Annotated in this window: 49 protein-coding genes (1 of these 49 running past the window's edge); 27 read left to right on the top strand and 22 right to left on the bottom strand. The window is 72.8% G+C overall.

Translation table 11 applies throughout. The annotated features are described in order from the left end of the window. Positions 1–15 precede the first annotated feature (15 nt). The 3 genes from ACNTMW_RS02110 to ACNTMW_RS02100 all read right to left on the bottom strand — a co-directional run bounded on the left by ACNTMW_RS02110 (position 16) and on the right by ACNTMW_RS02100 (position 4945). Complete coding sequence (locus tag ACNTMW_RS02110; RefSeq protein WP_426631576.1) at positions 16–2787, bottom strand: helix-turn-helix transcriptional regulator; 2772 nt, start codon at positions 2785–2787, stop codon at positions 16–18. 94 nt (positions 2788–2881) lie between these two features. Then, positions 2882–3913 carry an acetylxylan esterase gene (locus ACNTMW_RS02105; protein WP_426631575.1) on the bottom strand — a complete coding sequence of 344 codons (1032 nt, stop codon included), beginning with the start codon at positions 3911–3913 and terminating at the stop codon, positions 2882–2884. Positions 3914–3937: 24 nt separating this feature from the next. Further along, positions 3938–4945, bottom strand: a complete 1008-nt coding sequence (locus ACNTMW_RS02100; protein ID WP_426631574.1) for a LacI family DNA-binding transcriptional regulator — start codon at positions 4943–4945, stop codon at positions 3938–3940. Positions 4946–5303: 358 nt separating this feature from the next. On the opposite strand from ACNTMW_RS02100, the gene ACNTMW_RS02095 reads away from it, so the two are divergent. The 6 genes from ACNTMW_RS02095 (at position 5304) to ACNTMW_RS02070 (ending at position 13249) form a co-directional block, all read left to right on the top strand. Next, entirely contained in the window at positions 5304–6296 is a 993-nt protein-coding gene (locus ACNTMW_RS02095) for an ABC transporter permease (RefSeq protein ID WP_426631573.1), read from the top strand. Beyond that, positions 6293–7228: a carbohydrate ABC transporter permease gene (locus ACNTMW_RS02090; RefSeq protein ID WP_426631572.1), complete on the top strand. Its 936-nt coding sequence runs from the start codon at positions 6293–6295 to the stop codon at positions 7226–7228. The genes ACNTMW_RS02095 and ACNTMW_RS02090 overlap by 4 nt, the downstream gene beginning before the upstream one ends. 54 nt (positions 7229–7282) lie before the next feature. Then, positions 7283–8926 (top strand): ABC transporter substrate-binding protein, encoded by a 1644-nt coding sequence (locus tag ACNTMW_RS02085; RefSeq protein WP_426631571.1) that lies wholly within the window; start codon positions 7283–7285, stop codon positions 8924–8926. A gap of 68 nt (positions 8927–8994) precedes the next feature. Continuing rightward, positions 8995–10548: a GH39 family glycosyl hydrolase gene (locus ACNTMW_RS02080; protein ID WP_426631570.1), complete on the top strand. Its 1554-nt coding sequence runs from the start codon at positions 8995–8997 to the stop codon at positions 10546–10548. After that, a complete protein-coding gene (locus ACNTMW_RS02075) occupies positions 10545–11237 on the top strand; it encodes a hypothetical protein (protein WP_426631569.1) in 693 nt (230 codons plus the stop codon). The genes ACNTMW_RS02080 and ACNTMW_RS02075 overlap by 4 nt, the downstream gene beginning before the upstream one ends. Beyond that, positions 11234–13249 (top strand): beta-galactosidase, encoded by a 2016-nt coding sequence (locus tag ACNTMW_RS02070; RefSeq protein WP_426631568.1) that lies wholly within the window; start codon positions 11234–11236, stop codon positions 13247–13249. Before ACNTMW_RS02075 ends, ACNTMW_RS02070 begins: the two co-directional genes overlap by 4 nt. Here ACNTMW_RS02070 and ACNTMW_RS02065 read toward each other — a convergent pair. The 5 genes from ACNTMW_RS02065 to ACNTMW_RS02045 form a co-directional block, all read right to left on the bottom strand. Further along, positions 13243–15363, bottom strand: coding sequence for an alpha-glucuronidase (locus tag ACNTMW_RS02065; RefSeq protein WP_426631567.1), 2121 nt, complete (start codon positions 15361–15363; stop codon positions 13243–13245). The genes ACNTMW_RS02070 and ACNTMW_RS02065 overlap by 7 nt on opposite strands. Positions 15364–15502: 139 nt before the next feature. Further along, complete coding sequence (locus ACNTMW_RS02060; protein WP_426631566.1) at positions 15503–16432, bottom strand: ABC transporter substrate-binding protein; 930 nt, start codon at positions 16430–16432, stop codon at positions 15503–15505. Positions 16433–16445: 13 nt separating this feature from the next. Beyond that, on the bottom strand, positions 16446–17279 hold the full coding sequence (locus ACNTMW_RS02055) for an ABC transporter ATP-binding protein (RefSeq protein WP_426631565.1): 834 nt from the start codon (positions 17277–17279) through the stop codon (positions 16446–16448). Then, positions 17276–18292, bottom strand: coding sequence for a FecCD family ABC transporter permease (locus ACNTMW_RS02050; RefSeq protein WP_426631564.1), 1017 nt, complete (start codon positions 18290–18292; stop codon positions 17276–17278). Before ACNTMW_RS02050 ends, ACNTMW_RS02055 begins: the two co-directional genes overlap by 4 nt. Beyond that, positions 18289–19281: a FecCD family ABC transporter permease gene (locus tag ACNTMW_RS02045; protein ID WP_426631563.1), complete on the bottom strand. Its 993-nt coding sequence runs from the start codon at positions 19279–19281 to the stop codon at positions 18289–18291. Before ACNTMW_RS02045 ends, ACNTMW_RS02050 begins: the two co-directional genes overlap by 4 nt. A 215-nt stretch (positions 19282–19496) precedes the next feature. Between ACNTMW_RS02045 and ACNTMW_RS02040 the strand changes: the two genes are divergently transcribed. The 5 genes from ACNTMW_RS02040 (at position 19497) to ACNTMW_RS02020 (ending at position 27970) form a co-directional block, all read left to right on the top strand. After that, entirely contained in the window at positions 19497–20954 is a 1458-nt protein-coding gene (locus tag ACNTMW_RS02040; protein WP_426631562.1) for a PQQ-dependent sugar dehydrogenase, read from the top strand. After that, positions 20951–21514 carry a hypothetical protein gene (locus ACNTMW_RS02035; RefSeq protein ID WP_426631561.1) on the top strand — a complete coding sequence of 188 codons (564 nt, stop codon included), beginning with the start codon at positions 20951–20953 and terminating at the stop codon, positions 21512–21514. Before ACNTMW_RS02040 ends, ACNTMW_RS02035 begins: the two co-directional genes overlap by 4 nt. A 229-nt stretch (positions 21515–21743) precedes the next feature. Next, positions 21744–22961, top strand: a complete 1218-nt coding sequence (locus ACNTMW_RS02030; RefSeq protein ID WP_426631560.1) for a hypothetical protein — start codon at positions 21744–21746, stop codon at positions 22959–22961. A gap of 97 nt (positions 22962–23058) precedes the next feature. Next, positions 23059–23508: an effector-associated constant component EACC1 gene (locus tag ACNTMW_RS02025; protein ID WP_426631559.1), complete on the top strand. Its 450-nt coding sequence runs from the start codon at positions 23059–23061 to the stop codon at positions 23506–23508. Beyond that, positions 23492–27970 (top strand): caspase, EACC1-associated type, encoded by a 4479-nt coding sequence (locus ACNTMW_RS02020; protein WP_426631558.1) that lies wholly within the window; start codon positions 23492–23494, stop codon positions 27968–27970. Before ACNTMW_RS02025 ends, ACNTMW_RS02020 begins: the two co-directional genes overlap by 17 nt. Before the next feature lie 16 nt (positions 27971–27986). Here ACNTMW_RS02020 and ACNTMW_RS02015 read toward each other — a convergent pair whose 3' ends face one another. Beyond that, complete coding sequence (locus ACNTMW_RS02015) at positions 27987–29474, bottom strand: flavin-containing monooxygenase (protein ID WP_426631557.1); 1488 nt, start codon at positions 29472–29474, stop codon at positions 27987–27989. 49 nt (positions 29475–29523) lie between these two features. Next, the gene (locus ACNTMW_RS02010; protein WP_426631556.1) at positions 29524–30939 is read right to left on the bottom strand and encodes a cytochrome P450; all 1416 of its coding nucleotides are present in this window, start codon (positions 30937–30939) and stop codon (positions 29524–29526) included. A 109-nt stretch (positions 30940–31048) separates the two neighbouring features. On the opposite strand from ACNTMW_RS02010, the gene ACNTMW_RS02005 reads away from it, so the two are divergent. Then, positions 31049–31675, top strand: a complete 627-nt coding sequence (locus ACNTMW_RS02005; protein ID WP_426631555.1) for a TetR/AcrR family transcriptional regulator — start codon at positions 31049–31051, stop codon at positions 31673–31675. Positions 31676–31771: 96 nt separating this feature from the next. Here ACNTMW_RS02005 and ACNTMW_RS02000 read toward each other — a convergent pair whose 3' ends face one another. Then, positions 31772–32527: an SDR family NAD(P)-dependent oxidoreductase gene (locus ACNTMW_RS02000; protein WP_426631554.1), complete on the bottom strand. Its 756-nt coding sequence runs from the start codon at positions 32525–32527 to the stop codon at positions 31772–31774. Next, complete coding sequence (locus ACNTMW_RS01995) at positions 32524–33267, bottom strand: YoaK family protein (RefSeq protein WP_426631553.1); 744 nt, start codon at positions 33265–33267, stop codon at positions 32524–32526. Before ACNTMW_RS01995 ends, ACNTMW_RS02000 begins: the two co-directional genes overlap by 4 nt. Positions 33268–33639: 372 nt before the next feature. On the opposite strand from ACNTMW_RS01995, the gene ACNTMW_RS01990 reads away from it, so the two are divergent. Continuing rightward, a complete protein-coding gene (locus ACNTMW_RS01990) occupies positions 33640–34131 on the top strand; it encodes a hypothetical protein (protein WP_426631552.1) in 492 nt (163 codons plus the stop codon). A 5-nt stretch (positions 34132–34136) separates the two neighbouring features. Next, entirely contained in the window at positions 34137–34463 is a 327-nt protein-coding gene (locus ACNTMW_RS01985; RefSeq protein WP_426631551.1) for a winged helix-turn-helix domain-containing protein, read from the top strand. Positions 34464–34478: 15 nt separating this feature from the next. Here the strand turns inward: ACNTMW_RS01985 and ACNTMW_RS01980 are convergent, their stop codons facing one another. Next, a complete protein-coding gene (locus ACNTMW_RS01980) occupies positions 34479–34802 on the bottom strand; it encodes a PPC domain-containing DNA-binding protein (protein WP_426631729.1) in 324 nt (107 codons plus the stop codon). 217 nt (positions 34803–35019) lie between these two features. Here ACNTMW_RS01980 and ACNTMW_RS01975 point away from each other — a divergent pair, with 217 nt between their 5' ends. The 4 genes from ACNTMW_RS01975 (at position 35020) to ACNTMW_RS01960 (ending at position 38929) form a co-directional block, all read left to right on the top strand. After that, complete coding sequence (locus ACNTMW_RS01975; protein ID WP_426631550.1) at positions 35020–35853, top strand: class I SAM-dependent methyltransferase; 834 nt, start codon at positions 35020–35022, stop codon at positions 35851–35853. 212 nt (positions 35854–36065) lie between these two features. Continuing rightward, on the top strand, positions 36066–37190 hold the full coding sequence (locus tag ACNTMW_RS01970) for an AI-2E family transporter (protein ID WP_426631549.1): 1125 nt from the start codon (positions 36066–36068) through the stop codon (positions 37188–37190). A 104-nt stretch (positions 37191–37294) separates the two neighbouring features. After that, positions 37295–37945: a DedA family protein gene (locus tag ACNTMW_RS01965; RefSeq protein ID WP_426631548.1), complete on the top strand. Its 651-nt coding sequence runs from the start codon at positions 37295–37297 to the stop codon at positions 37943–37945. 78 nt (positions 37946–38023) lie between these two features. Beyond that, entirely contained in the window at positions 38024–38929 is a 906-nt protein-coding gene (locus tag ACNTMW_RS01960) for a DMT family transporter (protein ID WP_426631547.1), read from the top strand. Positions 38930–38977: 48 nt separating this feature from the next. Here the strand turns inward: ACNTMW_RS01960 and ACNTMW_RS01955 are convergent, their stop codons facing one another. From ACNTMW_RS01955 to ACNTMW_RS01945, 3 genes are all read right to left on the bottom strand, one after another. Continuing rightward, complete coding sequence (locus tag ACNTMW_RS01955; RefSeq protein WP_426631546.1) at positions 38978–40000, bottom strand: cytochrome d ubiquinol oxidase subunit II; 1023 nt, start codon at positions 39998–40000, stop codon at positions 38978–38980. Then, a complete protein-coding gene (locus ACNTMW_RS01950; RefSeq protein WP_426631545.1) occupies positions 39997–41385 on the bottom strand; it encodes a cytochrome ubiquinol oxidase subunit I in 1389 nt (462 codons plus the stop codon). Before ACNTMW_RS01950 ends, ACNTMW_RS01955 begins: the two co-directional genes overlap by 4 nt. 99 nt (positions 41386–41484) lie before the next feature. Further along, a complete protein-coding gene (locus tag ACNTMW_RS01945) occupies positions 41485–42366 on the bottom strand; it encodes a DMT family transporter (protein ID WP_426631544.1) in 882 nt (293 codons plus the stop codon). 442 nt (positions 42367–42808) lie between these two features. Between ACNTMW_RS01945 and ACNTMW_RS01940 the strand changes: the two genes are divergently transcribed. From ACNTMW_RS01940 to ACNTMW_RS01930, 3 genes are all read left to right on the top strand, one after another. Continuing rightward, positions 42809–42952, top strand: coding sequence for a hypothetical protein (locus ACNTMW_RS01940; protein WP_426631543.1), 144 nt, complete (start codon positions 42809–42811; stop codon positions 42950–42952). A gap of 90 nt (positions 42953–43042) precedes the next feature. Further along, a complete protein-coding gene (locus tag ACNTMW_RS01935) occupies positions 43043–43255 on the top strand; it encodes a hypothetical protein (RefSeq protein WP_426631542.1) in 213 nt (70 codons plus the stop codon). Positions 43256–43917: 662 nt separating this feature from the next. Next, complete coding sequence (locus tag ACNTMW_RS01930; RefSeq protein ID WP_426631541.1) at positions 43918–44382, top strand: prolipoprotein diacylglyceryl transferase; 465 nt, start codon at positions 43918–43920, stop codon at positions 44380–44382. Between the two features lie 214 nt (positions 44383–44596). On the opposite strand, the gene ACNTMW_RS01925 is transcribed toward ACNTMW_RS01930, so the two are convergent. Further along, positions 44597–44788, bottom strand: a complete 192-nt coding sequence (locus tag ACNTMW_RS01925) for a hypothetical protein (RefSeq protein ID WP_426631540.1) — start codon at positions 44786–44788, stop codon at positions 44597–44599. 220 nt (positions 44789–45008) lie between these two features. On the opposite strand from ACNTMW_RS01925, the gene ACNTMW_RS01920 reads away from it, so the two are divergent. Both ACNTMW_RS01920 and ACNTMW_RS01915 read left to right on the top strand, forming a co-directional pair. Beyond that, positions 45009–46781: a S8 family peptidase gene (locus tag ACNTMW_RS01920; protein WP_426631539.1), complete on the top strand. Its 1773-nt coding sequence runs from the start codon at positions 45009–45011 to the stop codon at positions 46779–46781. A gap of 95 nt (positions 46782–46876) precedes the next feature. Further along, on the top strand, positions 46877–49045 hold the full coding sequence (locus ACNTMW_RS01915) for a sensor histidine kinase (RefSeq protein ID WP_426631538.1): 2169 nt from the start codon (positions 46877–46879) through the stop codon (positions 49043–49045). A gap of 96 nt (positions 49046–49141) precedes the next feature. Here ACNTMW_RS01915 and ACNTMW_RS01910 read toward each other — a convergent pair whose 3' ends face one another. Together ACNTMW_RS01910 and ACNTMW_RS01905 are read right to left on the bottom strand one after the other, a co-directional pair. Beyond that, on the bottom strand, positions 49142–50668 hold the full coding sequence (locus tag ACNTMW_RS01910; protein WP_426631728.1) for a ricin-type beta-trefoil lectin domain protein: 1527 nt from the start codon (positions 50666–50668) through the stop codon (positions 49142–49144). 219 nt (positions 50669–50887) lie between these two features. Further along, positions 50888–51316 carry a PPOX class F420-dependent oxidoreductase gene (locus tag ACNTMW_RS01905; RefSeq protein WP_426631537.1) on the bottom strand — a complete coding sequence of 143 codons (429 nt, stop codon included), beginning with the start codon at positions 51314–51316 and terminating at the stop codon, positions 50888–50890. 134 nt (positions 51317–51450) lie between these two features. On the opposite strand from ACNTMW_RS01905, the gene ACNTMW_RS01900 reads away from it, so the two are divergent. The 3 genes from ACNTMW_RS01900 (at position 51451) to ACNTMW_RS01890 (ending at position 53670) form a co-directional block, all read left to right on the top strand. Further along, positions 51451–52194, top strand: a complete 744-nt coding sequence (locus ACNTMW_RS01900; protein ID WP_426631536.1) for a hypothetical protein — start codon at positions 51451–51453, stop codon at positions 52192–52194. Next, a complete protein-coding gene (locus ACNTMW_RS01895; protein ID WP_426631535.1) occupies positions 52187–52912 on the top strand; it encodes a Fic family protein in 726 nt (241 codons plus the stop codon). Before ACNTMW_RS01900 ends, ACNTMW_RS01895 begins: the two co-directional genes overlap by 8 nt. Positions 52913–53109: 197 nt before the next feature. Then, complete coding sequence (locus ACNTMW_RS01890; RefSeq protein WP_426631534.1) at positions 53110–53670, top strand: hypothetical protein; 561 nt, start codon at positions 53110–53112, stop codon at positions 53668–53670. Between the two features lie 96 nt (positions 53671–53766). Here ACNTMW_RS01890 and ACNTMW_RS01885 read toward each other — a convergent pair whose 3' ends face one another. From ACNTMW_RS01885 to ACNTMW_RS01875, 3 genes are all read right to left on the bottom strand, one after another. Continuing rightward, positions 53767–54516 carry a phosphotransferase enzyme family protein gene (locus tag ACNTMW_RS01885; protein ID WP_426631533.1) on the bottom strand — a complete coding sequence of 250 codons (750 nt, stop codon included), beginning with the start codon at positions 54514–54516 and terminating at the stop codon, positions 53767–53769. A gap of 270 nt (positions 54517–54786) precedes the next feature. Further along, a complete protein-coding gene (locus ACNTMW_RS01880; RefSeq protein ID WP_426631532.1) occupies positions 54787–55377 on the bottom strand; it encodes a GNAT family N-acetyltransferase in 591 nt (196 codons plus the stop codon). Positions 55378–55588: 211 nt separating this feature from the next. Continuing rightward, complete coding sequence (locus ACNTMW_RS01875) at positions 55589–56530, bottom strand: LysR family transcriptional regulator ArgP (RefSeq protein ID WP_426631531.1); 942 nt, start codon at positions 56528–56530, stop codon at positions 55589–55591. A gap of 72 nt (positions 56531–56602) precedes the next feature. Between ACNTMW_RS01875 and ACNTMW_RS01870 the strand changes: the two genes are divergently transcribed. After that, positions 56603–57157: the 5' portion of a LysE/ArgO family amino acid transporter gene (locus ACNTMW_RS01870; protein WP_426631530.1), read on the top strand. The gene runs 84 nt beyond the window's last position; only the first 555 of its 639 coding nucleotides appear in the window; it begins with the start codon at positions 56603–56605; the stop codon falls past the right edge of the window.

The following is a 57157-nucleotide window of genomic DNA, read 5'->3' as shown; positions in this document are numbered from 1 at the left end:
AAAGGCGGCCGCCGCCTACCGGCCGGCCGGGGGCAGCGGGGCCATCGCCGTCCCGAGTTCGGCACGGCGGGAGATGCCCAGCTTCCGGTAGACCCGCGCCAGGTTGGCCTCGACGGTCTTCGGGCTGATGAACAGCGCATCGGCGATCGCCTGGTTGGTGCGACCCTGCGCCGCGAGCCGCGCGACCCGCTCCTCGGTGGCGGTCAGGTCCGTCGGCGCCGGTGGACGGCCGCCGATCCGGGTCAGCTCCGTGCGAGCCCGCTCGGCGAAGGCCACCGCGCCCATCGCGGCGAACTCGGCGGCGGCGGCGCTGAGCGCCTCGCGCGCCTGGCGCTTGCGCCTGGCACGGCGATGTGCCAGCCCGGCCACCAGCAGGCAGCGGGCGCGATCGAAGGGCAGGACGTCCTCGGGTACCGCCGCCCGGGCCGCGGCCAGCTCCGCCAGCGCGGGCGACGGGTCGACGCCCCGCGCGCCGTCCAGCAGCACGCGGCTGCGGGCCAGGCCCAGCGTGGTCCACGGCCGCGGCAGCCGCGCATGCCGGTCGGCCAGCAGCTCCATCGCCGCTCCAGCCGTGTCGAGGTCGCCGGCGCCGACGCACGCCTCGATCCAGTCGGGCTCGACGCGCAGCCCCAGTGGGATGACGATGCCCGCGTCGTCCAGGGTCCGGACGAGCTGGCCATAGCTGGCCGCGGCGTCGCGCATCCGGCCCGCGGACAGCGCGACGAATCCGGCGAGCTGCAGGTGGAGCCGCTGGGACCAGACGTCCCCGGACTCGTTCGCGCGCTTCAGGCCGGCCTCGGCCACCAGTCCCGCCCCGGTGAGCCTTCCCCGGTACGCGTCGAGCAGCCCGGCCATCCAGGTCTCGCCGACCAGGCCCGTGCCGAGCTGCTCGCCGAGTTCGCGGGCCGCGGTGATGTGCACCTCGGCGTCGGACCACCGGCCGGCGAGCAGTTCGGTCTCGCCGAGGTGGCTGAGCAGTTCGTGCTGCGACGGCTCGTCACCGCGGATCGTCGCGTGGTCCAACATCCGGCACAGTCTGGCCCGCGCCCGGTCGTGCTCGTCGATCGCCTTCCACCAGACCGCGGGCACCGTGCCGGCCAGCCACAGCGGTACGTCGCCCTCGAGCGCCAGCGCCCGGTCCAGCAGTTCGGTCCGGACCGGCAGGCCCGCGCGTACCTCGTGCAGGAACAGCAGCAGCAGTGCGGCGGACAGCAGCGCGCGGTCGCCGGTGCTGTCGGCGAGCAGGACCCGGGCGGCCTCGGCGTGCTGCCGGGCCTGCTCCGGGGAGTCGTGGAACAGCGCCAGGTGGGCGTGGATGCGTCCGGCCAGGGGCGTGTCGGCGCGGGCCGCGGCCAGCCCGCGCGCCGCGGCTGGCCCGGCGGTGCCGAGATCGTCGGCGCTCCAGGCCACCACCGCGCGCAGCAGGAGCGCTTCCGCCCGCAGGTCTCCGGTCGTCTCGGTCGCCACGGTGTCGGCCGCCGCGCCGGCGGCCGCGTAGTCCCCGCTGTCGTACCGGCAGCGGGCCGCCGCCAGCCGGCGCCGGCCGCGGTCAGCGACGTCCGCCGGCGGAGTGAGGTCGGCGGCCCGTTCGTAGAGCCCGGCGGCGAAGTCCGGGGCGCCCCGCGACCGCTGCCGCTCGGCCGCGTCGGCCAGCTCACCGGCGATCACCGCATCGGCCTCGACCGCGCACCGTGCGAGGTGGCGCGCGCGTTCGTCGGGGTCGGAGACGGCATCGGCCAAGGTGCGGTGCAGCCGGCGGCGTACCCCGGGCGGGATGCCGGCCCGGACCGCGGCGGCATGGACGGGGTGGGCGAACTCGACGCCCGTCGGCGTCACGGCGAGCAGGCCGGCCTCCTCGGCGGGCTCCAGCACCGCGGGCGGCACACCGGCGGCCGCGAGATCGCCGATGGCCGGCACGGTCAGCAACGCCGCCAGCCGTACCGCGTCCCGGCTGGCGGTCGGTAGTGCCGCCAGCGCGTCGGCGAGCAGTTGCTGCATCGACGACGCGACCGGGAGGTCCTCGCCCGGCAACGGCGGCTGCGGCAGTCGCAGCACCGCCCGCGCCAGTTCGATCGCCATCAGCGGATTGCCGGCAGCGTCGCGGGCAACCCGGGCGAGCAGCGGCCGGCTCAGCGTGGTGCCCAGCTGCGCCCGCAGGATGTGGTGCAGCGCCCCCACCCCCAGCGGGGCCAGTTCGATCCGGCTCAGCCGGCCGCTGGCCGGCCCCTCGTCGAGCCCCAGCGGGACCGTCACCGGCTCCGACCCGTTCGTCCGGCAGGTGACCAGCATGGCGAGCCGCGGCGCGACCCGGCGCAGCGCGAACCGCAGCGCCCGCTCGCTCGGTGGGTCCAGCCAGGGCGCGTCGTCCACCGCGACCAGCACCGGGGTGTCGGCCGCGCGGGACACCGCGGTCTCCAGCAGCGTGCGGGTGGCGGCACCGACCGCCCGGTCGTCGACGGTCTCGTCCGATTCCGACGACAGCAGCACGACCTCGGCCGCCACGCGCTGTGGCCGCGGCAGGCCGGCCACCTCGGCGGTCAGCGGGCGCAGCAGATCGGCCAGCGCCGCGAACGGCAGGCCGGCCTCCGGTTCGGTCGGCGCGCAGCTCAACACCAGCCAGCCGGCCCGCTCGGCCTCGGCCACCAGCGCCCGCCACACGGCCGTCTTGCCGATCCCGGCCGGACCGTGGACGAGGACCGACGCCGACGGGCCGAGCGCCCGCCGGGCCTGGTCGAGGACGGCGTCCCGACCGACCGCCGGGGTGCCCACGGCGCGCTGACGGTTCACGGGCTCACCGTACCGTGACCCGTCGCCCGCTCTTGGGTCCGTTGTGCGGTCGATCGCCTCGGCGCGTTCCCGCCGAGGCCGTGCCGCCCGGCTGTCAGGTCGACGACAGCTGGCCGGAGGTCGATGCGGTCGCCGCCATCCCCATCCGGTCGCTCAGCCACCGCAGTTGCCGCCGGATGTGGACGGCTTCTCCGCCTTCGTGGTTGTTGAACGGGTAGGCGTGGATGGTCCGGTCCGGCGTCGGCCGGCCGGTGGCGGCGCCGTACTGGTTGTAGGCGGCGTACACGGTGCTCGGCGGGCAGACGATGTCACGCAGGCCGACCCCGAAGTGCGCGGGCGCGGTCGCCCGGCGGGCGAAGGCCACGCCGTCCACGTAGGACAGTGTGTGGCGCGCCGCGTCCTCCGCCTCCCGGTGGACGGCCAGGTAGGTCACGATCTCGCCGTACGGCGCGACGTCGGTGATCTCGATGGCGCGCTGGATGTGGCAGAGGAACGGCGCCGTGGTGAGCAGCGCGGCCAGATCCGGCACCAGCCCCGCCACCGCGAGGGCGAGCCCGCCGCCCTGGCTGTTGCCGGCGGCGGCGACCCGCGCGGGGTCGACGCCCGGCAGGGAGCGGACCGCCTCGATCGCGCGGACGGCGTCGGTGACGAGCCGGCGGTAGTAGTAGTCCCGTGGCGCCAGGATGCCCCGGGTGACCGGTCCCGGGCCGCCGAGGGCGGCGCCGTGCGGGTCGGGGGTGTCGCCGCCGGTGCCGTACTGACCGCCCTGCCCCCGGCTGTCCATGAGCAGGTGCGCGTAGCCGGCCACGGACCAGGTCAGCCGCTCGTGCGGGAGGCCCCGGCCGCGCCCGTAGCCGAGGTACTCCACGACGGCGGGCAGCGGGGCGTCCACGTCTGCGGGGCGGGTGTACCAGGCCCGGACCGGGTCGCCGCCGAAGCCGGCGAACGTGACGTCCCAGGATTCGACCAGGCGCAGTCCGGTCGGCACGGGTCGGATGTCGACGATCACCGGCGCGGTGGCGGCCTCGTCCAGGGTCGCGCGCCAGAACGCGTCGAAGTCGGCGGGTTCGCGCACCGCGGGGGCGTACCGCTCCAACTGGTCGAGCGGCAGGTCGAACAGGGCCACGGGATCCTCTCAGGGCTCGGATGCTCAGGGGCGGTGGCGGTACGCGGGAGGCCCGGTGCTCTCCCGCACGATCAGTTCGGTGACCAGATCGATCCGGCTCGTCGGTGGCTCGACGCCCCGGGCCAGGTCGAGCAGCATCCGGGTGGCGGTGTCGGCCATGTCGCGCAGCGGCTGGTCGACCGTGGTGAGGGCGGGGCTGGTCCAGGCGGCCACCGGCAGGTTGTCGTAGCCGATCACCGACAGGTCCGCGGGTACGTCCAGGCCGAGCTGCCGTGCCGCGCGCAGGACGCCCATGGCCTGCATGTCCGACCCGGCGAAGATCGCCGTGGGGCGGTCGGCGCGGGTCAGCAGCTCCATCCCGTGCGCGTACCCGGCGTCGACGTAGAAGTTGCCGTACCGGATCAGGTCGGCGGCGACCGTGAGCCCGACCTCGTCGTGGGCGAACCGGAAGCCGGCGAGCCGGGCCCGGCTGCACAGGACGTCCTCGGGGCCGGAGATGATGGCGATCCGGCGGTGGCCCAGCTCCAGGAGATGACGGGCGGCGAGCAGGCCGCCGTTCCAGTTGTTCGAGCCCACGGTGGGCACCGATGCGGACGTGGCGCTGTCGGTGTCGATGACGACGAACGGGATGCGCTGGCGCCGGAGCCGCTGCCGCTGGGGCTGCGTCAGGTTGCACAGGACGAGCAGCACGCCGAGGGGGCGGCGGGCGAGCACGCCGTCCAGCCACGGCGACGGGGGACGGTGTTCGCCGTTCAGCTGGGACAGCACCACGCCGACCTTCGCGGCGGCCGTTACGGCTTCGACGCTACGGATGATCTCCATTGCCCATGCCGAGTCGAACTCGTGGAATACCAGGTCGAGGTGCGCGGTGTCGGTCGGTTGCCGCTTCGGGCGGCGCCGGTACCGGTGCCGTTCGAGGCTGGCCTCGACGCGCGCCCTGGTCTCGGGCGCGACGTCCGACCGTCCGTTGAGGACCTTGGAGACCGTCGTCACGGACACCCCGACCTCGTCGGCGATGGTCGCGATCGTCACGGGGCCGGATCCGGCGACCGGACGGGAACGTGTCATCGAAATCTCGCACAGGGTGACCGGAAGTTTCGGCGTGACTCTAGCACGACGACTATCGATAGATGCTACTTCCCGGCGCGCGAGATTCACGCCCGCCCGCTGCGTCGTATGGACACTGTGGAGTTTTGCCACCGTGTGCCGAGGCTCAGTGACCCTTGACACACATCGATGAAGAGCCTAAATTTCGGCCAGATATACCGCCGTTGTTTCGGAAATTTTCGGTGACTGGTCGCCGCGGCGCCACCGGCTGGCCGGGACGTGCGACGCCCGCACCGGGGCCGAGGAGAGCGATGGGACGTCAGGTGCCGGGGGAGGGTCCAGGATGAGCGCACCGACGACGTCGTACCCCCCGACTGACGCGCAGCGCGTCCCGCGGGCGGAGCCGGGCACCACCGGCCGATCCCGCCCGTACCGACGCCCCTGGCGTCAGGCGCTGCGCCGGGACTGGCAGCTCTACTCGCTGGCGATCCTGCCGCTGCTGTTCTTCGCGATCTTCAGGTACCTGCCGATGATCGGCAACGTGATCGCCTTCCGGCGGTTCCGGCCCGGCGGCAGCGTGTTCGGCGAGTACTGGGTGGGCCTGCGGTACGTGCGGCTGTTCCTGGCCGACCCGACGTTCTGGCACGTGTTCACCAACACGCTGATCCTGGGCGCGCTGACCCTGCTGTTCTGCTTCCCGCTGCCGGTCGTGCTCGCGCTGCTGCTCAACGAGGTCCGCACCCGCGTCCTCAGACGGTTCGTGCAGTCCGTGTCGTACCTGCCGCACTTCCTGTCGATCGTGATCGTGGCCGGCATGATCGCGCAGTTGCTGTCGGCCGACGGGGCGGTCAACCAGATGCTGCGCTCCCTCGGCGGGGAGCCGGTCCAGTTCCTGCAGCGGTCGGACTGGTTCCGCACGATCTACGTCTCGTCCGAGGTGTGGCAGACCGTCGGCTGGGGCACGATCCTCTACCTGGCCGCGCTCACGACGGTCGACGAGAACCTGTACGAGGCGGCCCGCATCGACGGCGCCAACCGGTGGCGCCAGATCTGGCACGTCACGCTGCCCGGCATCCGCCCGACGATGGTGACGCTGCTGATCCTCAACCTCGGCACCTTCATGGCGGTCGGCTTCGAGAAGATCCTGCTGCTGTACAACCCGTTGACGTACCCGACGGCCGACGTGATCTCCACGTACCTGTTCCGGGTGGGCATCGTCTCCGGCAACCTCAGCTACGCCGCGGCGATCGGCCTGTTCGAGTCCGTGATCGGGCTGACGCTGGTGCTGTCGGCCAACGCCATCTCCCGTCGCACGGTGGGGACGAGCCTGTGGTGACGATCGCCGACCCGACCGGTCCGTCCGCACCGCGGGCCCCTCGGCCGCGGGGACCCCGCGACAGCCGGGGCTACCGGGTCTTCCGGGTGGTCAACGCGGTCATCCTGGCCGGCATCGTGGTCGTGACGCTGTACCCGTTCGTCAACGTCGTCGCCCGCTCGTTCAGCGACAACGCGTCCATCGTCGCGGGGAAGGTCAACCTTGTCCCGCGCGGGTTCAACCTCACCGCGTACAAACTGGTGATGTCCGACCCGCTGTTCTGGACGAACTACCGCAACACCGTGGTGTACACGGTGGTCTCCACCGCCGTCTCGGTCGTGCTGACCACCTGCTACGCCTACGTCCTGTCCAAGCGGCACCTCAAGGGCCGCACCGTCCTGGTCGGCGTCGCGGTCTTCACCATGTTCTTCACCGGTGGTCTGATCCCCAACTACGTCCTGGTCACCAGCCTCGGGCTGAAGAACACCATCGGGGCCATCGCCCTGCCCAACGCCATCAACGTCTTCAACCTCCTGGTGATGAAGGCGTTCTTCGAGAGCCTGCCGGTCGAACTGGAGGAGGCCGCCGCCGTCGACGGGCTGAACACCTACGGGATCCTGCTGCGGATCGTGCTGCCGCTGTCGAAGGCGATCGTCGCCACGATGGTGCTGTTCTACGCCGTCTCGTTCTGGAACTCCTGGTTCGCCGCCTTCCTCTACATGGACCGGCAGGAGCTGTTCCCGGTCACCGTCTACCTGCGCAACCTCATCGCGGGCGCCACCGACGCCACCTCCACCGGCGGTGGCCTCAACAGCGGCGCCGACGTGGTGCAGTCCGCCGCCACCATCCAGTCCGTGACGATCGTGCTCACGGTCCTGCCCATCCTGGCGGTCTACCCCTTCATCCAGCGGTACTTCGTCTCCGGGGTCATGCTCGGCGCGGTCAAGGGATAGCTCCGCCCACCGGTCCAGGCGCTTTCACGACACCCCACCCGAAAGGAAGCCCCCATGGTCCAGTTATCCCGGCGCCAGGTGCTCCTCGCCGCCGGTGCGGCCGCCACCGTCTCCCTCGCCGGCTGCGGCGACGGCGGAGACGAGAAGAAAGACCAGAACCTGTCCGGCAACCGTTCCGGTGCCATGGACAAGGACGGCGTCGGCGACCAGTTCACGGCCACCGCGCCGCTGTCGTTCTCGATCCTGTACAACAACCACCCGAACTATCCGCTCCGCAACGACTGGCTGTTCTGGTCCGAGCTGACCAAACGGACCCAGGTCACGCTCCAGCCGGTCGCCGTGCCGTTGAGTGACTACGAGCAGAAGCGCAGCGTCCTGATCGGAGCAGGCGACGCCCCGCTCATCATCCCGAAGACCTACCACCCGTCCGAGAACGCGTTCGTCTCCTCCGGCGCGATCCTTCCGGTCAGCGACTACCTCGACCTGATGCCGAACTTCAAGGACAAGATCTCCAAGTGGAAGCTCCAGCCGGAGATCGACACGCTCCGGCAGGAGGACGGCAAGTTCTACCTGCTGCCGGGGCTGCACGAGAAGCCCTGGCACGACTACTCCCTCGCGGTCCGCACCGACATCCTCGAGCAGCTCAACCTCACGGCCCCGAGGACCTGGGACGACGTGTACACGATGCTCAAGGCGATGAAGGCGGCGCACCCGGACACCTACCCGTTCTCCGAACGGTTCAACAAGCCCAACCCGGGCGGCAACCTGCTGAACATCCTCGCCGCGTCCTACGGGCTGGCCGGCGCCGGCTGGAACTTCCAGCACGTCAGCTGGGACGACAAGGCGAAGAAGTTCGTCTACACCTACGCGTCGGTGCAGTATCGGCAGCTGCTGGAGTACCTGCACAAGCTGGTGGCCGAGGGGCTGTTCGACCCGGAAGGCTTCACCCAGACCGACGACGCCGCGCGCCAGAAGCTCGCCAGCGGCAAGTCGTTCGTGATCAGCGCCAACGCGCAGAGCGTCGTCAACGACTACCGGCCGGACCTGGCGAAGACCATCCCGAACGCGAAGATCGCCAAGATCCCGCTGCCGATCGGGCTGGCGGGGCCGATCAACCCCGCCAGCCGGCTCGAGAACGGCGTCATGATCTCGAAGAAGGCCCGCGACAGCAAGAACTTCGTGGCCATGATGCAGTTCGTCGACTGGTTGTACTACTCCGACGCCGGCCAGGAGTTCGCCAAGTGGGGCGTCGAATCGACCACGTACACCAAGGACGCCTCCGGCAAGCGCACCCTGGCCCCCGACGTCAACGTCCTCGGGCTCAACCCCGCGGGCACCAAGCACCTGCAGAAGGACTTCGGCTTCTACAACGGCGTGTTCGCCTACGGCGGCCGGCTGGAACTGGTCCAGTCCTTCTTCTCCGCGGAGGAGATGGAGTTCCAGAAGGAGATGAACAGCCGGAAGAACATTCCGGTGGCACCGCCGTTCCCGTTCACGGATTCCGAGCGTGAACAGGCAACACTGTGGGAGACGCCGCTGAAGGACTACGTCACCCAGATGACGCTGAAGTTCGTCCTCGGCCAGCGGCCGCTGAGCGAGTGGGACGCCTACGTCACCGAGCTCAAGGGCAAGAACATGACGCAGTACATGGACCTGGTCGCCAAGGCGTACGACCGCTACAAGAAGAACCACGGCTGACCGACCAGCCGTCGACCGCGTCCGGCCACGCCCCGGCGGGGGGTGTGGCCGGCCGACAGGTAGAGGACATGATGATGCGCATCGTCGTTCCCGATCATCCGTCCGGCCGGCTGACCGACGCGTGGCGTTTCTGCGTCGGCACCGGCCGGTTCGAGCTGGCCCTGCGACGCGACTATCAGGACTCGCTGGCGCTGATCCAGCGGGAGATCGGCTTCCGGCACATCCGCGGCCACGGGCTGCTCTCCGACGGGGTCGGCATCCACCGGCCGTACTCCTACCGGGGCACCCGGCACGTCCGGCACGCGTTCACGTACGTCGACCAGGTGGTCGACGCCTACCTCGACCTCGGCATCGCGCCGTTCGTGGAGCTGGGCTTCATGCCGGCGGAACTCGCCTCCGGCGACCAGACCGTGTTCTGGTGGGGCGGCAACGTCACCCCGCCGCGGTCCTGGTCCGAGTGGGCGGATCTGGTGCGGTCCACGGTCGCTCACCTCGTCGACCGGTACGGCATCGACCAGGTGCGGCACTGGCCGATCGAGGTGTGGAACGAGCCCAACCTCAAGGAGTTCTGGCGGGACGCCGACCAGGACGCCTACCACCGGCTGTACGAGGTGACCGCGCACGCCGTCAAGGAGGTGGACGCCGAACTCCAGGTCGGCGGCCCGGCGTTGTCGCCCGGCGCGGACGAGTGGTGGCTGCCGTTCGCCGAGTTCGTCACCGCCCGCTCCGTGCCGGTCGACTTCGTCAGCCGGCACGCCTACACGTCCGGGCCCGCCCAGCACGTGCCGTTCGGCACGTACCAGACCCTGGTGCCGGCGTCCGGACTGCTGGAACAGTTCGGCAGGCCGCGGCAGCACCTGCGCGGCACCGACCTGGCCGACCTGCCGGTGCACATCACCGAGTTCAACTCCTCCTACCGGCCCGACAACCCGATCCACGACACCGCGTTCCACGCCGCCTACCTGGCCCCGGTGGTGGCCGCCGGTGGCGACCTCGTCGACTCGTTCGCGTACTGGACGTTCAGCGACATGTTCGAGGAGACGGGGGTGCCCACGTCGCTGTTCCACGGCGGCTTCGGCCTGCTGACCCACCGCCAGATCAAGAAGCCCGTCTACCACCTGTACGCCTTCATGGCGCGGATGGGGGAGGACGTCCTCGCCCGCGGGCCGGACTACCTGGTCACCCGGGACGCCGACGGGCGGGTCACCGTGCTGGCCTGGGCGCCGGTGGACGAAACCGGCCAGCGCCCGCCGGTCGACCGGCACGCCGTGTCGCTGTCGGTACCCATCGGACCCGGCGGCGCGACCTCGGCCTTCATGCTCCGCTCGGCGGTGAACGAGGAGGCGGGCAACGCCTGGACGGCCTGGTGCGAGATGGGCCGGCCCCGGTCGCCCCGACCGGGGCAGCTCGACGCGCTGCGCGAAGCGGCCGAGCCGGTGCGCAGCCACCGGAGCCTGCCGGTCGTCGCCGGGCGGGTCGATCTCGAACTCACCCTGGGCCGCCACGAGGTGACGCTGGTCGAGATCAGCGCCGTGGTCGACGAGACCCCGCCGTGGTGGGACGACGACCGACTGCTCGGCCTGCCGTCCGGCACCGGTACCGGCACCGATGAGCAGCCGTGAGCGAGCCGGTGGAGGAGCGGCGGGGACAGTTCGGCGCGGGGCCGCTGTCGCGCGCCGCGGCGCTGATCTACGCCGTGCTGGTCGTGGAGTTCCTGCTCCTGCTCACCACGCTGCCCGGGCTGATCGGGCTCGTCCTGCTCGACCGCGACGCCAGCAACGTCCCGCTGGTCGCGGTGTGCGCGCTCCCGGTCGGCCCGGCCGTCTCCGCCGCGCTGTACGCGTTCCACCGGTACCGCGGCGACCTGACCGACCTCGCGCCCGGAGTCGCGTTCTGGCGCGGGTACCGGGCCAACCTCGCGGGCGCGCTGCGGGTCTGGGTGCCCTGCCTCGCGTGGCTGGCCGTCATCGCGGTGAGTCTCGCCAACCGCGATGACGCCGGCGTCCCGGCCTGGTGGGTGGCGCTGCTGGTCGTCGTGGCCGTGGCGGTGACGGTGTGGGGTGTCAACGCCCTGGTGATCACCTCGCTGTTCGTGTTCCGGACCCGCGACGTCGCCCGCCTGGCCGCGTACTTCCTGGTGCGCACCCCGAGCGTCCCGCTGGGCAGCGCGCTGCTGCTGCTCGCGGCGGCCGGCGTCACGGCGGTCTCCTCCGAGGCGGTGCTCGCGCTGCTGGGCTCGATGCTCACCCTGGCGCTGCTGGTGACCAGCCGCCCGATGATCAACAAGATCCGTGCGGAGTTCACGGCGTGACGCTTCCCCGTACCTCGAAGCTGCCGTTCGGTGGGGACTACAACCCGGAGCAGTGGCCGCAGGCGGTCTGGGAGCAGGACTACCGGCTGTTCGACGCGGCCCGGATCGACACCGTCACGCTCGGCGTCTTCACCTGGGCGCTGACCCAGCCCGCCCCGGACGTCTACGACTTCTCGACGCTGGACCGGATCGTCGGGCGGGCCACCGCCGAGGGGCGTGCCATCTGCCTGGCGACCGGTACCGGCGCGCACCCGGCGTGGCTGGCCCGCGCGTACCCCGAGGTGACCCGGGTCGACTTCGAGGGGCGCCGGCACCGGTTCGGCCAGCGGCACAACTCCTGCCCCAGCTCGCCGGTGTACCGCCGGCTGTCGGCCGAGCTGGCCCGCCGGGTCGCGCGGCGGTACGCCGACAACCCGGCCGTCATCGCGTGGCACGTCGGCAACGAGTACGGCGGGGCCTGCTACTGCTCCCGGTGCGCCGCGGGCTTCCGCGACTGGCTGCGCGCCCGGTACGGCAGCCTGGAGGCGCTCAACGCGGCCTGGTACACGACCTTCTGGTCGCACACCTTCACCGACTGGGAGGAGATCGAGCCGCCGTCGGCGCTGACCGAGCACTGGCGCGGGCCGGACCACACCGCCTTCCAGGGGATCACCCTGGACTACCTGCGGTTCATGTCGGACGCGATGCTCACCAACTTCCGCGACGAGAAGGCGGCGATCCGGGAGTCCAGCCCCGACACCCCGGTCACCACGAACTTCATGGGCCTGTACCGGCCGATCGACTACCACCGCTGGATGCCCCATCTGGACTTCGTCTCGTGGGACAACTACCCGCCGGACGACACCTCACAGGCGCGGATGGCGCTGACCCACGACCTGATGCGCGGGCTCGCCGACGGCCAGCCGTTCTGGCTGATGGAGCAGACGCCGAGCACCACCGCCTGCCGGGACGTCAACCCGCTCAAACGCCCCGGGATGATGCGGCTGTGGAGCTGGCAGGCGGTGGCGCACGGCGCCGACGCCGTCCTGTTCTTCCAGCTGCGGGCCGCCCGCGGTGCCTGCGAGAAGTACCACGGCGCGGTCATCGGCCACGCCGGCCGCTCGGACACCCGGGTGTTCCGCGAGGTGGCGGAGCTGGGAGCCGAGCTGGACCGGCTCGGGGGAGCGGTACTGGGTGCGCGGACCCCGGCCCGGGTGGCGCTGCTGTTCGACTGGGACAGCTGGTGGGCGCTGGAGATCTCCGACGGCCCGTCCCGGCTGGTCCGCTACCTCGACGTGGTGCTGGCGTACCACCGCGCGCTGTGGGACGCCGGCGTCGACCTCGATGTCGTACCCGTGACGGCGGACCTGTCCCGGTACGACGTCGTCGTCGCGCCGGTGCTGCACCTGGTCAAGGGTGACCTGGCCGGGCGGCTGGAGGAGGTGGCGCGGCGCGGCGGAACGGTGGTGACCACGTTCCTGTCGGGGCGGGTCGACGGCAACGACAACGCGTTCGAAATGGACGTGCCCGGCCCGCTCGGCCCGCTGACGGGGGTCCGCGTCGACGAGTGGGACGCCCGCGGCCCGGAGGTCGTCAACCGGGTCCGCCTGGGTCGTGAAGAGGTCGCGGCCCGGCTGATCTTCGAACTGGTCATCCCGCAGGGCGCCGAGGTCGTCGGCACCTACCAGGACGACTTCTACGCCGGTACGCCCGCCGTCACGCGCAACGCCTTCGGCGCCGGCCACGGCTGGTACGTCGCGGCCGGGCTGGACCAGCAGGGGGTCTCCCGGGTCGTCCGGCAGGTGCTCGACCGGCACGGCCTGGCCGGGCCGTACGCGGACGTGCCCGACCTGGAGACGGCCGTCCGGGTCACCCCGGACGGGACCCGGCTGCTGTTCCTGCTCAACCACCGCGCCGAGCCGGTCGAGGTGCCCGCCCGGGTCGACGGGGTCGACCTGCTGACCGGCGCCCGGGTCGAGAACGGCCAGCCGCTCCGGCTCGACCCGTACGGGGTGATGATCCTGCGTCAGTAGATGCGGCGGCCGTGCGCGTCCGGTACCCCGGACTTGCGGAAGAAGTAGGCGTTGATCTGGTCGCGCCACTCCTCGGCGCCGCGCACCTGCTCGTCGAGGCGTTCGGTGACGCGGGCGTGCAGGTCCGCGTCCACCAGCCCGGCGAGATCCTTCCAGCGCTCCCGTGCCTCGGCCACCCGCGCCGCCCCGGCGAAGTGGGTGTCGTAGATGTGCTGGATGACCGTCGCGCCGCTGTGCAGCACGTGGCCGTACGGGACGTGGTGGAAGAACAGCAGCAGCTCGTCCGGGCAGGTGTCGCGCGACTCGTACACGTCCGACCACGGCCGCGGGTACTGGCCGGTGAACCCGGTCCCGGTCGCGCGGGTACGGTCCACGCCGACGCCGGCACGGTCGGCGAAGTGGTAGGTGCCCCACGGGGTGTACTCGTACCCGTCCACGTCGGGTCCGTAGTGGTGCCCGGGGCGGACCATGAACCCGACGCCCAGCGGTGCGGTGTACCGCTCGTACGTCCGCCAGGAGTCGTCCATGACGGCGTGCAGCGTCCGCCGCAGCACATCGGGGTCTGCCGTCTCCGACGGTGTGAAGGTGAGGTCGATCCACTCGTCGAGGACGGCGACCGGGTCGAGCCGGGGTGCCCAGGCGAGCCGGCCGAAGGCGTACAGGTTGGCCTGCGCCAACGGGTGGCCGGTCCAGTACGGGTCGTCGCCCACGTTGGACACCGCCACCAGCGCGTCGGCGAGGTCGGCGACGCTCGGGCCGTCCACGCCCCAGGGACGGAAACCCAGCACCTCGCTCCACATCGGAGCCAGGTAGCACACGTGTCGCTGCTGGCCGGTGTACTCCTGCGTCACCTGGAACTCGACCGCCAGGCGGGTGGCCGACATGGCCGCGATCACCGGGGACACCGGTTCGCGTACCTGGAAGTCCATCGGACCGTGTTTGACCTGGAGGATCACGGTGTCGAGGAACTGCCCGTCGAGCGGGGCGAAGTGGTCGTGGGCCGCCCGGGCGCGGTCGGTCGACCGGTCGCGCCAGTCCTGGCGGTGGTTGTAGACGAACGCGCGCCAGTGCACGGTCCCGCCGAACGGCGCGAGCGCCTCGGCGAGCAGGTTCGCGCCGTCCGCGTGGCTGCGCCCGTACCCGAACGGGCCGGGCTGCCCCTCGGAGTCGGCCTTCACCACGTACCCGCCGAAGTCGGGGATGGTCTCGTACACCCGCCGGGTCGTGTCCGCCCACCACCGCCGCACGGCCCCGTCGAGCGGATCGGCGGTCGGCAGCCCGCCGAGGGCGACGGGCGAGGCGAAGCTGACCGACAGGTGCACGCGGATCCCGTACGGGCGCAGCGCGTCCGCGATCGCGGCGACGTCACCGAGCCGGTCGGTCAGCAGGTGCGCCTCGGTGGCGTGCACGTTCACGTTGTTCACCGCGACCGCGTTGATCCCGCAGGCGGCCAGCAGCCGCCCGTACGCCCGTACCCGGGCCAGGTCACCGCGCGGGCCGCCGTCGCGCCAGAAGATCGAGCCGCCCGCGTACCCGCGCTCGACCTGTCCCATCACCGGGTGCACGTCGACGTTGTCCCAGTGGTCGAGCATGCGCAGCCGGGTCGCCGGCCGGTGGCGCTCCACCGGGCGGGTGCCGGTGAACGCCGACCCGCCCAGCCGGACCACGTGGAACAGGCCGTAGAGCAACCCGGCCGGTTCGTCGGCCAGCACCACCGTGACACCCTCCCGGCGGGCCAGCACGAAACCCTCGTCGCCGAGCGCATCCGCGCGCTGGCCGGACGTCCCCTCGTCGCCGGGTACCCCCGCGCGCTGGTGCTCGGTCCGAACCGCCGCTGCCGCGGCCGGCAACGGCTCCGCCGTGGCGAGCGCCAGGACCAGGTCGAACGCCTCGCCGCCGGCGTCGGCGTGGTCCGCCGGCCGGGCGCCGGTCGACGGCGACGCCCGGTGCCGCACATCGCCGCCGTACCGGGCGCAGGCCCGCTCGACCTCGTGCCGCACCGTCTCCGCGAGGGGTCCGTCCCCGAGCACCAGGGTGCGGTGCGCGCCGACCGCCCGGAACGCCTGCGGCGGCAACCACGCCGCATGGACGTCGGTCAGCTCAGGAACGGCCACGAGACCTCCCCGGATCGGCCCCTCGCTGCATGATCCTAGGGGCCGGACCGGGTACGGCACAGGGGCGTCCCATCAACGACGGTGAGTGCGTCGAGGTGCGGCGTCACCGGTGGTGGACCGGCCGCCGCACCGTCACCGGTTACGGGGCGAGGCGGGCGGCCAGGTCGTCGAGGATCTTGCCGGCGGCGGTGACGCCGATCCCGGTCATCCAGGTCTCGTCGGGTACGACGTACGCCTTGCCGGCCTTCACCGCGCCGAGGCCCTGCCACAGCGGCCCGGCTGTGGTCTGTGCCTGCTGCGCGGCGGCCTTCTCGCCGTACGCGGCGACGAAGATGACGTCGCCGTCGACCTCCGCGACGCGTTCCGGGCTGACCCGGTCAAAGCGCCGCTCGGTCCGACCGGTGAGCAGCTGCCGGTCGGGCCGGCCGAGGCCGACGTCGGCGAGCACGATGCCGGAGAACGACTCGGGGCCGTAGACGCGGATCTCGGTCGGCATGAACCGGACGATCGACACCTTGACCTTGGCCGGGTCGCCGAGCGTGGCGCCGAGGTCCTTGGCGCGCGCGGTGTACTCGTCGAGCAGCTTCCTGGCCTCCTGCTCCTTGCCGAGGGCGGTGCCGTCGAGCAGGAAATTGGCCTTCCAGGTCTGGCCGACCTGCTCGGTGAAGACGGTCGGTGCGATCCTGCTCAGCTCGTCGTAGAACTTCTCCTGCCGGAACTTCGAGCCCAGGATCAGGTCCGGGTTCAGCCCCGCGATCGCCTCGAGGTTCGGCTCCTGCAGCGTACCGACGTCCTTCATGGACTTCGTGCGGTCGCCGAGGTAAGCCGGCCAGCCGGTCAACTGGTCGGCGCGGGCGGCGCCGACCGGCACCACGCCGAGGCTGAGCGCGGTGTCGACCTTGTCGGTGTCGAGCACCACGACCCGCGTGGGCTGGGCGGGCACCCTGGTGGTACCCATGGCGTGCGTGATCTCGCGGGTCTGCGTGGCGGCCGGGGTCTTCTCGCCTCCGCCGCCGCATCCGGCGAGCGCGGCGACGGCCGCGGCCAGCGCGACCATACGTAACCTCATGGCGTTCCCTTTCTCAGGCGGTGGATAGTGCGGGGAGGACCAGGGGAGCGCCCGTGACCGGGCAGGGCACGACGACGCATTCGAGGCCGAAGACCTCGCCGATCGTGTCCGCGGTGAGGACCCCCGCCGGAGCGCCCCGGGCGACGACCCGGCCGTCACGCATGGCGACGACGTGGTCGGCGTAGCGGGCGGCCTGGTTGAGGTCGTGCAGGACGGCGACGACGGTGCGGCCGTCCCGGACCAGGCGGCGCAGCAGGTCGAGCACCTCGACCTGGTGGGCCAGGTCCAGGTAGGTGGTCGGCTCGTCGAGCAGCAGGATCGGGGTCTGCTGCGCCAGCGCCATGGCGATCCAGACCCGCTGCCGCTGCCCGCCCGACAGGGTGTCGACCGGGCGGTCGGCCAGGTGCGTGACGTCGGCGCGGGTCATCGCCTCGCGGACGGCCGCGGCGTCGTCGGCCGACCACTGCCGCCACCAGCGCTGGTGCGGCTGCCGGCCGCGGCCGATCAGGTCGGTGACGGTCACCTCCTCGGGTACGAGCGGGCTCTGCGGGAGGATGCCGAGCCGGGTGGCGAGCTCCCGTGTACCGATGCGGTCCAGGGCGACGCCGTCGAGCAGCACCGCGCCGGCGCGCGGGGCGAGCAGCCGGCCGAGGCCGCGCAGCAGCGTGGACTTGCCGCAGCCGTTCGGCCCCACGATGACGGTGAGCGCACCGGTCGGGACGTCGAGGTCGAGGCCGTCGACGACCGGCCGGTTCGGGTAGCCGAGCGTCAGGCGCCGGGCGGCGAGGGACCCCCGCGCGTTCGCGGCGTCCGTCGCCGGACCGGTGCCTCCGGGGTGCGTGCTCATGGGGTTCTCCGGCGTCGGACGAGCAGGACCAGCAGGTACAGGCCGCCCACGGCGGCGGTGAGCACGCCGGCCGGCAGCTGGGTCGGGCTGACCAGCCGGCGGCCGGCGAGGTCGGCGGCGACCACGAGGACCGCGCCGACGAGGGCCGAGTTGACCAGCGGCGGACGTCCGGCGCGGACCAGGCGCTGGGCCACCTGCGGGGCGACGAGCGCCACGAAGTCGACCGCGCCGACCTGCGCGGTCACCGCGGCCGCGGCCAGTACGCCGGTCGCGGCCAGCCCGAGCCGGCGGGCGGTCGGACGTACCCCGAGACCCCGGCCGGTGTCGTCGTCGAGGGCGCTGGTGTCCAGTGCCCGCCCGGCCCACAGCAGCACCGGGCTCACCAGCAGCAGCACGACCGCGATCCAGCCGGCCTCCCGGTAGCCGCGCCCGGCGAGCGAGCCGATCAGCCAGATCTGGGCGCGCTGCCCGTCGATGGCGTCGGCGGCGACGATCGCGACCTCGATCAGCGCGCGGAGCGCGAACGCGACGGCGACGCCCGCGAGGACGAACCGGCGCGCCGACAGGCCGTGCCGGGCGCCGAGCGCGAACACCAGGGCGGCGGCGAGCAGGCCACCGGCGGCCGCTGCCGGGGCGACCACGGCGAGCGCCGCGCCGGACGTCAGCGCCACGGTGGCGGCCAGGCCCGCGCCCTGCGTCACGCCGATGACGTCCGGGCTGGCCAGCGGGTTGCGGCTGACCCCCTGGATCAGCGCGCCGGCGATGCCGAACGCGCAGCCGGCGACCACCGCGAGAACGGTACGGGGCAGGCGCAGGTCGACGACCAGCAGCCGGCTCGGCCCGTCGGCCCCGGCCAGCGCCCGTAGCACCTCGCCCGGGGGGACGACCACCTCGCCGACCGACAGCGCGGCGACCACCGTCACGGCGAGGACGACGGCGAGCGCGAGCGCGGTGACGACCGGGCGGCGCCGGACGGTGACGCTGAGCGGGCCGGCCCGCAGCACGTACCTCACCGGGCCACCGCCCGGCCGCGTACGACCACGTAGGCGAGGACCGGTGCCCCGACCAGTGCGGTGACGATGCCCGCCGAGATCTCCGCCGGTGGCGTGACGACCCGCCCGGCGACGTCGGCGCCCAGCAGGAGGACCGGGCCGAGCAGCGCCGACGCCGGCAGCAGCCAGCGGTGGGCCACCCCGACCAGCGCGCGGGCGACGTGCGGTACGGCGAGGCCGACGAAGGCCACCGGTCCGGCCGCGGCCACCGCCGCGCCGGTGAGGACGACCGCGGTGGTGCCGGCGGCGAGCTTGACGAGGCCGACCCGGTGGCCCAGGCCGACCGCGACGTCGTCGCCGAGCGCCAGCGCGTCCAGCGGTCTGGGCAGCAGCGCGGCGACCGCCGCGCCGGCGAGGACGAACGGCGCGAGCTGGACGGCGACGTCGAGGTCGCGGCCGGTGAGGGCACCGACCAGCCAGAACCGGTACTCGTCGAAGGTCCGGCCGGACACCGCCAGGATGCCGACGACGACGGAACCGAGCGCGGCGTCGAGGGCGGCGCCGGCGAGCGCGAGCGTCACCGGTGAGCGGTCGCCGCGCTGCCCGGCGGCCAGCACCGCGCCGCCGGCGAGGACGGCACCGCCGATGGCGAACCAGACGTAGCCGGCGGCCGTACCCACGCCGAAGACGGCGATCGCGACGACGACGCCGAGGGCGGCGCCGGCGCCGACGCCCAGTACTCGCGGCTCCGCGATCGGATTGCGGGTCAGCGCCTGCATCAGCACCCCGGCCAGCGCGAGCCCGGAGCCGACGAGCAGTCCGAGCACGGTGCGGGGTAGTCGTAGCGAGCGGACGATCGTCGCCGTCTCGCCGCCGTCCGGAGCGGTCAGCGCCCGCCAGACCTCGGCCGGCGGGACCGCGCGGCTGCCCACGGCGAGGCTTGCCACCACGGCCATGACCAGCAGCGCGGCGAGCACGCCGAGCGTCGCGAGCCGGCGGGTCGTCCGCATCCACCACCTCCGTAATTAGGAATGCCTAACCTAACTGATGAGGGTGTCAGGGTCGTATCCCGGGCGACAATGTGCGCTTGATCATGTAGTCGCGGCGTCCAGGCCGGGGTGATGCCTTCTCGCCAGGTGCTGTCCGGATCGTTTACGTCCGGGTGTGCAGGGAATCCGCCACGTTCCGATCCGGGCTTGTTCGGACCTGCCCTTGGGGGCACGCGATGACCGCATTCGTACCGCTGACGACGACCGTGGCGGAGCGGGAGGCGTTGCAGGAGCTGCCCACGCCCGCCCGGCCACGCGTCGACCCGGCCGACGTCGTCGTACCGGCCGGCTACCGTGTGGAGGTGGTGCTGGTCGGCCTGTCGATGCCCTGCGGGATGGGTTTCGCCGCCGACGGCACCCTGTTCGTGCTGGAGGGCGGCAGCACCTGGCCGACCCGGCCGTACCTGCCGGCCCGGATCCTGCGGCTGGACCCGGACGGCCGCCTCGGGGTCGTCACCGAGGAGGCGCTCGGCGGGCCGCGGCACGTCGCCGTGTACGACGGCGCGCTGCTGGTGTCCTGCAAGGGCGGCCGGCAGTCCCGCATCGACCGGATCGACCTCGCCACCGGCGCGCGGGAGGTCCTCGTCGACGGGCTGCCCAACGGCGGCTGGCACGAGCCCGGCGGGCCGGTCTTCGGCCCCGACGGGCTGATGTACTTCGCCCAGGGCTCGGTGTCCCAGCAGGGCGTGGTGCTGCCGCAGGGGTTCCAGGTCGACGTCGCCCGGCATCCCGGCGTACACGACGTACCCGGCGAGGACGTCGTGCTGACCGGCAACAACGTGCAGACCTACGACCCGACCGCGCCGTACCCGTACCTGGTGGAGACGGGGCCGTTCAAGCCGTTCCGCACCCCGGCCCGCCGCGGGGAGGTGGTACGCGGCGAGCTCAGGTGCAGCTCCGGGCTGTGGCGGGCGCAGCCGGACGGCAGCGAGATGGAGCTGGTCGCCTGGGGCATCCGCAACCCCTACGGCATGGCGTTCGGCGAGGACGGCGACCTGTACGTCACCGACAACGACTTCGAGGAGACCAGCGACCGCGCGATCCAGGGCGACCCGGACCGCATCTGGCGGATCGAGGCAGCCCGCAGGCCGCACGGATCGCATCCCCGGCCCGCCTGGTACGGGTTCCCCGACATCTGCGGCGACGGGCTGCCGGCCTGGCATGAATCGCACCTGCCCCGGCGCGGCCAGCCGGCCGAGCCGCTGATCGAGGATCCGCCGCCGTGGGCGGGCCCGGCGGTGTTCCTGGAGCAGCCGCACTCGGCGATGGCCGGCCTGGACGCCTGTCGGACCGACGCCTTCGGTTACCGGGGGCGGCTGTTCGCCTGCGAGTGGGGCACGCTGGCGCCGATGAACTCCCCGGATCCCGCCGACCGCGACCACGGGTTCCGGGTGGTGTCGGTGGACCCGGCCGACGGTACGGCCGAGGTGTTCATGCGCAACCCGCGCCCCGGTCCGGCGTCGGCACTGGGTACCGGCGGCCTGGAGCGCCCGGTCGACGCGGCGTTCGCCCCCGACGGCAGCCTGTACGTGCTCGACTTCGGGGTCTCGCCGGTCATGAACGAGAACACCCACATCTCGTACGGGCACACCGGGGTCCTGTGGCGCGTCGTGCGGGACGGGAGCGCGCCGTGATCCGTCCGCTGCTGGTGGAGGTCGACGAGGCCACCATCGCCGCTCACCTGGACCGGGTCACCCCGTGGCTGGTCACGACGCGCGCGCTGCAGTCCGCCTACCGCAAGGCCCTGGAGGACACCGCCGACGAGGTCGGTGAGCCGCACATCAGGGGCTGGCTGCGGGAGATCGCCGGTCCTGCCCGGGAACACGAGGCGGCCGTCGACGACCTGTACCGCGCGTTCGGCCACCAGCCGCCGGCGCCGGACCTCGTGGGCCGGGCCGGCTCGCTGGTGTCGTCCGTGCTCGGCACGGCCCGCGAGCTGGTCGGCGAGGTGCAGGGCCGGGTCGCGGGCGCGCGCGGCCGGGCCTGGCGGCAGATGCGCATGTTGCTGCTCGCCAACCTCGACGCGACCAGCGGATTCGCCGTGGCCGAGCAGTTGGGTATCGCCCTGGGCCGACCGGCCGTCGTCGACATCGCGTTTCCCATCGTGGCCGACAAGACCCGCCACCAACTGCTGATCCGCGAGTGCTTCCTGGAGATGGCGGCGAACGCGATCCTCTACCAGCGCGACGTATGACCGCCACGCGGCGGCGGGTACGTCTCCGTCATCGTCAGCGGCCCGCCCGCCGGGCAGCGTGGGCACCTTCATCCCCGGGTGCCTTGGGGGGAGGTGGCCTCCGGCATGCCCCGACGGCGCCGTCCGTACCGGATCCGCCCACGGCCACGTGACGGTTCTCGACAACCAAAGACCGACATGCATATCGTGACACGGTCATCCGGACTGCGACGGGGATCCTGTCATACCAGTGCGTAAGACTGCCCTCAGCATCATGACCGGCGCGTTCGTCGTGGCCGCCGCCACCCTCACCGCCACACCCGGGTACGCCGCGAGCGTACCCACCTCGCTGCCGCCCGGCCAGTTCACGCTGACGTCCACCTACCACCAGTTCGACGCGGTGAACGACGCGCTCGTCGCCACGCTGGGGACGGCCGCCGTGCACACGGTCATGGACAACGCCAACCATGACCGGGAGGCCATCACCGACTCGCTGGGGCTCGCGGGATACGTGGGCGGGTTCGCATTCGACCGGGGCGACACGGGCGACTCCGGCGACTCCGGCGACAACAACGACTGCGCGAACTGGCCGCAGGGCATCACGACCAGCCGGGACGCCGTCGGAACCGCGGGCGGCGGCACCTACGACGGTCACCAGCTCATCCTGGTCAGCTGGTACACCACGGACGGGTGCGACGGCGCGCAGTCCCGCAGCCGGATCACGCTCGTCGACTGGGACGCGGACTATCCGAACAAGTACCGGAAGATCCTGCTCGTCGAGCCGACGGGCACCGCCGCGGCGCCGACCTTCAAGGACATCCCGATCCACGCCGGCGGGGTGTCCTGGTACGGGGACTACCTCTACGTCGCCGACACCGGCCGCGGCATGCGCGTGTTCGACCTGAGGAAGATCCTCAAGACGAACACCGGCGGTACCGCGGGCCAGATCGGCCGGCAGCCCGACGGCACGTACTACGCCCACAACTACGCGTACGTCCTGCCCCAGATCGGCGTGGTCACCGCGGGCACCACCTCGGGCACCCCGCTGGCCTGGTCGACGATCTCCCTCGACCGGGTCAGCGGCTCGATCGTCATGGCCGAGTACACCTGTCAGTCCGGCTGCTCCGGCTACCCGAACCGGGCGCCGCGCGCGATCCGGTTCCCGTTCGCCTCGGGCGCCACCACCTTCGCCGCGACGACCACGGCCTCGGAAGCGCTGCAACTGCCCTGGTACAAGCTCAACGGGGTCGCCTCGCACAACGGGCGCTGGTGGTTCAACTCGTCCGGGGCCAAGCAGCTCTACTACTGGACGCCGTCGACGGGAGCGCGCACCCATGGCTGGGTCGGTGGCGGCGAGAGCATCAGCTACTGGGAGGACGCGACCAACCCCGACCTGCTGTGGTCACTGCAGGAGACTCGCGGCCACCGCAACGTCTTCGCCGTCGAACAGGCCAGCTACGGCCCCTGAGCCGGTGTCGGGGCAGCCCGGGCCGGCTACGGCCGCTGAGCCGCGCCGGCGCACCGCCTCCGGACGGGACGGACAGGTTCCATGATCGTGTGACACGATGGCCACTCAGGACGGTGAGCGGGACCGGTCGATTGTCGTCGAAACGCCGGAGGCACTGGTGGACGTGACGGTCGAGGTAGAAGGCGACCGCCCGGCGGACGAACTGCGCTCGTTGCAGTCCTGGTTGCTCGCGGAGCACGCGCTACGGGGCCGGGTCCGGTTCGCGGAGCCGCCGCCGGCGCCCGGCACGCTGGGCGGGGTCGTGGAGGCGCTCACGGTCGTGCTGGGCCCCGGCGGGGTCGCCACCGCCATGGTGACCGCCCTGATCTCCTGGATACGTCGCCGGCCCGGCACCGTCAGCGTGAAGGTGACGCGGACGGACGGGGCGTCGTTCGAGCTGAGCGCACCGCTCACCGGTGCCATGAGCCCGGCCGAGGTCCGGGCGCTGACCGCGGACCTGACCCGCGCCCTCGACGGCCCCGGGGAGGTCCGTGGTGACGCCGGCTGATCCGGCAGGCCCGCGGCTCGTGACCGCGTTGAGTCCCGCCGGATCCCGGGTCCTGCTGGTGGGTACGGGCACGCACGTGAGCGGTTCCCGCCTGCCGGACGTGCCGGCGGTCGCGGACACGATCCGGGACCTGAAGAGTGTCCTGGTCGACCGGTGCGGTGCGAGCCCGGACAACCTCCGCACCCTCGTCGATCCGCGGGACCCGGTCGAACTGGGCAGCGCCCTGACCGCGGTCGCCGACGAGGCAACCGACGTGCTGGTGGTCTACTACGTCGGGCACGGGCTCGTCAGCGCCGGCAACGAGTTGTACCTGGCGACCAGCGCGACCGACGACCCGTTCACCGGGTTGGCGTACAAGGCGTTGCCGTACCAGGCGCTGCGGGACGCGCTCAGCACCTGCCCGGCCACCTCGATCGTCGTCGTGCTGGACTGCTGCTTCGCCGGGCGGGCGCACGGCTCGCTGGGCACCGCGGCGAACGACGCGTTCGAACTGGCCGCGCTGGGCGGCACGTACGTGCTTGCCTCCTCCTCCCGGGACGAGCCGGCGCTGGCCCCCGCCGGGGAGAGGTACACGGCGTTCACCGGTGCGCTGATCACGCTGCTGCGCGACGGTGACCCGGCGGGGTTTCCGGAACTCACGATCGAGTACGCCTACCAGTACCTGCGTCGCGTGTTGCCGCAGCGCGACCTGCCCGCGCCCGAGCGGCACCTCAGCGGCCAGGCCGGCGACCTGGTCCTGGCCGCCAACCCGGCGGCGGTACCACCGCCCACCAGGCGCCCGGCCGCCGACGCGGTGCCGGTGGCGGACCAGGTCGAGCCGCCCTGCCCCTACCGAGGTCTGGACAGCTTCACGGCCGACGACGCCAGGTTCTTCTTCGGCCGGGACGCGCTGATCGCTGAGCTGGTCGGCCGGGTGGCGGCGGGGGCCTCCGACGGGCGCCCGATCGCCCTGGTCGGCCTGTCCGGAGTGGGGAAGTCCTCGTTGCTGCGCGCGGGGTTGATCCCCGCCATGGACCGGGGAGAGTGCCGCCTCCCCGGTTCGCGGACCTGGCCGCACCTGGTGCTCACGCCCGGCGGGCGGCCGGTGGACACCCTGGCGGCCCGGCTGGCCCGGCCGGCGGGGATGACCGAGGACGAGGTGCGGGCGGACCTCCGCGCCGATCCGTCGCGGCTCGTCGGGATCGCCCGCCGGGCACTGCGCCGGCAGGCCGGTGGGAAGGACGTGCCCGGCGGGCGGCTGCTGCTGGTGGTGGACCAGTTCGAGGAGCTGTTCACCGCGTGTCAGGACGAGGACGAGCGGCGCGTCTTCATCGCGGCGGTCTGCGCCGCCGGCGTCCGTCCCGGGGACGCCACCGAACCCCCGCTCCTGGTCGTGCTGGGGTTGCGCGCGGACTTCTATCCCCACTGCATGGCCTACCCGGACCTGGCGGGCGTGCTGAGGGACCGGAGTGTCCTGGCCGCGCCGATGACCCCCGACCAGCTGCGCGAGGCCATCGAGAAGCCCGCGGCGGCCGCCGGCCTCGGGCTGGAGGAGGGGCTGGCCGACCTGCTGCTGCACGACCTGCGGGCCGACCACGACTTCGCCGGCGGGACCCTGCCGCTGCTGTCCTACGCGCTGCTGCTCACCTGGGGCAGGCGCGAGGGCCGGACCCTCACCATCGCCGGGTACGCCGCCACCGGCGGTATCTGGGACGCGGTCACCCGGGAAGCCGACCGGGTCCACGACGGTCTCGATCCGGCCGGACAGCGGGCGGCGCGGTTGATGCTGCTGCGTATGGTGCGCCTCGGCGAGGCGACCGAGGACACCCGCCGCCGGGTCAGCCTGACCGAGCTGGTCGACGAACGTCCCGACGTGGACGCCACCGCGGTCGCCCGCGCCCGCGACGCCCTCGCCAAGGCCCGCCTGATCACCGTGGACGACGACACCGCCCAGATCGCCCACGAAGCCCTGCTGCGCGCGTGGCCCCGGCTCCGCGGCTGGATCGACGAGGACCGGGCTGGCCTGCTGGTACAGCAGAAGCTCAGCGACGACGCCGCCGGCTGGGAGCGGGCCGGGCGCGACCCGGTCGAGCTGTACCGCGACAGCAAACTCGAACTGGCGCGGGACTGGGCCGACGGCCATCCCGGCCAACTCGGCGCGCTCGCGCGGGAGTTTCTCGGCGCGAGCGCACGCGCCGACCGCCGCCGCCGCCGGATCCGCGCCGGCGTGATCGCGGGGCTGGCGTCGATGCTCGTGGTCTCGTTGGTCGCGACGGTGTTCGCCGTGATCGGGCAGCGGAGAGCCGTGACCCAGCAACGGGCGGCCGTCTCGCGAGAGCTGGTCAGCCGGGCCGAAGCCACCTACGACAATGCCCCGCAGCTGGGGCTCATGCTCGGTATCGCGGCCGACCGGCTCACCCACAGCGAGGCGACGGCCGCGAGCCTGACCAGCAGCCTCGTCGCGCCGTACGCGGCGACCCTGGCCGGGCACACCGGTGTGGTGACCGCGGTGGCGTTCAGCCCCGACGGGCGGGTGCTCGCCAGCGGCAGTCTCGACAGCACCCTCCTCTGGGACGTCGATGATCCGACCCGCCCGCGCAGGCTCGGTGAGCTCAAGGGCCACGGCTGGGTGAGCGCGGTGGCGTTCACCCCCGACGGCCGGACGCTGGCCACCGGCACCGACAACGCGGTGGCCCTGTGGGACGTCGGCGATCCCGCCCAACCCCGGCAGCTCGGCCAGCCGGTCACCGCGCACGCCGGTGGGGTGCGCGCGCTGGCGTTCAGTCCGGATGGGCGGGTGCTGGCCAGCGGTGGCGGTGACAGCGCGGTTCTGCTGTGGGACGTCGGCAATCCCGCCCGGCCCCGGCAGCTCGCCCCGCTCCGTGCGCACAAGGCCGTGGTGGGTGCGGTGGCGTTCAGCCCGGATGGGCTGGTGCTGGCCAGCGGTGGCGGCGACAACTCGGTCATCCTGTGGGACGTCGGCAACCCCGCCCAGCCCCGGCAGCTCGGCCAGCCACTCACCGGCCATACCGATGCGCTGACCGCGCTGGTGTTCAGCCCGGACGGGCGGGTGCTGGCCAGCGGTGGCGGCGACGCCTCGGTCATCCTGTGGGACACCGGTGATCCGAGCCGGGCCCACCCGGTCAGTCAACTCAGTGGACACGGCAGCCCGGTACGGGCCGTGGTGTTCAGCCGGAACGGCACGGCCGTCGCCGCGGCCGGCGCGGACCACGCGGTCATCTCGTGGGATGTCGCCGACCCCGCGCGTCCGCGCCAGACCAGCGACGAGCTGGGCGGCCACACCAACTGGTCCCTCGCGGTGGCGTTCGCGCCGGAGTGGAAGTTCCTCGCCACCGGGAGCACCGACAATACCGTGATCCTCTGGACCCACGGCAGCCCCGGCCAGCTCCGCACGCTCATCCACCTGCAACATGCGGACGCGGTACGCGCGGTGGCGTTCAGCCGCGACGGGCACATGCTCGCCAGCGGCAGCGCCGACAACACGGCGAAGCTGTGGGACATCAGCGACCCGGGCCAGCCCGGCACCTTCCACAAACTCAGCCAACTCGCCGGCCACACCGGCTGGGTGAACGCGGTGGCGTTCCACCCCGAGGGGCGCATGCTGGTCACCGGCAGTGAGGACGGCACCGCGATCCTGTGGGACATCGCCGACCCGGAGCATCCCCGCCGGGTCGGCCAACCCCTCACCGTCCAGGGGTCAGCCGTGACCACGGTGGCATTCAGTCCGGACGGGCACGTCCTGGCCACGGGAAGCGCCGACACCGTGACCCTGTGGGACGTCGGAGATCCGGCCCGGGTCCGTGAGCTGGGCCGGCTCACCGGCGCACAGGGACAGGTGTACGCGGTGGCGTTCAGCCCGGACGGGCGCACGCTCGCCGCCGGCGGGAACAACGGCACCGTGATCCTCTGGGACACCAGCGCCCCTGCTCGGCCCCACCAGATCGGCCAACCCCTCGCCGGCCACACCAGTTGGGTGACCACCCTGGCATTCAGCCCGAAGGGAGACAGCCTCGCCACCGGCGGCCTCGACTCCAGCGTGATGGTGTGGGACATCAGCGATCCCCGCAGCCCGCACCGACGTGGCGTGCCCCTCACGTACCACACCAGTTGGGTACGCGGAGCGGCGTTCAGCCCCGACGGGCGCACCCTCGCGACCGTGAGCAACGACCGGACCATGGTCCTGTGGGACACCACCGACGCGAAGCAGGCTCGGCGCATCGCCCGGTACTCCGGCCACGCCGATGCGGTGCTCGCGGTCGCGTTCAGCCCGGACGGGCACCTGGTGGCCACCGGCGGCGGCGACAGCACCGTCCTGCTGCGGGACGTCACCGCACTCAACGACCTCCGTGACCACGCCGTCGAGCGGGCCTGCGAGCGGACCGGCCGCGGGCTCAACCGCGCCGAGTGGAAGCAGTACGTGAATGACCTGACCTACGAACAGACCTGCCCGCACCGGCCGTAGCCGTCCGACGGTGCGCTCACGACCGGTGGGGAACGGTCGGGGCCCGGTCGGTGCGGCGCTGGAACCGCAGCACGCCGTCGTCGATCCGGCCGTACCGCAGCGCCAGCACGTCGTGCGCGTAGCTCATGCCCAGCCGCCACGGAGCCCGTGAGCCGGCCTTCGGGAACTCGTCGATGGAGCGCAGCACGTACCCGGCCTGGAAGTCCAGCAGCGGCCGCGCGGTCACCCCCGGGTCGGTGTTGGTCGGCACGCACCGGTCGTAGCCGTGTGCGTCCAGGTACCGCAGCAGCCGCACGACGTACTCGCTGACCAGGTCGGCCTTGAGCGTCCAGGACGCGTTGGTGTACCCGATGGTGAAGGTGAAGTTCGGCACGCCGGACAGCATCATGCCCTTGTACGCCATGGTCTCCGGCAGTGAGACGTCGCGGCCGTCGACGGACAGGTGCATGCCGCCGAGTGCCAGCAGGCGCAGCCCGGTGGCGGTGACGACGATGTCGGCGGAGAGTTCGGCGCCGGACTCCAGGCGCAGCCCCGTCTCGGTGAACTCCCTGATCCGGTCGGTGACCACCGAGGCGCGGCCGTGGCGGATCGCGGTGAACAGGTCGCCGTCGGGCGCGATGCACAGCCGCTGGTCCCACGGGTCGTACCGAGGGGCGAAGTGGGTGTCGACCTCGTAGCCGGGCGGTAGCTGCTTGATCGCGGCTTTCCGGAGCATCGACTTCACGGTGCCCGGCCGGCGCCGGCTGAGCTGGTAGAGCAGCGTGCCGAAGGCGACGTTCTTCCACCGGGTGACCGGGTAGGCGCGGCGCACGCCGAGCAGGCGCCGCAGCCGCATCGCGATCGGGTCCTCGGCGGGCAGGGTCGCGATGTAGGTGGGGGAGCGCTGCAGCATCGTCACGTGGGCGGCCCGGTCGGTCAGGGCCGGGACGAGCGTCACGGCCGTCGCGCCGCTGCCGATCACGACGACCTTCCTGCCGGTGTAGTCGAGGTCGGCCGGCCAGTGCTGCGGGTGGACGACCGTGCCGCCGAACCGGTCGATGCCGGGGAAGTCCGGCGTGTGGCCGGTGTCGTAACGGTAGTAGCCGCTGCACACGTACAGGAAGTGCGCGGTCAGCCGGACGGGTCGGCCGTCGTGCACCGCCTCCACCGTCCAGCGCGCGTCGTCGCTGGACCACTCCGCGCGGACCACCCGGTGCCCGAACCGGATGTGCCGGTCGATGCCGGCCTCGGCGGCGGTGTCGCGGATGTAGCGCAGGATCGACGGCCCGTCCGCGATGGCCCTGGTCTGCGTCCATGGCCGGAACCGGTAGCCGAGGGTGTGCATGTCCGAGTCGGAGCGCACCCCGGGGTACCGGAACAGGTCCCACGTGCCCCCGATGGCTTCCCGCGCCTCCAGGATCGTGTAGGTCCGGTCGGGGAAGGCCGACCGGAGGTGGTGCGCGGCGCCGATGCCGGACAGCCCGGCGCCGACGATCAGCACGTCGACGTGTTCGGTCGTGGTCATCGCACGGCCTCCTTCCGGCGGGCGCGCACCCCGGACATCAGGCGCGAGATCACAGCGTGGTAGTGCGTGGGTGCGATCCGGGCGAGGGCGTCGAGACGGTACGCGTCCGGGCCGACGAGGATGCGTGCCCTGCCGCGTTCCACCCCGCGGTGGATGATCTCCGCTGCGGTGTCCGGCGACCCACGACCGCCCGACCCCCCTTCGCCGGCGCGCTGGCGACACCGCGGGAGTGCCACCGCTCGTCGGGCTCGTCGGTCGGCACCAGTGTGAGGTCGCGCAGCAGCGTACGCAGCACGACGTCCATCTCCATGGTCGCGAACGCCGCGCCGAGACAGCGCCGGGTACCGCCGCCGAACGGGATCCACCGGTACAGGTCGGGTTTCGCGTCGCGGAAGCGGGACGGGTCGAACGCCCGCGCGTTCGGGAAGATCGTTTCGTCGTCGTGGATCAGGGCGATGCTGACCATGATCACGTACCCCTTCGGGATCGTCCACCGGCCGAGTCGCAGGCTGTCGGTCTTCACCTGGCGCCCCACCATGTCGATGACCGGCCGGGTGCGCTGCACCTCGGTGATCGTCGCGTCGCGGAGTGCCCGGCCGCCCGCGTCCACCTCCTCGACCAGGTCACGCAGGACCGTGGGGTGGCGGCGGATCCGCTCGATCGTCCAGGCGAGCGTCGTGGCCGTCGTCTCGTGCCCGGCGGAGAGCAGGGTGAGCAACTGGTCGGCGACGTCGCGGTGACTCATCGACGAGCCGTCGTCGTAGCGGCTCTGCACCATCATCGCGAGGATGTCGTCGCGCTCGTCGAGGTGGTCGTCCTGTTCCGCCTTGGTGATCAGCCGTTCGACGACGGCGTCGTACTCGCGGCGCATCATCCAGAACCGGCCCCACGGGCTCAGGCGTCCCCAGTCGACGGTCGGCACCGGGACCAGTGCCAGCCGGGAGCCGAGTGTGACCATCGCCGGGAGCAGCTCGCGGAGCTGGGCGAACTCGGCACCTTCGGCGCCGAACACCGCCCGCAGGATGACGTTGAGCGTGATGCGCATCATCGACGGCAGGGTGGCGAAGGGCCGGCCGTGCGGCCACGAGGCCAGCTCACGCATCGTCTCGGACTCGACGACCGTCTCGTACGCGGCGAGCCGGCGGCCGTGGAACGGCGGGACGAGCAGCTTGCGCTGCCGGCGGTGCTCCTCCCCGGTGAGGGCGAAGAACGAGCCGGGGCCGAGGATCCGCCCGAGGTTGGGTTCGAGGTTGTCGGCGACGTCGGTACGGGTCAGGAACAGCTGCTTGATCTCGGCGGCGCCGCTGACGACCACGGCGCGGCCGAAGATCGGCAGGGTGACGGTGAAGGCGTCACCGTAGCGGTCGCGCAGCCGGTGCATGCCGCGGCGCGGCGCGGTGAGCGCGTAGGCCATCTGGACGAAGTGCGGGGTGGACGGGCCTGGAGGAAGCGTCGCAGTCGTCATGGAACCAGCACCTTCCCGGCGTGGTACGTGAGCGTACCACCTGCACGGTACGCTCGTGTACCGTTCCATTCAAGGGTTTCACTGAAGGGGGAGGTATAGCGTGTCCACGGTGACGACCGCACAACGCCAGCGCCGCGCGGAGCGGACGGCGAGCGCGCCCGACGACGCGGGTACCTTCCGCCAGCGGCTGCTCGACGGCCTCGCCGTGTCGATCGCGCAGGTCGGCTACCGCACCACCACGGTCGCCGACATCGTGCGCCGCGCGCGTACCTCACGGCGGACGTTCTACGAGCACTTCTCCGACAAGGAGGCGTGTTTCGTCGCGCTGCTCACCGACGCGAACACGGAGATGATCCGCCAGATCTCCGCCGCCGTCGATCCGGGCGCACCCTGGGCGAGCCAGGTGCGGCAGGCGATCGAGGCATGGATCGCCTCCGCGGAGTCCGCGCCCGCCATCACGGTGAGCTGGATCCGTGACGTGCCCGCGCTCGGCGCGGGGGCGCGCCGGTTGCAGCGCGAGACGATGGAGTCCTTCATCGTCATGATCCAGACGCTGTGCGACACCGAGGAGTGGCGCTCCGTCGGTGCCGGTCCGGTGTCCCGACAGATCGCGATCATGCTCCTCGGTGGGCTGCGTGAGCTGATCGCGACCACGGTCGAGGACGGTGGGCGGATCGGTGACGTCACCGAGGTCGCGGTGAGTGCGTCGATCGCCCTGCTCGGCCCGCGCGCCTAGGCGAGGATCTCGGCCAGGTGGCGATCGAGGTCGGTCGCGCGAACTCCGCACTCAGCCCCTGGGCGGCATCGTCGGGTACGGCCGGTCGTCCGCCGGTCACAGGCCGCCGGAGACGGTGAGTTCGCTACCGGTGACGAACGACGAGGCCGGCGAGATCAGCCACGACACGGCGGCCGCGATCTCGTCGGGCCGGCCGACACGACCGAGGGGGCTACCCGCGGCCGCCTCGCGCACCTCCGGGACCGCCGCGATCATGTCCGTGGCGGTGACGCCCGGCGAGACGGTGTTGACGCGGATGCCTTCGGCTCCGACCTCGGCTGCCAGGCCACGGGTGAACGTCACCAGGGCACCCTTCGAGGCCGCGTAGGGCACACTGCCGGGTATGCCGCCGGTCCGGGCGGCGACCGAGGCGATGTTGACGATGGAGCCGCCGGCGCCGCCGTGCGCGGTCGACATCGCCCGTACCGCGTGCTTGGCGCACAGCACCGGCCCCACGACGTTGACGAGCATCAGGCGGGTCAGCGCGTCGGCCTCCTGCTCGTCGACGCGTGCCGGCGCGCCCAACGTGCCGGCGTTGTTGACCAGCGCGGCCAGTGGCCCCAGTTCCCGGTGCGCCCGCGCGAACAGGTCCGTGACGTCGCCCGGGTCCGCGACGTCGGCGCGTACGGCCACGGCCCGGCCGCCGCGGGCGCGAATCGTGGTGACCACCGACTCGGCGCCACCGGTGTCCGCGGCGTAGTTGACGACCACGCCGTACCCGTCCCCGGCCAGCTTCTCGGCGATCGCGGCGCCGATACCCCGGCTGGCGCCGGTGACGATCACCGCGCCCTTCTCCGGCTCGGCTGGTGTCATGTCGTCGACCTCCCGCCGTCAGGGGTGGAGGACGGCCTTGGCCGGGTCAGTGCCGCGGCGACCACAGCGGCGGCGACCAGGGCCGTCGGTGGAACGAGCGCCAACGACGGCGCGACGCGCAACACGAGGGCGCCGACGATCGCGCCGCACAGCAGCGCCGCCAACCGGGTGCCACCACCCGCGCCGGCGGCGAACCGGTGCGGGTCGACCGTGAGCGTGCGCACCACGCCGGTCAACGTGCCGGTCAGGTAGGTCGTGGAGGCGCCGGGCCCGCCGGAGCTGACCGTGAGCGCACTCTGTACGCCCATCGCCGCGGCGGCCGTTGCGAGAAGCGACGGTGCGGCCAGGCGGCCGGGGTGCGCGGCGGTGGCCAGCCACCCGGCCGCCACGCCGGCCAGCAGCACCACCTCGACCGCCGCGACCACGCTGGTCCGCCGCAGCCAACCGGCACCGCACCGGCCCAGGGCCGCGGTGCCGACGGCCACCCCCAGGGCGTAGCCGCCGACGGCCGTCGCGGCGCCGGTCGCCAGCCGGGCGTCCGTTGTGGTGATCGACCGGCCGAGCTGGATCAGGTTGCCGGTGATGACGCTGGCGAACAGGCCGCCGAGCCGGCTGACGCACACGGCGTCCAGGCAGCCGGAGGCCGCGGTCAGGACGATCAACAGCCGGGTGACCACCCGCTCGGGCAGCGCCGCGTCCGGGCGTGGGCCGGACGCGGTACCGCCGGCGCCGGCCCCCACGGTATGCCTCCTCCACGGCGTGGCCGTACCCGGTCGTGCGGAGCCCATGCCGGGCGGTTCGCCCGCGTTGCGGGCGGGCCGGGAGGGTCAGCGGGGCCAGATCGCCACGAGGAGGAACACCGTCAGCGCGACGGCGACCACGATCAGGGCCATCTTGACCGCGAGGTCGCCGGTGGACCGGGGCGGCGTCTGCCGTGGGTCGTGCACCCGTCCAGACAACCATGCGCGGTGGCGGAGCGGGTGAGGAGTACCCGCCGGAGTGACGCGCCGGCGTCCGGTTCTCCCGGTACGCGTCTTCTCCCGGTACGCGCCGCTGACGACTTGCCTAGTTGGAAAGACGTCGTGTACTTTCCTTCATGGAAAGTCGTTGGGATGAGCCCGGGAGAGGGGACCGCCGTGGACAACGCCTACGAGAGCAACATCAACCCCGAGGACGCGCGGCGCGCGCTGGACGAGATCGCCGAGCGCCGCCGGCAGGTGAAGCTGACGGCCGCCGCTCCGTTGCCCTGGTGGTACCTCACCGGTGGCGCCGTGGGGATGTGGCTGATCGGGGCGAGTCAGGATCTCAGCGCGACCCCGTCGGTCATGGCCGCCGGGCTGGCCCTGTTCATCGCCACCAACACCGGCCTGCACCGGGTGCGGCGGGTCCAGGTACGAACGTGGACCCGCCAGGCGTGCCTCGTGGCGGCCGGTGGCAGCGCCGTGCTGCTGGCGGTCCAGATCGGCACCATCATGGTGGCGTACCTCGCGCACGTCCCCCGCCCCCACATGGTCGCGGGCGGCGCCATGGCGACGGCCTTCGTCGTCCTGGCCGTCCTGATGCAGCGCATCGCGCGCGCCCGGTTGCGCGCACACCGGGGGTGACCGCCGTGTATCCCGGCTTCGACGAGGTCATCCATCCACAGCCCCGGCTGTCCATCGTGGCGCTGCTGGCCGCCGCCGACTGGGCGGAGTTCAGCTTCATCCGCGACAGCGTGGGCCTGAGCGACTCCGCCCTGTCCAAGCACCTGTCGACCCTGGAGCAGGCCGGCTACGTCACGATCCGCAAGACCAGCACCGGTCGGCGGCGGACCACCGACCTGCGGTTGACCCGCCAGGGCCGGGCCGCCTTCGAGGCCCACGCCGCCGCGCTGCGGGCCCTCATCGGGAACGCCCGGCCGACCCCACCGGCAGCCCCACCACCGGCGGAAGCCTGACGGCGGTCGCGCCGCCTAGAGGGCCTCGACGTACGCGTTGACGAAGAACGTCTGGACCCGGGCCCAGTGCAGGTGGCCGGCGAGCGCCCGGTCCTCGGCCCCGAGGACCACGTGCAGGTGGACCTTCCCGTCGGTGATCTCGCCGGTGCCCGACAACTCGAACGGCTGCTCGTACGCGGTCCGGACGTCCTTGCTGGCGTCGCCCTCCGGGCGGGTACTGATGCAGGCGGCGTCGACCGTGCCGATCAGCGAGATGACCGCGCCGTTGGCCACACCGCGTTCGCGCAGGTCTCGCGACATCGTCTCGACGACTTCCTGACCGGGCCGTACCGGGATCATCAACACTTCGGCCTCCCGTACCGCGCGGGAATGGACGCTCCCGGCGACCTGCCCCGCGCCCGGTCGGCTAAACGGCGCCCGGGCGCCCGTGAGATCCCCGGTCGCCCCGGCCGGAGCCGCGGGGACAGGGTTGCGCCAGCCGTCTCGTACCGGTAGACCCGGATCGACACCGGTCGCCCGCCACCGCCGGTGTCGCCCTGTCCCCGAGGAGTGGTCGATGAGCACCGTGGTCAACGCGGCACAGGCACAGCGCTGGAACGGGGACACCGCCCGCCGGTGGATCGCCCAGCGCGAGCGGCACGCGGCGGTACGGCAGCGGCTCACGCCGTACCTGTTGCGCGCCGCGGCCGTCGCTGCGGGGGACCGGGTGCTCGACGTGGGCTGCGGATGCGGCGAGACGACGATCGCCGTGGCGCGGTCGGCCGGGCCGGACGGCGAGGTGCTGGGGCTGGACCTGTCCGGCCCGATGCTGGAGGTCGCGCGGCGGCTGGCGGCCGAGGCGGGCGCGACCACGATCCGGTTCGTTCAGGGTGACGCCCAGGTGTACCCGCTGCCCCCGGCCGCTCACGACGTGGCGGTCAGCAGCTTCGGGGTGATGTTCTTCGGCGACCCGGCCGCGGCCTTCGGCAACATCCGCACAGGTCTGCGACCGGGCGGGCGGCTGGCCTTCCTGTGCTGGCAGGATGAACTGCGTAACGAGGTGTTCTCGATCCCGCTGCGGGCGTTCGGAGCCCGCACGCGACTGCCCGTTCCGGCCGGCGCCGACCCGTTCGCCGACCCCGCACGGGTCACCGGTCTGCTCGCGGCGGCGGGCTTCACGAACGTCCGCGTCGACGCCGTCCACGAGCCGGCGCGGCTCGGGTCCGACGTCGCCGACGTGCTGGGCCATGTGCGGAACACGACCAGGGTCCGCGAGCTGATGGCACAGCTCGACGACGAGGTGCTCGCCCAGCGGGTACTGGACGCGATGGCCGAGGAGTACGCCGCCCGCCAGCGCCCGGACGGGGTGTGGGTCGGCGCCGCGGCGTGGCTGGTCACGGCCGACCGTTAGCCACTCGTCGGCCGGCCTCGATGTCGTGGCCCGTGTCACGGCCGGCGTCCGGCGTGATGTGTCACCACGGTCGAATCGACGAGGCTGGACCAGGGTCCCGCTGCGCCCCGGAGTCGCCGCGTGAGCGGACCCGTGACCGGCAACGCCGCAGCTCACGGCCGGCCGGTGGCCGGTTGAGGCGGCGGCGGGGTGGGTAGGCGCGGCGGATGGACATGTCACGGCGTCCGGCCGGCACGCTCGCGCCACCGGCGCTGCTGCGCGCGGCCACCGTCGTGGCCTGCCTGCTCGTGTTGGCCACCGGCGCCTACCTGGTGGTCCGGGCGCTCGGCAACATCATGCCGGTGACCATGGCGGTGGTGGCGGCGCTGCTGCTGGGGGCGCTGATCGGACCGGTCACCGAACGGCTCAAGCGGGCCGGCCTGCCGGACTGGGCCGCCGCGCTCGTCGGCGTGCTGGGCCTGCTCGTCCTCGTCGGCGGCGCGGTGTTCCTGGTCGGGCAGCGGGCCGCCGCACAGTTCGGCGGGTTGCGGCGCGAGCTCAGCGCCGGGGTCGCGCGGGTACGGCAGATGCTGACCCGTGGCCCGCTGGCACTGAACGAGAAACAGATCGAGCGGTACAGCGAGGACCTGCGCGCGACCCTGCGCAGTGCCCTGCCCAGCCCGTTCGCCGGCGCGGCCACGGCGGCCGAGGTCGCCGGCGCCGTGGTGCTGACGCTGCTGCTGCTGTTCTTCGTCCTGCGGGACGGTCCGGCCATGTGGTGCTGGCTGGTCGGATGCCTGCCGGCCGCGCGCCGGGAACGCCTGGACCGGGCCGCCCGGGCCGGCTGGCACAGCCTCTCGTCGTACATGCACGGCATCGTCCTGATCGCGGCCGTCGACGCCGCCGGCATCGGGGCGGCCCTGTTCGCGCTGCGGGTGCCGCTGGCGCTGTCCCTGGTGCTGCTCACGTTCGTGGCCGCCTTCGTGCCGATCGCGGGCGCGACCGTCGCCGGCGCCGTGGCGACTCTCGTGACCTTCGTGACCAACGGGCCCCGCGCCGCGCTGCTCGTGCTCGCCGCGGTGATCGCCGTCCAGCAGGCCGAGGGGCACCTGCTGCATCCGATCGTCATGCGCCGGGCGGTCCGGCTGCACCCGGTCGTGACGCTGTTGGCCGTGGGCGCGGGCACGCTGGCCGCCGGGATCCCCGGCGCGCTCGTCGCGGTACCGGTCTGCGCCTTCGTCTACCACGCGGTGCGCGGATACCGCGCTCCCGCGGCGGACGGCGGTTCGGCCGGCGTCCCTCACGACCACGACGCCCATCGGGACCGTTCGACCGCCGCGCCGCCGGGCGGCGGATGAGCGACAGCGGTCCGGCCGGTCGCTTCCCGGCATGTCACACGGTCGGGTGACGCCGGCTGCCCAGTATTCAGCCACGGCGATGACTCATGGGGCAGTCTGGAGGTATGGCCTCCCCCGATCAGCTACCGGGCTTCCTGGGGCACGTGGCGTCGCTGCTGGACCGGTACGGCTACCTGGCGATCGCCGGGCTGGTCGGGGTGGAGAGCTTCGGCGTCCCCGCACCGGGACAGACGATCATCGTGGCGGCCGCGGTGTACGCCGGCGCCGGGCGTATGAACATCGTGGGGGTCGCGGCCGTCGCGTTCGTCGCCGCGGTGGTCGGCGACAGCATCGGGTACGCCATCGGCCGGTTCGGCGGCTACCCCCTGGTGCACCGGTTCGGCCGGTACGTGCTGCTGACCCCGGAGCGGCTGGAGCGGGCCGAGCGGTTCTTCGCCCGGCGGGGCGGCATGATCGTCGTCGTCGCGCGCTTCATCGACGGGCTGCGCCAGTTCAACGGCGTCATCGCCGGGATCAACGAGATGGGGTGGAAGCGGTTCCTGGGGTACAACGCGGCCGGTGCCGCGCTGTGGACCGGCCTGTGGTCCGCCGTGGGCTACGCCGCCGGCACCCATGTCGCCGAGGTGTACGACGCCATCCTCGCCTACCACTGGTACGCCCTCGGCGCCGTGGTCGTGCTGGCCGCCCTCCTCGCGGCGCTGCACCTCTACCGACGCCGTCGGCGGCTGGCGGACGGGGCAGACCCACCGAGGTGACCGGCCGACGGCTTCCGGCACGGCGGTCCGGGTGTCCGCGGTGGGTGCGGCGGGTAGCTCGTCGCCATGGTGTACGCGATGGCGGTCTTCGCCGCGGCGCTGATCGGGATCGGCACCGCGATCCAGCAGCGCGCGGCGGCGCGGGCCCCGTCCGGCACGGAACTGCACTGGCGGCTGCTGGGGTACCTGCTCCGGCAGCGGCTGTGGCTGGTAGGCCTCGCCGTCGCGGTGACCGGCAACATCATCACCGGGGTGGCTCTCGGCCTCGGCGGTGTCACGCTCGTGGAGCCGCTGACCGTCACCGGGCTGCTCTTCGCGCTGCCCGTCGCGGCCGTCTGGAGCCGCTACCGGCTGGGCTCGCGGGAATGGGCCGCCGCGCTGGCCGTGGTGGTCGGGATCGTGCTCTTCCTGTTCGCCGGCGAGCCCCGGCCGGGGAACCGCACGGACGTCCCGCTGTGGCGGTGGGCGCTCGCCGCAGGAGCGATCGAACTGCTCACGGCGGCGCTGGTGCGCCTGGCCCGGCGGTTGCGCCCGCAGCAGGAGGCGTCGGTACTAGGCCTCGGCGCCGGCATGCTCTTCGGGCTGCAGGCCGCGCTGACCAGCACCGCGGTCCGCCGGCTGTGGCGCGACGGGCCGGCGGCGGTGCTGCTGTCCTGGACCCCGTACGCGGTCGTGGCGGTCGCCGCGATCGGCATGTTGCTGGCCCAGAGCGCGTACAAGCTTGCGCCGCTGTCGGTGTCGTATCCGGCGGCGGCCGCGGCCGAACCGCTCGCCGGGATCGCCATCGGGATCGGGGTGCTCGACGGCGCGCTGCGGGTGACCCCGCTGGCGCTCGTCGCGGAGGTCGCCGCCTTGGCGGTGATGACCGCCGGCGTCTGCACCCTGGCCGCCACCCACCTGGTCGACGCGCCGCATCAGCGTCACCCGCGGGCCGGAGACGAACGCAGCACGGGCCGGCGCCGGTCCGCTGGCGTCGTCCGGTGACCGGTGACGACCGTGTCCCGGCTCTCTCTCCTCCCATGGGGGAGTCGGCTACGGGCGTACTACTCCCTCGGGTGCCGCCGGCTCGCGGCGCTGGAAGAGCACGAACATCCAGATGAGCGAGGGGACGAGGATCAGGGCGCCGATCACCACGACGACCAGGGTGGAGTCGAGGACGGCGCGGTACGCGGAGACCTGACGGTAGTCGGCGTCGGGGGGCAGCATGGACGGGTACTGGGCGACGGCCCAGCCCCACAGCACCGCGGTGACGGCGAGGGCGGCGCTGCCGCGCACGAGGACGTACCGGCGGGCCACGAGCAGACCCAGCGAGACGATCCCGGCGAGCGCGGAGAGGATCGCCAGCGGCAGGGCGCGGTGGGTGAGGCCCTGGAACAGCAGGGGAGCGTCGGCGTGGAGGACTCCCGCCCCGGCGATCACGACCACGCCGACGACGATCCCGGTGATCAGTCCCCGCCGGCGGAACGCCTCGGCGAGGTCGGGCTGGCCCAGCCGCTCGGCGTCGTGGCACAGGTACATCGCCGCCAGGTAGGCGCAGGTGCCGACGGCGAGGACACCACCGAGGAACGAGGTCGGGTTCAGCCAGCTGGTGACGATGTCGCCACGGGCCAGGCCGGGCGGTACCCGTCCGGAGGCGATGCCGCCGGCTACGGTGCCCATGAAGAACGGCGTCAGGATCGACGAGAGGGCGAAGGCGCCGCCGAACAGGCGCTGCTGCCACAGCGTGGTGACCGCCTTGCGGAAGGCGAAGGCCGCGCCCCGGCCGATGATGCCGATGGCCGCCAGCGTCAGCGGGATGTACAGCGTCGACATGACCGAGGCGAACACCGGCGGGAACGCGGTCCACAACAGGACCAGTACGAAGATCAGCCAGACGTGGTTGGCCTCCCACACCGGACCGATGACCTCCTCGATCAGGTCCCGCATGGGCCGGCCACGGTGGGGGTTCCCGGCGAGCAGGTCCCAGAACCCGGCGCCGAAGTCCGCACCGGCCAGCAGCGCGTAGAGGGTCAGACTGATCCACAGGATCGCCAGCAGCGCCTGCGCGGCGGTCATGGTCTCGCCGCGCCCTGCTCGTGGGGGATGCCGGGCTCCTGCGGCGCCACCTCCGGGCCGCCCCGGGCCAGCCGGCGGAGCACGTACACGGCGGCGACGGTCATCGCGAGGTACACGACGATCACGATCACCAACCCGGCGACGAGTCCCGGCGCGGGGTTGACCGCCTGCGAGACGCGCATGTGGCTGTAGACGATCCACGGCTGGCGGCCCACCTCGGTGACGATCCATCCGCACTCCAGCGCGACGACGGAGGCGATGCCGGCGAGCGCCGCCAGCCACAGGAACCACCGGGTGCGCGGCAGGTCACGGCGCCGCCACCAGGACAACAACAGCCACAGCCCGAGCAGGAGCAGGCCGAAGCCGATGCCCACCATGATGTCGAACGACCAGTGCACGATGTTGACGGGTGGGCGGACGTCGGGCGGGAACCGGTTCAGACCGATCACGACCGTCTCGGGGCTCTCGCCGACCAGCAGCGACAGCCCGTTCGGGATCTCGAGGGCGTACCGCAGCTCGTTGTCCAGGTAGACCCCGCCGACGCTCAGCGGTACGTGTGAGTGGGTCCGGTACAGCCCCTCGGCCGCGGCGAGCTTGGCCGGCTGGTAGTGGGCCAGGAACCGGGCGGCCCAGTCCCCGACGACGATCTGGAACGGGGTGACGACGGCGGCGAACGTGAACGGCACCAGGAAGCCGAGCCGGTGGTACCGGTCCCGGCGGCCGCGGAGCATACCGACCGCGTACACCGCCGCGGTGGTGAACCCGGCGACCATGAACGCGGCGAGGATCATGTGGGTGGTCTGCGGCGGGGTGGCCGGGTTGAACATCGCCCGCCACGGGTCGACGTGCGTGATCTGCCCGCCGTCGAGGAGGAAGCCGCGCGGCTGGTTCATCCACGCGTTCGCGGTCACCACGAAGAACGCGGACGCCACCCCCGAGATGAAGACCGGTGCCGCCGTCCACAGGTGCACCCGAGGCGGGAGCCGGTCCCAGGCGTACAGGTAGATCCCGATGAAGATCGCCTCGATGAAGAACGCGAACCCCTCCAACGCGAACGGCAGCCCGACCACCTGCCCGTACACGCCCATCATCCCGGGCCAGAGCAGCCCGAGCTCGAAACTGAGAATGGTGCCGGAGACCGCCCCGATGGCGAACAGGACCCCCATCGCCTTCGCCCAGCGGTGCGCCAGGACGTTGTACACCTGATCGCCGGTGCGGATGCCCCGCCACTCCATGAAGGCGGTCAGGCCGGGCAGCGCGACGCCCAGACAGGCGAGGATGATGTGCCACCCCAGCGACAGGGCCATCTGTTCCCGGGCGGCGATCAGGTCGAGCGGGGTCGCGGGGCCGGCAAGCAACGGGCCGCCTGCCGCCGGCGTCGTCATACCTGGGCCGTTCCCGCCGTGTCGGGCGCCAAACGTGCCGCCCGGTCGCTCGGTGCACGGGGCGTCGTCCGGTCGCTCGGTGCACGGGGTGCCGCCCGGTCAGCCGGGTGGGTGCTCCGCGGGCCGGTCGCCGTGTTCGGAGTTCGATCGGGCCGTGGTGGCGAGCCAGATCGCGCCGGCCATGGCGAGCGTGGCGGCCGCCTGGACGGCCAGGCGCGGCCCGTCGGTGGAGAGCCGCTCGTGGAAGGCGGTCACGCCGATCGCGACGCTGGCGGCCGGATCGGCGATGGCGATCGCGGTGAGCGGTACGGCCAGCCGCCCGTTCTGGAAGGCGTTCTGGTTCAGGATCACCGCGCCGAGCCCGACGACCACGAGCGCATAGAACTGGCCCCGGGCGAGCACCGTGAGCGGCTCGGTGGCCAGTTGCGAGGTCAGCGTCTTGAGCAGCGAGGCGGCGATCCCGAAGAGCAGGCCGGTGGCGACTCCCAGCAGGGCGCCCCGGGTGGCGTTGCGGGTGCGCCATCCGGCGACGAGGCAGGCCGCCAGGACGGGACCGGCCCACAGCGCGACGCCCAGCCAGCCGGTCACCGAGGGTTCGGGTACCCCGGGCCGGGGGTCGGCGGCGAGCAGGAAGGCGGCCAGGCCGGCGCCGCCGGTGAGCACCACGGCGAAGTCGCGCGCGTGCACCGGCCGCCGGTTGAGGGCAGCCTCCAGGGGGATGGCCAGGAACAGGCCGCTGACCAGCAGCGGCTCGACGAGGACGAGCGGGCCGTAGTGGAGAGCGAGCGCCTGTAGTCCGGTGCCGACGGCTTCCGGGATCCAGGCCACCAGCCACAGGGGCTGGCGGAGCAGCCGCATGAGCAACCGGGGATCCAGCGGCCTGGCCCGCTCCTGCTGCTTCGCGGCCCGCTGCTGCAGCGTGGAGCCGACCGCGAAGGCGGCGGCCGCGCCGAGCGCAGCCACGACCGCGATCGCGTTCATGACGCCTGCCAGCCAGCGTCGTCGGGGTCAGCGGGCCACCCGGATGTCGCGCGCGGGGGTGACGACCGGGTGGGTCGACACGATCGCCCGGGTGTCGGTGGGCCGCGGCTCGGGGGTGGACACGCAGGCTGCCCTACCACGACGGGCCCCGGTTAACCGTCGACCACGTCCGGTGATCCGGGTGGCGGGTCCGCCCCGGATCACCGGTTGGACACGGTGACAGCGGTGGTCCCGCTCGCCATCGCCGTGTAGAACGCCTCCGCGGCCGTGGACCCGACCGCCGGCTACCGGCAGTACACGGCCGGATACACGGTGCAGAACCGGACGGACGCCCCGCTCATGAAGACCGCCAGCACGCAGATCAACCGCCATCGCGCAGATCAAGAGCAACACTGACGGAGAACCGATCAACGCCCAGATCTACCACACCAACGGCGACCTGGTGTACACCCGCCGGTACGCCAAGGGCGGCGCCGACTGGTACGTCAAGAACGGCGCCTACAACAACGGCGCCTACAACAACGGCCTGCCCGACGGCGCGGTCACCTCGGTGCACTTCCGCAACATCAGGCTGTGGACCAGGTAGCCACCAGGATCGCCGTCGTGCTACTGCTCGGCACGCTCCTCGGTGGCTGTGGCGACCGGTCATCGGCCCGGACGCGCGGGCCGGTGACCGGTGCGGCGCCACCGCCCACCTGGCTCCGGGGACACCGACGCCGACCACGTCTGCGTCGTCGCGATCGTCTTCACCAACGAGGGGGACCGGCCCCGGCCGTTCCCGGGTACCGCCGACGAGCAGGACCCGACACTGATCTTCGAGGTGCCGGCCGGTATCCACCTGCGTCGCGTTCCCGTCGGTCAGGGAATGGCGGGCCTCGCCGGCGGGTGATGGCCGTCCGGTCGTTCAGTGCGGCGCGGGCCGCCCGGTGCACGGACGGCGTGCCACCGTCCACGGGGGACCGGGGTGGCGGCTGAGGTGCCGCCCCGGTCCGTCGCGAGACAGCGGATCCATCGATGGCGTTCCGTAGGGGGGCCGGTCCACCCGAACACCGCCCGGCCCCGTCGATCCCCATGCGGTCATCGCCGACACAATCGCCCGACGTGTATCGAACCGGCCAATGTCCTCGATGGACTGATCCCCGCATATTGGCCTTGACCTGGCCGTACCGGTGGATCTCGGTTCCGTTCTCGCGGCCCGGAGCGCCCGGTCCGGTCCACGGCCAATTCCGTCCCATTTGGTCGGTCGCGCGGTGAATAGCCCGCCGCGGTCGGGGTACCGCGCACCCGCCGGCCCGGTAGCGACGGCATCGCTCGCCGCGGCCAGCCGGCGTGTTCCCACCCTGCGTCGCCGCACCACGCGCAACCCCCAGTAGTTCCAGGTCACTGCTCGACGTTGTCGTCTCAGAGGGAATGGTGCACACGATGTCTCAGAAGAGTTTCGATCCGAAGTCCCCGCACGGTACGTGGCGTCCGGCTCACCGGCGTGGCCGGGTGTGGCCGCGTCTATCGGCAGCGGCATCGCCCGCGGTCATGGCGGTATCGGTCGGGGTCATGGTATTGGCGGGTACCGGTGGGATCGCGGCGGCCAGCCGTCCACTGGCCGAGGCCACCCCGACGACTCCGTCCGCGACGGCGAAGGCGAAGGTGACCCCGGCCGGGAAGCCGGAGACGGCCGAGTCGGTGAAGAAGACGGAGTCCGAGGCGGCGAAGCCGGAGGAGTCCGAGGCCGGGAAGCCGGAGGCGCACAAGGCGGCGAAGCCGGAGGAGTCCGAGGCCGGGAAGCCGGAGGCGCACAAGGCGGCAAAGTCGGAGGAGCCGGAAGCGCGCGAGGCCGTGAGGTCGGAGGAGTCGGAGGCCGGGAAGCCGGAGGCGAACGTGACGCCGCTGGGTCCGGTCAGCGCCGGTGGCGGTGGTACGGCCGGCCGCGACGGTTCGCCGCTGCTGGCACTGGCCGCTGTCGGCCTTCTCGGCGCGAGCGCCTTCCTCGTGGCGCGGCGATGGGCCACCAGTGTGTGATCGTCGCCGCGGCCCGGTCGTGGCGGCGTGGCCGGCAGGTTGACCGGACCGGACGCGCCGACGACGATCGGCCGGACCGTGCGGTCGTTGATCGCGCCCATCGCCGGGCCGCCGTCGTTGCCCCGCCGATCCCTGGACGGGATCGGCGGGGCAACCCGTACCGGCGGTGTCGGCCCGGTCTCGCCGGGCGCCGGGGTGACCGTACGCAGGATCGTCAGTCCTCCGGCGGGAGCGGCTCGTCGGGCACGGCGCGGACCGGGTGGTACTCGGGCGGTGTGGCGTCGGGCTCCGGCCGCGCGTCGGCCTCGGGTACGACGAATGGTTCGCCCTCGGCTCCCTTCAGGTCGGTACCCGTACGCTGGCCCTGACGCTGGCGTTCGATCTTCTTGTCGTCGGGCTTGTTCATCGCCGTGCTCCCTCACCGACTCGACGGACCGGCTACCCGGCCGGCCGGCATCGAAACGGCAGAGTGCCCGACCTGCCGTTCCGCAGGGAGCGTCCCCCCGCCGGATGACACGGTCCCGCCACCGCACCCACTTTCCTCAGGATCGGTGTGCCGCTGCCGATCACCTCCGTCAGGAGTCCCGAACGGGGCTCCCGGACTCAAGGGGAGGTGAGTTCCGACAATGGGACCCGATCTGGCGATGGCGGGGGCAGGGAAGCCACCACCACGCCTCCGGCGTGCCGCGCTGGCTGCCGCGGTGGCCGCGGCGGTCGCGACCACCGCGGCACCCGCAGCGGCTGTCGCAGGAGCGAACGCCACCGGACAGCGGTGGCAGGACGTCGTCGTGACCGGTACGGACACCGGCGGGGCGGCCAGGGCCGTCGCGGCTGCGGGCGGTCGTCTCCTGGCGACCCTGCCCGTGGTGAACGGCGTCGCGGCCCGGTTGCCGCAGGGGGCCGCGCTGGGACCCGAGTGGGTGGTGGCGCCGCAGCGGGAACTGCGCGTGGCAGCCACGCCCACCGCGGGCGCCGGCGGCGCGGTCTCCACCGTTCGCCAGACCCTGGGCCTGGCGAACAGCGGCAACGAGGGGCGGGGCGTCACGGTCGCGGTGGTCGACACCGGCATCGCGGACGTACCGGACCTCGCGGGACAGGTGTCCCAGCGCGTCGACCTGACCGGTACCGGTGCCGGTGACGGCTACGGCCACGGCACCTTCATGGCCGGTCTCATCGCCGGTACCGGTGCCGTCTCCGGCGGGGCGTACCGAGGGGTGGCGCCGGGGGCGAAGCTCATCGACGTGAAGGTCGCCGACGCGCAGGGCCGCACCGACCTCATCACCGTGCTGCGGGGCCTCCAGTGGATCAGTGAACACGCGCGCCAGGTACAGGTTCTCAACCTGTCGCTGTCGTCCGGCAGTCCGCTGCCGTACCAGATCGACCCGCTGACCCAGGGCCTGGAGGCGCTGTGGCGCCACGGTGTCACGGTGGTCGTGCCGTCGGGCAACGACGGGCCGGGCGCGGGCACGGTGACGTCGCCGGGCAACGACCCGGTCCTGCTCACCGTCGGCGGTCTCGACGAGTCGGGTACCGCCAGCCGTCGGGACGACACGGTCGGCACCTGGTCCGGGCGCGGCCCGACGTGGCAGGGGGACGCCAAGCCGGATCTTGTCGCCCCGGCCGGGCACGTCGTCAGCCTGCGGTCGCCGGGCAGTGTGGTGGACAGGTCAAATCCACAGGCGCGGATCGGCGGTGACTACTTCCGCGGCTCCGGCACCTCGATGGCGACGGCCGTGACTTCCGGCGTCGTCGCTGCCGCGCTCGCGGTGCAGCCCCGGCTTCGGCCCGACGCGGTGAAGAGCCTGGTCACCGGTACCGCCTACACCGCCGCCGGGCTGACCCGGCCGGCCGGAGCCGGTGCGGGCGGCCTCGACGCCGCGCGCGCACTCGCGGCTGCCCCGGGTTGGCACAGTACGCCTCCGCAGGCGCAGTCCGACCGGGACACCGACGCGGTCGGCCGGGACGCCAAGCGCTGGGCGGCATTCGAGAAGGCCGTCCTGGACAGCGACCGCGCCGCCGCCGAGGCCGCGTGGAAGGCGTTGACCCCGCCCTCCCGCGACTGGGCGGCGCGGGCCTGGGCACAGCTGGACCCGGCCGCCCGTGCGTGGGCGGCGCGGGCCTGGGCGGCGCGGGCCTGGGCCGGCGCCGGTGACGAGTGGGCCGCGCGGGCGTGGGCCGCGCGGGCGTGGGCGGCCCGGGCCTGGGCCTCCGAGGACTGGGCGGCGCGCGCCTGGGCCTCCGACGACTGGGCGGCGCGGGCCTGGGCGGCGCGGGCCTGGGCCGAGGTCGACTGGGCGGCGCGGGCCTGGGCGTCCGACGACTGGGCCGCGCGGGCCTGGGCGGCGCGGGCCTGGGCGTCGGACACCTGGAGCGCCAGAGCCTGGGCCTGGCTGCGCTGACAGTGAACGCTGACGCGACGCGTGTTGGCCGCCCGGGTGTCGCCCGGGCGGCCAACGCCCCGCGGGCCGCGGCGCCGGACCCGATCCTGCGTCGAGTGGTGGCGGTGGGCCTGCTCGGCGCGGTTCTCGTCACCGTCGTGGTCGTCCTGCTGTGGAACCACGGCAGCGTGCTCGGTGGGGCCGGGCTGTCCGGTGCCTGGCTGCTGCCGGGCCTGGTTGCCCTCACCTGCCTGGCCGAGCTGGCGACGGTCCGGGTGCGTCACGGCGACGCCGTCGAGGAGCTGACCCTCTACGAGGCCGCCATCATCATCGACATCCTGCTGCTGCCGCCCCGCCAGGCCCTGGTCGCGGCCGGGCTCGGCCTCGTCGCCGCCAGCGTCGTCCAGCGCCGGGGGCCGGTGAAGACGGCGTTCAACGTCGGCACGTACGCGGCGGCGGTGTCGCCGCTCATCGGAGTCGTCCACCTCGTCGGCGGTACCCCCGGTGCGCTCACCCTCGGCGTACTCGTCGGCGTCCTGCTGGGCACCGTCGTCTTCACCGCCGTCAACCTCTGCTGCCTGGCCCAGATCCTCGGGGTCGTCAACGGAACCTCCCCGTGGAAGATCGTCCGCTCCGAGGCCCGGCTCTCCGGGTACATGGCCGTCGGCACCGTGGCCACCGGGCTCACCACCGCCGCGATCGGCCTGCACACGCCGATGCTGCTGCCGTTCATGGCCATGCCCGCGCTCGCCGTCACCTACGCCTACCGTGCCGCGGCCCAGGAGGCCGACGAACGTGCCCGGTCGGCCTACCTGCTCCAGTTGTCGCACGCCCTCGCGGAGCGCGACGACGTCGTGCGGCGGTTCCTGTTCCTCGTCCGCGAGGCGTTCGACGCGGACCTCGCCGTGGTCGTCCTGGAACAGGCCGGCATCGCGCTGTCGGTGGACGCCGCAACACCAGGGGACCTGTTCAGCGAGCCGGCGCCGGGTTACCTCACCGCACTCAGCGACGTGGTAGGTCCGACTCCCGTGTCGAGCGGCCTGCCGTCCGACGTCCGGCAGATGATGGTGGTGCCGCTGGACAGCGGCGGTCGCCGCTTCGGTGTCGTCGCCCTGGCCATCCGGGGGCGGCGCCGCGGCCGGCTGTCCACCCGCGATCTCACGGTGCTGACGCCACTGGTGAATGCCCTCGCGGCGGCCATGCGGGGCGCCGAGCACCTGGATCGGCTGGTCGAGGAGACCAGCAAGCTGCAGGCCGTCGTCGAGCAGTCCACCGAGGGCATCCTCATGGTCGACGGCGACGGCGTGGTCCAGATGTGGAGCCGGGCGTTCGCCGAGCTCACCGACGTGCCGAGCGCCGCCGCGACCGGCCGCAGGCTCGCCGACCTGCTCGACGTGCCCGACGCCGAGGAGCGCCGTCTGCTGCTGCCCCTGACCGCCGACCACCCCAAGGCCGTGGTCGAATTGACCATCTGCCGGCCCGACGGGGAGGCGCGCCGGCTACGGCTGGCCCACTCGGCGGTGTTCTCCGGCGACGCGCTGGTCCGCGACGTGGTCGTCGTCCGTGACCTGACCCGTGAGCACCGCACCGAGCGGCTCAAGTCGGACTTCATCGCCACGGTGTCACACGAGTTGCGCACCCCACTGACGCCGATCATCGGGTACGTCGACCTCCTGCGCAGCCGCGCCGACCGGATGTCCACGGACAAGCGCCGGAACTGCCTCGACCTCATCGCCGACCGCGCCGCGCACATGTCCCGACTGGTGGAGGACCTGCTGCTGGCTTCACGGATGGGTGACACCGACGACGACCTGGCCCTGGACGTGTCCTCGGGCACGCACGACCTCGCCGCGATCATCCGGCAGGTCGTCGACGACCTGGATTCGTCCCGGATCAGGGTTGATCTCGCGAACGAGGCCGTTCCCGTCCGGTGCGACGCCGGCCGGGCGTTTCAGGTGGTCACCAACCTCGTCGGCAACGCCCTCAAGTACTCCCCGTCGGCCGAAGACGTCCGGGTGGCCATGCGACTCGACGACGACTGCGTGCACGTGGACGTGTCCGACCGGGGCCGGGGTATACCCGCCGACCAGCTGGAGCGGATCTTCGAGAAGTTCCACCGGGTCGAGGATCCGATGACCATGAGTACCAGCGGCACCGGCCTGGGCCTGTTCATCGCGCGCCGACTCGCGCGTGCGATGGGCGGCGACATCGGCGTCACCTCGACGCTGAACGCCGGTTCCGTGTTCACGCTCACCCTGCGGCGCGCCGGCACCTCAGCGGTCTGACCGTCCGGGATCGCGGGCTCGGGGCGACCCGCCCGGTCCGGCAGGTCGCCCCGAGTACCCGTTACGCGGCGGTCGCCGGCGAAGCGGTCGTCCGGATCAGCCGCGGCGCCACTTCTGGTTGGCGCCGCCGGTGCACTCCCACTGGATCAGGCGGGCCCCGTTGTTGGAGTCCCAGTCCTTGACGTCGACGCACTTGTTGGACTGCGGGTTGACCAGGTCGCCGGCGGCGCTCAACACGAACTGCTGGGCGGGGTTGCCGCTGCAGTTGGCCAGCTGGATGACCGCACCGTTGTCCCGGGAACCCCAGGCGACGTCCATGCACTTGCCGAAGGCGCGGACGGTGCCGTCGCCGGCGAACGTCCAATTCTGCGCCGCCGTATTGTTGCACTCCCAGAGCTGGAGGTACTGCCCGTCGACGCTGTTGCTGTTGGGCACGTCGATGCACTTGTTGGCGTACCCGATGATCCGGCTCGCGCTCCCGCCGCCGGTGGTCACCAGCGACAGCCCGAAGCGGGCGAGGGTGGCGTTGACCGGCTGGAAGAACGTGGTCCCCCCGGTGCTGCAGTTGCCGGACCCACCGGAGGTGGTGCCCTGGGCCTGGTCACCGGAGATCCACGAGCCGCCGGAGTCGCCGCCCTCGGCGCAGGCGTTGCTCTGCGTCAGGCCGTACACCGGACCCTGGGCGTAGTTCACGGTGACGTTCTTGGCCTGGATCGTGCCGCACCGCCAGCCGGTCGTCCGCCCGGAACGGCACACCGACGCCCCGATGCCGGCCTCCTGGGACCCGGCCACCCCGACGACCCCGCCGCTGTAGTTGTTCACCCACGGCTGCGGCGTCCATCCACTGTTGACCTGTACCCAGGCGTAGTCGTTGCCGGGGAAGACCGAGTCGCGCACCGTGCCCTGGGCGGCCCAGTTCGAACCGGCGGTCGGGCTGCCGGCCCCGCCGCAGTGGCCCGCCGTGACGAACCCACCCACCACCGAGAAGCCGACGGAGCACAGCGCGTTGCCGTTGGTGATGTACTCGTCGCCGCCGCGGATGTCGGCGAGCGGACGCGGTGCCGCTGCCGGGTCGGCCTGCGTGCGCACCGCGCCGCGGTCGACACCGGCGGCCGCCACGAACGCGTTCGCCGCCGCGGTGCTGTCGGCCGTGACGACCACGCTGTTGGAGGTCGGATCCACGTACCAGGAGTGCACGCCCCGGCCGGCGCGCGCGGCCTGGTGGTCGAGCTGGGTACGCGCCCCGTCGAGGTCACGCTCGCTGTACCGGACGAGTTTCGGCTCCGCGCCCATCGACCGCACCAGCGACGCCTGCCGCTGGTCGGTCACCCCGACGACCAGTCGACTGTCGGGCGTGAGCCAGGCGCCGGCGTAGCCGGTGCCCAACCGGGCGCGCAGCGCGACCTCCGCCGTCCGGGCCGCCCGCTCGACGGACAGGCGCGTCCTGGCCTGCGCCGCGTCGAGGTGGAGATCGCGTTGCATGGCGGACAGCAGCGTCGGCGGGGCGTCGGCGACCTCGGTACCCGCGCCGAGAGCGGGCGCGGTCGGGGCGGCGCTGGCCACGGGTGCGCCGAGGAACGCACCAGCGACCAGCGCCACCCCCGTAGCGGCGGCAGCGAACATCCGTTTCATGTGGGCTCACTTCAGGTCGAGCGAACGGGGGATAGGGTGAGAGCGCTCTCCCGTGAGCCTGCCCGGCAATTAAATAGATGTCAATAAATCTTTTTCGTGCTGGAAATCTCGCTCGGCGTCACGATGCCGACATCGGCGCCGGCCGGGCCGCCTCGTCGGTCCGGCCGGTCCGGACGCCCAGCCGGCTGAGTCGGTCCGGCCGGTTCAGTCTCAGTCGGCGATGTCCCGGTAGGCGGTGACGTGCTCCACCCGCAGGCGTACCAGCAGCTCACCGGGTACGGCGTTGCGGGCGCCGAACTGCTCGGCGGCGTCCTCACCCATGTACCGGGCGGCGATCGTGGTCGCCCAACGTCTCATCTCGTCCAGGCCCTCGCTGATCGTGGCCCGGCCGCGCAGCGTGACGAAGGAGTACGGAGGCCGTTCGTCGTCGACGCACAGCGCCGCCCGGCCGTCCCGGGCCAGGTTGCGTCCCTTCAGTGTCTCCTTGCCGGTGTTGAAAAGCACGTCGTCGCCGTCGAGGACGAACCACACGGGGGCGACGTGCGGTGAGCCGTCCGCCCGTACCGTGGCGAGCTTTCCGGTACGCGTGCCGTGCGAGACGAAGGCTCGCCACTCCTCATGGGACATCCGCTCTGCCATGCGCCCATTCTGCCCGGGCGGCGGGCCGCAGGCGGCGGACGGCAGCGGTACGGCGCCCCCGTGAGGTGATCCGGGACGGTCGGTGAGCGGTGAATCGCGTTGATGCGCGGGCGGCCGGTTGGCACCATCGAGCCGTGCCCGACGACGATGTGCCGCCGACGTCAACTCCGCCGATCATTCACCCCCAGCTGCTGACGTGGTCGGAGGTCGATCCGGCCCGGCATCCGTTCGATCACGACGCGGCGCCGGCGGTGGTCCGGGCGCTACCGCCGGCCGCCACCGTGCCCACCCGTCCGTCGGGCAGGGCCGCGGACCCGGCGGTGATCGCCTGGTCCCGTCGGGAGGGTGACCGCTGGGCCAAAGCGATGAGCGCCGCGTTGGTCGAGCACTACGGCCGCTGGGCGGGCGGCTGGCGCTGGGCCCTCGATGAGGGGGACTTCGACGGCGGGCCGGTGGGAGCGTGGTGCTGCCCGCGCGACTCGATGACCACCCCTGAGGCGACGCTGACGGTGGTCACCGAGGCGCTGCGGGAGTGGCGGGGCTGGCTGGAGGACCTGGCCGAGCGGTTCCCCCGGTTCCTGCCGCTGCCGGCCGACGCCCCCGCCGATGTCGCGCTCGACACGTGGGAGCGGGCGGTGGCCCACCTGGTGACCGTGGTCGTCGACCGCACTGGCGGGGGGAGCGGCTGGTACCGGCACTGCGCCCAGGTGCTGGAATGGTTCCTCACCGCCGCCGGCGTACCGGAGGAGCGGCACGACCCCCTCATCGACGGCGCCGTCGGCGGACGATTTGAAAGCTGGAGCACCCCCTCGAACCTGGTGATCGCCGACGTGGCCGGGCGGCTGGCCGCCGACATCACCCGCCCGCCCGATGCGTGACGACCTGCTGACCTGGTGCCGACTGCGCGAGGAGATCCGCTGGGCCGGCGCGACCCGCCCCGCCACCGGGCCGGTCCTCGGGCGCCGTGACGGAGTGCTGGACTTCGTACAGACCACCGTGGCCGCCCGCGATCCCGACCGGGCCGCCCGACTGCTGGCCGCCCTGCGACAGGTACCCGCCGCCGCCGCGACCGGGCGGGAGTTGTCGTTCGACCTGCTCGCCACCTGGCAGGCCACGGTGCTGGGCGCACCGGGCATCGGCTTCCGCACCGGTCCGGCGTACGCCAAGGGCGGGCGGGAACGCTACGGCCTCGACCCGGACACCCCGCAGCGCTTCCACCGCTGCCTGACGCAGGCCACGGAGCCGGACGTGCCGTTGCCGGCCCGGGCCGCCCGCGCCTACCTCGACGTCTCGTTCTTCCACCCGTTCCGCGACGGCAACGCCCGGGCGGCCATGCTGACCCTGTACTTCGTCCTGCGGCGCGACCGGGTGGTGCTCGACCTCGCCGCGCCCCTGCTGGTCGTGGTGCGCCGCGCGGACGATCCCGCCGGTGCCCTCGACCTGGTCCGGCTGGTCGACGTGCTGATCACCGCGACCCGACGACGCGCGTACGGTGCCGTCCCGCACGGAGGCCCCCCTTCACCGGACGCGGATCCGTGGGGATGGCGGGTCAGCGGGTCCGATGGGGAGACAACGGCCGGTACAGCGCCCGGGTGAGTGCGGCGATGGTCCACGCCGGACAGATGGCCAAAGGCTTCGGGCAGCGGCTGCGCCGGGCCGCGACCCGGACCACGGCCGTCGCGGCCCCATCGGCCGGGACCAACGGCCCGTTGAGCCGGTTCCTGGGACCCTGCCGGCCAGCGGCTTCGCCGGGGGATCGTTTCAGTGTCGGACATCGAAGGGAAGTGAGGACAATGGCCACGATCGCGCAGGGCCGCCCGGTCACCGGTACGGGAACTGTCGCCACCGCGACCCACGAGACCGCTACCGCCACCGCTACCCGGTGCGTCTTCGCGGCCGTCCGGTTGGCGCTGGGCTGGACGTTCCTGTGGGCGTTCCTGGACAAGCTGTTCGGGCTCGGCCACGAAACGGCGGCGAAGGCGGCCTGGATCAACGGTGGGCACCCCACCGAGGGCTTCCTGAAGTTCGGGGCGAAGGGCCCGTTCGCCGGCTTCTATCACGCGATCGCCGGCAACGTGTTCGTCGACACCCTGTTCATGCTGGGCCTGCTGGGTATCGGCATCGCGCTGACCGCCGGCATCGGCATTCGCGTCGCGGCGGCCACCGGTGCGCTGCTGTACCTGATGATGTGGACGGTCGTGCTTCCCCCGGAGAACAACCCGTTCCTGGACGACCACCTCATCAACGCGGCGATCCTGGTCGGACTGGCACTGGTCGGCGCCGGCAACACCCTCGGGCTCGGGAAGTGGTGGGCCGGCACCGCGCTCGTCCGACGGCTTCCCTGGCTGACCTGACCCTGACACGACGGAGGCGCCCCGCGGGACGCCTCCGTCGTGTCAGGGTCAGGGTCGGCGTCCCGCGGCTTCTTACGGATCCCGCCGCGGCTGTGGTCACTCCAGAGCGGCGGTCCACAGGTCCATGTGTGCGTCGAGGTAGCCGGCGGTGGCGAGCCAGTACGGGCCGTCCTCGGTGAAGATCCTGGCCCACGGCTGGCGGTGCTGCTCGGCGGCGTCGCGCAGCAGGTCGTACATCGCCCTGGCGCGGCGGCCGAGCATGGTCGCCAGAGCCGGGCGTGACGCCTCGTCCAAACCGTACCCATCGACGAAGGCCCGTAGCCGCACGGCCGCCTCGCGGGGAGGGCGATCGGGGCGCAGTCCCGCCATGCTCTGGGCGGCGTAGGCGAGATCCCAGAGCCGGGATCCAGGTCCGGCGGCGTCCCAGTCGATCAGGACCCATCCCCGGTCCGAGCGCACCAGGTTCCACGGAGCCACGTCGTTGTGGCACACGAGTTCCTCCCGGTCCGGCGGGATGACCCGGTTCCATACGGCAGGTGTCGGGGGCACGAAGCCGGCCACCGCCCGGTGCAGGTCCGCCAGCATCCGCCCGATCGACCGCAGTTCCGCCACGGGGTACGTGCCGGACTCCTCGCCGACCTGTCCGGGCACGTACTCCAGCACCTGCCGGCCCCGCGCGTCCCGGCCCAGCGGGCGCGGGGCCGCGGTGAAGCCGACGGCGTGGAGGTGTTCCAGAAGGGCGTCGACCGTGTCGGTCCACGGCCCGGCCGGGCGGCGGACGGTGTCGCCGATGCGTACCACGCCGGAGGTGACGTTGCCGACCAATGGCTGTCCATCGTCGCTCATTCCCGCATCGTGCCCCGTGGACGCACCGCCCCGGTCACCGGTCGGCTCCCCGGTACGGTCCGACCACGGTCAGGCGGGCGGCACCGAGGTCACGTCGAGTCCGACCGATCGGCCGGGCCCGCACTACCCAGCGGTTTGCCGAGCACGCCATGACCTGCAGTGAACCCGGTGCGCCACGTTCCGGGCGATGCTCATCGCGGCCCGGTCCACCCGCGACTGCCCGTCGCCGTGGTGGCCGCCCGGTACGAGACCACCGTCGCGCGGTCAGGGCTACCGCGCGGGCCGGGGATGGCCGTGGTGCTCGGCCCAGTCGTCGGCGAGGATCGCCATGATGTGCGCGTCGATCCAGGCGCCGTCCCAGTGCAGGGCCTGCCGCTTGGTGCCCTCGTGAACGAATCCGACCTTCTCGTAGACGTGCCGGGCCCGCGGGTTGAACGCGTACACCTCCAGGTCGATCCGGTGCAGGCCGACGGTGTCGAAGGCGTGCGCCAACACCAGCCTGGTCGCCTCGGTGCCCAGTCCCCGGCCGAAGAAGGCGGCCCCGGCCAGGAGGATCCGGAATCCGCAGGACCGGTTGTGGACGTCGAGGTCCATCAGCACGATCTCGCCGGCCCACGCACCGGTGGCCCGCTCGACTATCGCGAGATCCAGGCGGTCGGCGTGCTCGGCTCGGGACGCGTACCAGCGCTCCAGCTCCTCGAGGCGGTACGTCCGGTGACTGCCGGTGAGCCGCAGGGCCTCGGCGTCCAGTCCGGCCAGGCCCGGCGCGTCCTCGACGCCTACCGGGCGGAGGACGACCAGATCACCGGCCAGCGTCGGCTTGTCGGCAAAGGAGATCTCACTCGGCACGACAATGATCATGCCTGGTCCCCTGCTGCCGGCGTCAACACCGTATCCGTCCCTGGTCGTCCGTTCGTGGCCGCCGTCGCCGGTCGTCCGTCCGTGACCGCCGTGGGGGGCTGTCCGTCCGTGACAGCTCTCGCTGACCGTCCGGCCTGAAGTTGGCCCGCGGTCGTGGCGCCGACCGCCACCGCCATGCCGAGCAGTTGCGGCCAGGTGAGCCGCTCGTCGATCAGCGGCGCCGGCGCGGGACGCCGACCGACTGGTCGAGGCGCTCCCGGCCGGCGGCCAGGACCGCCGCCGAGAGTCGGTCGAGCGACGGTGAGCGGAGCTTCCACTGCTGCCAGTACAGGACGACGTCGATGTGTCCGCGCGGCTCCAGTTCCACCAGGGCGCCCGACCGTACGAGCGGCTCGGACTGCAGGTCGGGCAGCATCCCCCAGCCCATGCCGAGCAGTACCGCGGTGAGGAAGTCCGCCGACGACGGTACGTGGTGCACCGGCGGGTCGATCCGGGTGCCGCGGCGGGTACGCATCCGCAGATACCGGTGCTGCAACTCGTCGGCGCGGTCGAAGACGACGACCGGGGCACGGGCCAGGGCGGCCGCCGTGACGCCGTCAGGGAACCAGCGCTCGCGTACGGCGGGTGCGGCCATCGGCCGGTACCGCATGGCTCCCAGTCGGGTCGCGCGGCACCCGGGCACGGGGTCGGCGTCCGCGGTGACCGCGGCGATGACGGTACCGTCGCGCAGCAGGGCGCTGGTGCGGGTCTGGTCCTCGCGGTAGAGGTCCAGGCAGAGGCTGTCGGCGAGCGGCGCCAGGGCGGGTAGCACCCAGGTGGCCAGGGAGTCGGCGTTCACCGCCACCGGCAGGGTCGGCGGTTGACCACCGGTGGCGGCGCCGGTACCCGCCGCCCCGTCCGCGCCCAGTTCCCGGGCGGTGTCCGCGACCAGGACGTCCACCTGCCGGGCCAGCCGTAGCACGACCTCGCCGGCCGGCGCGACCCGTACCGGCTTGCTGCGCACGAGCAGGACCTGGCCGGTGGCGGACTCCAGCGCCCGCAGCCGCTGGCTGACCGCCGACGGTGTCACGTTCAGCGCCCTCGCCGCGGCCTCCAGGGTGCCCTCGGAGACCGTGGCGCCGAGCGCGCGGAGCTGGTCGAGATTGAACTGCACGAACAGCAACGCTAATGCAAATGCAGAATCATTAGCTGGAAGATAGGTGAGCGAGGGCTCTACCGTGGCTACATGATCTCTCCTGCCGTGCTCGCGGCCCTGTCCGGACTCGGGCTCGGGCTCTCCCTCATCGTGGCGATCGGCGCCCAGAACGCCTTCGTCCTACGGCAGGGGCTGCGCGGCGAGTACGTCCTGCCCGTGGTGGCGGTGTGCACACTGTCCGACGTCGTCCTCATCGCGGCCGGTGTGGCCGGTGCCGGTGTCGCGCTCACCGGCGCCCCGTGGGCGGTGACCGGGGTCCGGCTCGCCGGGGGCGTGTTCCTGCTCGGTTACGGCGCGCTCGCCGCCCGCCGGGCGTGGAGACCGGCCGGCGACGCGGCCCTCCAACCCGCCGAGCGACCCGCCGGCCCGTCCCCCTCCGTGGGCCTGGCCACGGTCCTCGGCACCACGCTGGCGCTGACCTGGCTCAACCCGCACGTCTATCTGGACACCGTCGTCCTGCTCGGTTCGATCGCCGGCAGCCACGGCGCGCAACGTTGGTGGTTCGCGGTGGGAGCGGCCGTGGCCAGCACCCTGTGGTTCGGGGCGCTCGGTTGGGGTGCGGCGCTGCTGCGTCCGCTCTTCGCC

Source organism: Planosporangium spinosum (genome assembly GCF_049999945.1).
GTDB lineage: Bacteria > Actinomycetota > Actinomycetes > Mycobacteriales > Micromonosporaceae > Planosporangium > Planosporangium spinosum.
The sequence above is the reverse complement of the archived record's forward strand: the minus strand, read 5'-3'. Positions and strand labels throughout refer to the sequence as shown.

Coding starts and splice junctions, on each gene's coding strand:
- ACNTMW_RS02095 (WP_426631573.1), top strand. CDS start 5,304: ATGAGCGCACCGACGACGTCGTACCCCCCGACTGACGCGCAGCGCGTC.
- ACNTMW_RS02085 (WP_426631571.1), top strand. CDS start 7,283: ATGGTCCAGTTATCCCGGCGCCAGGTGCTCCTCGCCGCCGGTGCGGCC.
- ACNTMW_RS02080 (WP_426631570.1), top strand. CDS start 8,995: ATGATGATGCGCATCGTCGTTCCCGATCATCCGTCCGGCCGGCTGACC.
- ACNTMW_RS02060 (WP_426631566.1), bottom strand. CDS start 16,432: ATGAGGTTACGTATGGTCGCGCTGGCCGCGGCCGTCGCCGCGCTCGCC.
- ACNTMW_RS02055 (WP_426631565.1), bottom strand. CDS start 17,279: ATGAGCACGCACCCCGGAGGCACCGGTCCGGCGACGGACGCCGCGAAC.
- ACNTMW_RS02045 (WP_426631563.1), bottom strand. CDS start 19,281: ATGCGGACGACCCGCCGGCTCGCGACGCTCGGCGTGCTCGCCGCGCTG.
- ACNTMW_RS02040 (WP_426631562.1), top strand. CDS start 19,497: ATGACCGCATTCGTACCGCTGACGACGACCGTGGCGGAGCGGGAGGCG.
- ACNTMW_RS02025 (WP_426631559.1), top strand. CDS start 23,059: ATGGCCACTCAGGACGGTGAGCGGGACCGGTCGATTGTCGTCGAAACG.
- ACNTMW_RS02015 (WP_426631557.1), bottom strand. CDS start 29,474: ATGACCACGACCGAACACGTCGACGTGCTGATCGTCGGCGCCGGGCTG.
- ACNTMW_RS02010 (WP_426631556.1), bottom strand. CDS start 30,939: ATGACGACTGCGACGCTTCCTCCAGGCCCGTCCACCCCGCACTTCGTC.
- ACNTMW_RS02000 (WP_426631554.1), bottom strand. CDS start 32,527: ATGACACCAGCCGAGCCGGAGAAGGGCGCGGTGATCGTCACCGGCGCC.
- ACNTMW_RS01990 (WP_426631552.1), top strand. CDS start 33,640: ATGAGCCCGGGAGAGGGGACCGCCGTGGACAACGCCTACGAGAGCAAC.
- ACNTMW_RS01980 (WP_426631729.1), bottom strand. CDS start 34,802: ATGATCCCGGTACGGCCCGGTCAGGAAGTCGTCGAGACGATGTCGCGA.
- ACNTMW_RS01975 (WP_426631550.1), top strand. CDS start 35,020: ATGAGCACCGTGGTCAACGCGGCACAGGCACAGCGCTGGAACGGGGAC.
- ACNTMW_RS01970 (WP_426631549.1), top strand. CDS start 36,066: ATGTCACGGCGTCCGGCCGGCACGCTCGCGCCACCGGCGCTGCTGCGC.
- ACNTMW_RS01965 (WP_426631548.1), top strand. CDS start 37,295: ATGGCCTCCCCCGATCAGCTACCGGGCTTCCTGGGGCACGTGGCGTCG.
- ACNTMW_RS01960 (WP_426631547.1), top strand. CDS start 38,024: ATGGCGGTCTTCGCCGCGGCGCTGATCGGGATCGGCACCGCGATCCAG.
- ACNTMW_RS01955 (WP_426631546.1), bottom strand. CDS start 40,000: ATGACCGCCGCGCAGGCGCTGCTGGCGATCCTGTGGATCAGTCTGACC.
- ACNTMW_RS01950 (WP_426631545.1), bottom strand. CDS start 41,385: ATGACGACGCCGGCGGCAGGCGGCCCGTTGCTTGCCGGCCCCGCGACC.
- ACNTMW_RS01945 (WP_426631544.1), bottom strand. CDS start 42,366: ATGAACGCGATCGCGGTCGTGGCTGCGCTCGGCGCGGCCGCCGCCTTC.
- ACNTMW_RS01930 (WP_426631541.1), top strand. CDS start 43,918: ATGGTATTGGCGGGTACCGGTGGGATCGCGGCGGCCAGCCGTCCACTG.
- ACNTMW_RS01925 (WP_426631540.1), bottom strand. CDS start 44,788: ATGAACAAGCCCGACGACAAGAAGATCGAACGCCAGCGTCAGGGCCAG.
- ACNTMW_RS01920 (WP_426631539.1), top strand. CDS start 45,009: ATGGGACCCGATCTGGCGATGGCGGGGGCAGGGAAGCCACCACCACGC.
- ACNTMW_RS01910 (WP_426631728.1), bottom strand. CDS start 50,668: ATGTTCGCTGCCGCCGCTACGGGGGTGGCGCTGGTCGCTGGTGCGTTC.
- ACNTMW_RS01905 (WP_426631537.1), bottom strand. CDS start 51,316: ATGGCAGAGCGGATGTCCCATGAGGAGTGGCGAGCCTTCGTCTCGCAC.
- ACNTMW_RS01895 (WP_426631535.1), top strand. CDS start 52,187: ATGCGTGACGACCTGCTGACCTGGTGCCGACTGCGCGAGGAGATCCGC.
- ACNTMW_RS01890 (WP_426631534.1), top strand. CDS start 53,110: ATGGCCACGATCGCGCAGGGCCGCCCGGTCACCGGTACGGGAACTGTC.
- ACNTMW_RS01885 (WP_426631533.1), bottom strand. CDS start 54,516: ATGAGCGACGATGGACAGCCATTGGTCGGCAACGTCACCTCCGGCGTG.
- ACNTMW_RS01880 (WP_426631532.1), bottom strand. CDS start 55,377: ATGATCATTGTCGTGCCGAGTGAGATCTCCTTTGCCGACAAGCCGACG.